A 54,282-nucleotide genomic window follows, 5' to 3' on the forward strand; every position below is an offset into this window, starting at 1 on the left:
TAGGTGAAAATATTCGGAATCTTAGTCGTTAACCAAATCGATGCGACGTGTCGCGTAACCGTGACATCCAGGAGGCTACGTGGCTGTCATCATCCTGTTGCGCAATGATGTAACCCTGCGGCAGCGTGCGGTCCAGCACGGCTTTCGCCGCGGCGCTTTGCGCACTGGAGTCAAATTTTATCAGCAGCACATCGTCTTGCGGCGTGATGCTCTTAAAGCGGATCCCGTTTGCGTCCAGATGATGCCAGATGGAAAAACCATCCGGCACGCTGGTTCCCTGGCTCACAGGACGGATAGCCAGCGTCGACTCCTGATGCTGTAGCGCAGACCACAGCAGGATAAGAGCGCTGAACATCATCAGCGCGACGATAGCGTAAGAGAAGCGGCGCATCGCGAGCGGGGAGATGACCATCGTTAACCCCTGGCTCCGTATTTCTTCTTCCACAGTACGACCAGGGACCCGACCAGGCCAAACACCAGCAGAACGACGGGCAGCAGCATCAGGCAAGACATCAGCTGATCTTCATATTTCATAAAGACCGGCGTTTTACCCAGCGCGTAGCCGAGCGTGGTCAGGATCAGCACCCACAGCAAGCCACTCATCCAGTTAAAGAACTGGAAGCGCGTACTGCTCAGGCCGGACAAGCCCGCAATGGTGGGCAGCAGGGTGCGTACGAATGCGATAAAGCGGCCGATCAGTAAGGCGGAAAGCCCATGCTTATGGAAAAGGTGGTGCGCTCGCTGGTGGTAATGGGCCGGAAGGTGCGAAAGCCAGTTCTGAACGATTCGCGTGTTACCCAGCCATCGCCCCTGAATGTAACTCACCCAGCAGCCCAGGCTGGCGGCAATGGTCAAAAGCAGGACCGTTTGCGGGAAAGCCATCGCCCCTTTTGCACAGAGCACCCCGACCAGCACCAGCAGGCTGTCGCCGGGTAAAAAGGCAGCAGGCAGCAGACCGTTCTCAAGGAACAGGATCATAAATAACACAAAGTAGAGCATGCCAATCATGGACGGGTTGGCCAGCGTTTCGAAATCCTGAGCCCAGAGGGCGTTCAGTAGTTGGGTCAAAAGTTCCATTCAGTGTTCCTGGAAATCGGTTAACGTCACGCCTGTCATTCGGGAAAACAGCACGGCGACATTGTTATGATTTCATTATGGTCGCTCGCGGACACATTGATGTGTGGCCAACACTGTTCCCTGTTAATTGGCTGGTTAGCAAGCACTAACTTACAAAATAACGAAGTGAATCCAATTGTAACAAAGCCCGACGTTCTGCGTCACAGAATTTGAGGGGAAACACGATTTTGGCGTAAGCCACGGAGGGGAGCGAGAAATTTTACAAAGGCTGACACTATAGAGGTTTTCTTACCCTGTCTGGCCGGAAGGCGCGGCGGTGCGCCTGCCAGCCGTTCGGGGGATTATTTTGCGAGATTGGTCGCGGTATCGAGGTGAACGACCGGATTATCGGCAAAAAGATAGCGGTCAGCGTTAAATTCAAAGTCATCACTTGTTTCATTAAACAGCATCTGTTTGGTGTTCTCCAGGTGCTGCCACATTGCCAGTTTCGCCGCATGCGGATCTTTACGAATCAGAGCCTTAAGAATCTGGTCGTGGTCGTCACACCAGTTATCTACCGTGCGGGAATCAATGTGATCGTGCAATTTCTTCCAGTACGGGTTGTGAACGCGCTGAGTCCACATTTTTTCAACGATTGCCGCCAGCGCCGTATTCTGAGTCGCAAGGGCGACCTGGACGTGGAATTGCAGGTCCCATTCGGAATCGCGGAAACATTTTTCTTTACGCGCATGATCCTGGATTTCCATCAGCTTCATGATGTCTTGCTTGGTCACCTGCGTCGCAGCAAATTCCGCAATGTTGCTTTCAATCAGCTGGCGAGCCTGGAGAAGCTCAAACGGACCGTAGCTAGCAAACTCCAGACTTTCGTCCGAGGTGGGGGAGTGTTTCGCCTGGCTGGAAATCACATGAATGCCGGAACCTTTGCGTACCTCAACATACCCTTCCACTTCCAGCATGATGATGGCTTCGCGGACCACCGTACGGCTGACGCTTTTTTCATCCGCAATGAAACGCTCAGCGGGAAGTTTATCACCGACAAGATAGACCCCTTGCTCGATGCGATCTTTCAGCTCGGCGGCAAGTTGTTGATATAAACGACGTGATTCGGTGATTTCCATATGCGCTCCAGGCAGGGTACGGCGAATGATTTGTTATACCACTTTTGCGTGCCACTCTCCAGATTTCACCATGAAAAAAGCCGCCCGTAGGCGGCTTTTGAGAAGATTTTGCCGGGTGCGCTTCGCTTGCGCGGGCCTATGGGTTTTGTAGGCCGGGTAAGGCGTAGCCGCCACCCGGCACAACAACGCTAACTCTGCGTCGCCGGTCCCCCAAGGGACTCTTTCGCCAGTTCATCGGCGGATTTGCTCTTCAGCACCGTCCAGATAACCACCGCACCCATCAGGTCGAAGATAGCCAGTACCGCGAACAGCGGGCTGAAACCAATCGTATCTGCCAGCGCGCCGACCACCAGCGCAAACAGGGTACTTGCGGTCCAGGCGGCCATACCGGTCAGGCCGTTGGCGGTAGCGACTTCGTTACGACCAAACACGTCGGACGAGAGCGTAATCAGCGCACCGGACAGAGACTGGTGAGCAAAGCCCCCGATACACAGCAGGGCGATAGCCACGTAAGGGCTGGTGAACAGGCCGATCATGCCCGGGCCGATCATCAGCAGGGCGCCCATGGTGACCACCATCTTACGGGACACAATCAGGTTCACGCCAAACCAGCGCTGGAACAGCGGTGGCAGGTAGCCGCCGATGATACAGCCCAGGTCTGCAAACAGCATTGGCATCCAGGCGAACATCGCGATCTCTTTCAGGTTAAAGCCGTAAACTTTAAACATGAACAGCGGGATCCAGGCGTTAAACGTACCCCAGGCCGGTTCTGCCAGGAAGCGTGGCAGGGCGATACCCCAGAACTGACGGGTGCCCAGGATCTGCCAGACGGACATCTTTTTGCCGTTGTCGGTCTGATGCTGAGATTCCTGACCATTAATAATGTAGTCACGTTCTTCGTCAGACAGCTTTTTCTGATCGCGCGGGTGTTTATAGAAGATCAGCCACGCCATGGCCCAGGCAAAGCTCAGCACACCGGAGATGATGAACGCCATCTGCCAGCTGTGCATCACAATCGCCCACACCACCAGTGGCGGAGCAATCATCGCCCCGATGGAGGAGCCCACGTTGAAGTAACCGACAGCGATTGAACGCTCTTTTGCCGGGAACCATTCAGAGCTGGCTTTCAGACCCGCGGGGATCATCGCCGCTTCGGCAGCACCTACCGCACCACGCGCCAGCGCCAGTCCGCCCCAGCTGCCGGCCAGCGCGGTCGCCCCACAGAAGACGGCCCAGGCTACAGCGAAGAAGGCATAACCAATTTTTGTACCCAGAATATCAAGAACATAACCTGCAACAGGCTGCATTACGGTGTAAGCGGCAGAGTAAGCCGCAATGATGTAAGAGTATTGCTGCGTGGAGATATGTAACTCTTCCATCAACGTTGGCGCCGCTGCTGCCACGGTGTTACGTGTCAGGTAGCCCAGCACGGTGCCGAGCGTCACCAGTGCGATCATGTACCAACGTAACCCTTTAATTTTACGCATGTAAAACCTCATCGTTATGTTATTTCCGTGTCGGGACACGGCAACAACTCAACCGTTGCCGGGAGTTGTTCTGTAACGGGAGGGGCGTAACCGGGAACCTGTCCCGGAACGGCCCGAACCTTGCCATAAGTAATCGTGCTAAGTCGGCTTCCGTACCGTTAAATCCGATGTCTCAAACACCGGTAATGCATTCCGTCGGCTTATAGTTTGCGACGGCGAAAAGATAACTTGTCATACAACTTTAAAAGGTGAGTGACATCACAAAAGTGTGAATCTTTGTAGGGACATTATGCGGCGCGCGCAAAGCCAGAACTGGCGCGGTCTGCGAGAGGGTTTACCCCTTTGAGGGTAATTTATTTGTCGACGTTTATTGATCTAACTCACGAAAAAAACGTCGGACTCTGGAAATTGGTGTGATAACTTTGCAGCATCTGAACATAAGCTTTCTGACGCTCCCGTAATGAGGAAGACGATAATGACACCGTTTATGACCGACGATTTTCTGCTAGATACCGAATTTGCTCGCCGCCTGTACCACGACTACGCAAAAGACCAGCCGATTTTCGACTACCACTGCCATTTACCGCCGCAGCAGGTTGCCGAAAATTACCGTTTCAAAAACCTGTATGATATCTGGCTGAAGGGTGACCACTATAAGTGGCGCGCAATGCGCACCAACGGCGTGGCCGAGCGCCTGTGTACCGGCGACGCGACCGATCGCGAGAAGTTTGACGCCTGGGCCGCTACCGTTCCTCACACCATCGGTAACCCGTTATACCACTGGACGCACCTCGAACTGCGTCGTCCGTTTGGTATCACCGGCAAGCTGCTCTCTCCCGCCACGGCGGATGAAATCTGGGATCAGTGCAACGAACTGCTGGCGCAGGATAGCTTCTCGGCGCGCGGCATCATGCAGCAGATGAACGTGAAGATGGTGGGCACCACCGACGATCCGGTCGACTCTCTGGAACATCACGCGGTTGTCGCGAAGGACAGCACGTTTGACATCAAAGTGCTGCCAAGCTGGCGCCCGGATAAAGCCTTCAACATCGAGCTGCCGACCTTTAACGACTACATGGCGAAGCTGGCGGAAGTTTCGGATACCGACATTCGTCGCTTTGGCGATCTGCAAACCGCGCTGACCAAACGTCTGGATCACTTTGCCGCACACGGCTGTAAAGTGTCTGACCACGCGCTGGACGTAGTGCTGTTCGCGGAATCCAGTGAAGCTGAGCTGGACAGTATTCTGGCGCGTCGTCTCTCCGGCGAAGCCCTGAGCGAGCACGAAGTGGCGCAGTTTAAAACCGCGGTGCTGGTGTTCCTCGGTGCGGAATATGCCCGTCGCGGCTGGGTTCAGCAGTATCACATCGGCGCGCTGCGTAATAACAACCAGCGTCAGTTCAAACTGCTGGGCGCGGACGTAGGCTTTGACTCCATCAACGACCGTCCGATGGCGGAAGAGCTGTCAAAACTGCTGAGCAAACAGAACGAGCAAAACCTGCTGCCAAAAACCATTCTGTACTGCCTGAACCCGCGCGATAACGAAGTGCTGGGCACTATGATCGGCAACTTCCAGGGCGAAGGGATGCCGGGCAAGATGCAGTTCGGTTCCGGCTGGTGGTTTAACGATCAGAAAGACGGCATGGAGCGTCAGATGACGCAGCTGGCGCAGCTCGGCCTGCTGAGCCGCTTCGTTGGCATGCTGACCGACAGCCGCAGTTTCCTCTCCTATACCCGCCATGAATATTTCCGCCGCATTCTGTGCCAGATGATTGGCCGCTGGGTGCACGCGGGCGAAGCGCCAGCGGATATCCAGCTGCTGGGCGAAATGGTGAGAAACATCTGCTTTAACAATGCGCGTGACTACTTCGCCATTGAACTGAACTAAGGCCGTTTGAGGTTGATATGCAATACATCAAAATCCATTCGCTGGATAACGTTGCCGTCGCGCTGGCCGATTTAGCCGAAGGGACGGAAGTGACCTTCGACAACCAGTCGGTGACGTTACGCCAGGCCATTGGACGTGGACATAAGTTTGCCCTGATCCCCATCGCGAAAGGGGAGAACGTGGTGAAGTACGGTTTGCCCATCGGTCATGCGCTGGCGGATATTGCGCCGGGTGAATACATTCATTCCCACAATACCCGCACCAATCTCAGCGATCTGGACGAGTACAGCTATCAACCTGACTTCCAGGCAGAAGAAGGACAGGCGGCCGATCGTGAGGTGCAGATCTACCGCCGCGCCAGCGGGGAGGTGGGGATCCGCAATGAACTGTGGATCCTCCCGACCGTCGGCTGCGTGAACGGGATCGCGCGTCAAATTCAGACGCGTTTCCTGAAAGAGACCAACAATGCTGAAGGCACCGACGGCGTGCATCTGTTCAGCCATACCTACGGTTGTTCCCAGCTGGGCGACGACCACATCAATACCCGCACCATGCTGCAAAATATGGTGCGTCACCCGAACGCGGGGGCGGTGCTGGTGATTGGCCTCGGCTGTGAAAACAATCAGGTCGACGCCTTCCGCGACACGCTGGGCGAGTTCGATCCTGAGCGCGTGCACTTTATGGTGTGTCAGCACCAGGACGACGAAGTGGAAGCGGGCGTTGAACAGCTGCACCAGCTGTATGAGGTGATGCGTCACGACAAGCGCGAGCCGGGCAAGCTGAGTGAACTGAAGTTTGGCCTGGAGTGCGGCGGATCTGACGGGCTTTCCGGCATTACCGCTAACCCGATGCTGGGCCGCTTCTCAGATTACGTCATCGCCAACGGCGGCACCACGGTGCTGACCGAAGTGCCGGAGATGTTCGGCGCAGAGCGCATTCTGATGAGCCACTGCCGCGACGAAGAGACCTTTGAGAAGACCGTCACCATGGTCAACGATTTCAAACAGTACTTCATCGCCCATAACCAGCCGATTTATGAGAACCCGTCGCCGGGTAACAAGGCGGGCGGGATCACCACGCTGGAAGAGAAATCCCTGGGCTGCACCCAGAAAGCGGGCGCCAGCCAGGTAGTGGACGTGCTGCGCTACGGTGAACGGCTGAAAACGCACGGTCTGAACCTGCTGAGCGCACCGGGCAACGATGCGGTCGCCACCAGTGCGCTGGCGGGAGCGGGCTGTCACATGGTGCTGTTCAGTACCGGGCGCGGCACGCCGTACGGCGGATTTGTGCCAACGGTGAAAATCGCCACTAACAGCGAGCTGGCGGCGAAGAAAAAACACTGGATCGACTTTGATGCCGGCCAGCTGATCCACGGCAAAGCGATGCCGCAGCTGCTGAGCGAATTCGTGGACACGATTGTGGAATTTGCCAGCGGCAGGCAGACCTGCAACGAGAAGAACGACTTCCGCGAGCTGGCGATCTTTAAGAGTGGTGTGACGCTATAAGTGCTTTGTCGGGTGGCGCTAGCGCTTACCCGACCTACTAAACCCTGTAGGCCCGGTAAGGCGTAGCCGCCACCGGGCTTGTCTTTTTAACTGCGCAGCGCGTTCTTCGCTAAACGCGCGTCTTCCGCCTGACAGGCCGCTGCGGTAAACAGCACGTCGGTGGAGGAGTTCAGCGCGGTTTCGCAGGAATCCTGCAATACGCCGATAATGAAGCCGACCGCGACAACCTGCATGGCAATCTCGTTCGGAATACCGAACATGTTACAGGCCAGCGGGATCAGCAGCAGCGAGCCGCCCGCCACACCGGAGGCGCCACAGGCACACAGTGATGCAACGACGCTCAGCAGCAGCGCGGTCGGCAGATCCACCGGAATGCCCAGCGTATGCACCGCCGCCAGCGTCAGCACGGTGATGGTGATCGCCGCACCTGCCATGTTCACGGTTGCACCCAGAGGAATCGACACCGAATAGGTATCGCGATCCAGATTCAGCTTCTCCGCCAGCGCCATGTTGACCGGAATGTTTGCCGCCGAGCTGCGGGTGAAGAAGGCATACACGCCGCTTTCACGCAGGCAGGTCAGCACCAGCGGATACGGGTTGCGGCGGATCTGCCAGAACACCAGCAGCGGGTTGATCACCAGCGCCACCAGCAGCATACAGCCGACCAGGACGACCAGCAGCTGCGCGTAGCCCCACAGTGCATCGAAACCGGTGGTTGCCAGCGTGGAGGAGACCAGACCAAAGATCCCGACTGGCGCAAAGCGAATCACCAGCTTCACCATAAAGGTGACAGCGTTGGACATATCGTTCACCAGGTTTTTCGTGGTCTCGTTACCATGACGCAGCGCGAAGCCCAGACCGATCGCCCAGACCAGGATGCCGATGTAGTTCGCGTTCATCAGCGCGGTGACGGGGTTAGAGACCATGCTCATCAGCAGACCGCGAAGCACTTCCACAATCCCGGACGGCGGGGTGATATCACCGGCCGCGCTGGTCAGGTGCAGCGTGGACGGGAACAGGAAGCTAAACACCACGGCCGTTAAGGCAGCAGAGAAGGTTCCCAGCAGATACAGGAACAGAATAGGGCGAATGTTGGTTTTTTGTCCGTGCTGGTGGTTGGCAATCGACGCCATCACCAGCATCAGCACCAGTACCGGGGCGACGGCCTTCAGTGCGCCAACGAAAAGGGTGCCGAGCAGCCCCGTCGCTTCCGCGGCAGGTTTTGACACCATCGCCAGCAGAATACCCAGTACCAACCCGACCAGAATTTGTTTTACAAGACTGCCCTGCGCCAGGCGCGCGAACAGACCGCGTGATTGTGTGCTCATACGTTATTCCTGAGTGAAATTGCGTTCCATCCTGGATGTGCTCTAAGTCACATTTGTGTCCGGATGTAAGTATTTGTTTGCCTGGTTGAGTATCAGGGAAAGCAGCGAAAGGCGGAAGCGTAAAATGCTGGATTTTACGTGTTGTGTCATGTTTTTTAACTATTGGTTAACGAAAGTGCCGGGTGGCGCTGCGCTTACCCGGCCTACATTGCATTTCCCCCTCTCCCTGTGGGAGAGGGTTGGGGTGAGGGCATCAGCCCGCACCGAACGTTGCACTAAGCCTGCTGCTTCTTATCGTGCTGGCGGTTAACCCAGGTATTGATAATCAGCGTCACCAGCAGAATGCCAAACACCACGCCGAGCGAAATGGCGATCGGAATATGGTAGAAATCGACGATCAGCATCTTGATACCGATAAACACCAGAATCACCGACAGACCGTACTTCAGCATTGAGAAGCGCTCTGCCGCACCCGCCAGCAGGAAGTACATCGCACGCAGGCCGAGGATGGCGAACAGGTTAGAAGTCAGCACGATGAACGGGTCGGTAGTGACCGCAAAGATAGCCGGGATACTGTCCACCGCGAAAATCACGTCGCTCAGTTCGACCAGAATCAGCACCAGCAGCAGCGGGGTGGCGAACAGCAGGCCGTTCTTACGCACGAAGAAATGCTCGCTCTCGATCTTGTCCGTCATGCGCAGATGACCCCGGATCCACTTCACCAGCGGCTTATCACCGATCCCGGTATCGTCTTCTTTCGCCAGCGCCATTTTTACCCCGGTGAACAGCAGGAACGCGCCAAATACATATAGCAGCCATTCGAACTGGGTAATTAGCCAGCTACCGGCGAAGATCATGATGGTACGCAGGACAATAGCGCCCAGCACGCCGTACACCAGCACGCGGCGTTGCAGAGCCGCAGGCACGGCGAAGTAGCTGAACAGCATCAGCCAGACGAAGACGTTATCAACCGCCAGCGCTTTTTCAATCAGATAGCCGGTGAGGAAGGCGAGTGCCTGAGGATCGGCCACCGCGCGGCCTTCGGTTGAGGCCAGATACCACCAGAAGGCGGCGCAGAAGAGGAGTGAGAGGGTAACCCATACCAGCGACCAGACGGCGGCTTGCTTGACGCTCATGCCGTGCTCGCCGCGACGACCCTGCAAAAAGAGGTCGATTGCCAGCATGATGAGCACGACAACCGCGAATCCGCCCCACAGCATTGGAGTGCCGACAGAATGCATACTATTTTCCTTACACATAAAAAACAAAAACGGCCATGGTCAGAAGACGATAGCCGTTAGCTTTTTATGCATAGACCTCGCCTTCCGGCAAGGTCTCACTTACAACCACGAAGGTTGCCCGGCGACCGGATGCGGTTTTGCACGCATCGTAATGACGATCCACCGACGAAGAAGTTACTCCCCTTTGCAGGTAACAAATTATGTCAGACCATCGGTTTCGTCAATGGTCTGCACGATTTCATTACACAGTTTTACGCGACGGCTTCCACATTCACGCCGTCTGCGGGGAAGATCACGCCAGTCTGTCGGCGGATCTCCGTTTGCAGCTTCGCCGTGGTGCGGCTGATCGCCAGCCCCGGGTGGTTCACTTCGTTGTCTTCTACCAGACGGGCGAAGACCTCTGCCTCATAGAGCATAGTGTTAATATGCTGAGGCTGCGTCAGCTCCTGCGCTTTGCCGCCGCGGGGAACGATGCTTAGCTTCTGGCATTCGGAGATTTTTTCGATCACCAGCGAGCCGTCTTCGCCCTGAATTTCGCTTGGCAGTACGGAGTCACTGACCTTCGAGTGCTGCAACGTCACGCTAAAATCACCGTAGTCCAGCACCACAACGCCGTGTGCATCCACGCCGCTTTCCAGCAGGCTGGCAGTGGCGGTTACGCCGTGCGGTTCACCCCACAGGGCGACCGCAGAGGCCAGGCAGTAAAAACCGATATCCATAATCGAGCCATTCGAGAATGCCGGGTTAAAGGTGTTCGGGTTTTCGCCGTCCAGGTAGCGCTGGTAGCGCGAGGAATACTGGCAGTAGTTGATAAAGGCTTTACGCACTTTGCCAATTTTCGGCAGCGATTGCTGCAACAGCAGGAAGTTCGGCAGGCTGGCGGTTTTGAACGCTTCAAACAGTACCACCTGGTTTTCGCGGGCAAGCGCAATGGCGGCTTCCACTTCCTCAATATTCGAGGCGAGCGGCTTCTCGCAGATCACATGCTTTTTGTGGCTGAGGAACAGCTTCGTTTGCGGGAAGTGCAGAGAATTCGGGCTGGCGATATAGACCGCGTCAATGGCGTCGCTTTGCGCCATCTCATCGAGCGAGGTGAACAGATGTTCAACCAGGTAGTCATTCGCAAAACTCTGCGCCTGCTCAAGGCTGCGGGAATAGACTGCGGTGAGCTTATATTTGCCGGTTTCGTGGGCGGCGTCGACGAACTGGCGCGTGATCCAGTTCGTACCGATGACTGCGAAACGTATCATAAACGTTTACGTACTCCGTAGCAGGGAACCTAAAGCCACTGTAGCACGTCATCATGACATTTCGCGTGCGCTACTGCGCATTACTCTTTAACGATAAATGCGTCAGCCACAAACGGGTATCAAACTCCAGCTGGTGGTACTGCGGCTCCATATGGCAGCACAGTGAGTAGAACGCTTTGTCGTGCTCTTTCTCTTTCAGGTGCGCCAGCTCGTGCACCACGATCATCCGCAGAAAGGCTTCCGGCGCATTGCGAAAGACGGTCGCGACGCGGATCTCCGCTTTGGCCTTCAGCTTGCCGCCCTGTACGCGGGAGATGGCGGTATGCAGGCCGAGCGCGTTTTTCAGCACGTGGATCTTATTGTCGTACATCACCTTGTTGATCGGCGGAGCGCTCTTAAGATACTGGTTTTTCAGATCCTGCGTATACTGCCAGAGGGCTTTGTCAGTCGCGAAATCATGCGTGCCCGGGTAGCGTTTTTCCAGCACCGCGCCGAGCTTTCCCGCGGCAATCAGGTCACGAACCTGGGAAAGTAAATGCTCCGGATAGCCCTGGAGATAAGTCAGCTGGTTCATCAAAACCCCAAAATAGTGTGAAAACGGGTATACTCACGCACCCTTTTCAGGGATACGCCAAATTTTACCATTCAGGAGGGCCGATGAGCCACTTAGACAACGGTTTCCGTTCACTCAACCTTAAACGTTTCCCGGAAACGGACGACGTTAACCCGCTTCAGGCGTGGGAAGCGGCGGATGAATATCTGCTGCAACAGTTGGATGGGACTGAAATCAGCGGCCCGGTTCTGATCCTGAATGACGCGTTTGGCGCGCTGGCCTGCGCGCTGGCGGAACATGCGCCTTACAGTATCGGCGATTCTTACTTAAGCGAGCTGGCGACGCGTGAAAACCTGCGTCACAACGATATCGAAGAATCCAGCGTGAAGTTCCTCGACAGCACCGCGGACTACCCGCAGGCGCCGGGCGTGGTGCTGATCAAAGTGCCCAAAACCATGGCGCTGCTGGAGCAGCAGCTTCGCGCGCTGCGTAAGGTCGTGACGCCGGATACGCGTATTATCGCGGGTGCCAAAGCGCGCGATATTCACACCTCGACGCTGGAATTGTTCGAGAAAGTGCTCGGCCCGACCACCACGACGCTTGCCTGGAAAAAAGCGCGCCTGATCAACTGTACCTTCAGCGCACCGGCGCTGGCCGACGCGCCGGAGACGCTGAGCTGGAAGCTGGAAGGCACCGACTGGACCATCCACAACCACGCGAACGTTTTCTCCCGTACCGGTCTGGATATCGGCGCACGCTTCTTTATGGAACATCTGCCGGAAAACCTGGAAGGGGAAATCGTTGATCTCGGCTGCGGTAATGGCGTGATTGGCCTGACGCTGCTGGCGAAGAACCCGGAGGCCAGCGTGGTGTTCAGCGACGAATCGCCGATGGCGGTGGCCTCCAGCCGTCTGAACGTGGAAACCAACCTGCCGGAGGCACTGGATCGCTGCGAGTTTATGATCAATAACGCGCTGTCGGGCGTAGAGCCTTTCCGCTTCAACGCGGTATTCTGTAACCCGCCGTTCCACCAGAAGCACGCCCTGACGGATAACGTCGCGTGGGAGATGTTCCACCACGCGCGCCGCTGCCTGAAAATCAACGGCGAGCTGTATATCGTGGCGAACCGCCACCTGGACTACTTCCACAAGCTGAAGAAGATTTTCGGCAACTGCGTCACCATTGCCACCAATAACAAATTCGTGGTGCTGAAATCGGTGAAGCTGGGGCGTCGTCGGTAAGATTGGGTATGTGCGGCCTGATGCCCGGTGGCGCTTCGCTTACCGGGCCTACAATGGCCTCGAACCCGTAGGCCGGGCAAGCGAAGCGCCGCCCGGCAATGCCCTAGATCGCCAGAGCTAACTTCGTCCCCTGCGCAATTGCCCGCCGCGCATCCAGCTCCATCGCCACATCGCACCCGCCGATCAAATGCACCGTTTTCCCCGCCTCACGCAGCGGATCCGCCAGATCCCGCTTCGGCTCCTGCCCGGCGCACAAAATCACATGATCCACGCGCAGCAGTTGCGGTTCGCCGCCGATCAGCACGTGCAGCCCGTCGTCGTCGATCTTCTGGTAGCTCACCCCCGGGATCATCTTCACCCCGCGCGAGAGCAGGGTGGCGCGGTGGATCCAGCCCGTGGTTTTGCCCAGCCCTTCACCCGGCTTGCTGGCTTTACGCTGGAGCATCACGATCTGGCGCGGGCTTTTCGGCAGTTGCGGCCCTTCCGGGCGTAGCCCGCCGGACTGGTTCAGGCTGGTGTCGATCCCCCATTCCACGCAGAACTCAGCGATGTTCTGGCTGGTGGCTTCGCCCGGCTGGCTTAAATACATCGCGGTATCAAAACCGATCCCGCCGCAGCCGATGATCGCCACCTTCTCGCCAACCGGCGCTTTGTCCCTTAATACATCCAGATAGCTCAATACCTTCGGATGATCGATGCCTTCGATCGCTGGCGTGCGCGGGGCGATCCCACTCGCGAGGATCACCTCGTCGAAACCGATCAGATCCGCCGCGCTGACAAACTGTTTAAGCCGCAGATCGACGCCCGTCACCTCGATCATCCGGCGGTAATAGCGCAGCGTTTCATAGAACTCCTCTTTGCCGGGGATCTGTCTGGCGACAGTAAACTGCCCGCCAATCTCCGCCAGCGCATCAAACAGCGTCACGCTGTGCCCGCGCGAGGCGGCATTGACTGCGAACGCCAGTCCCGCCGGGCCTGCGCCCACCACGGCCAGGCGTTTTTTATTGACCGCCGGAACGATCGGCATTTTGGTTTCATGGCAGGCGCGGGGGTTAACGAGGCAGGAGGTGACCTTGCCGACGAAGATCTGATCCAGACACGCCTGGTTACAGCCGATGCAGGTATTAATCTCGTCCGCACGGCCGCTTTGCGCTTTGGAGAGCAGTTCGGCATCCGCGAGGAACGGGCGCGCCATCGATACCATATCGGCATCGCCGCGTGAGATCACATCCTCCGCCACCTGCGGATCGTTAATGCGGTTGGTGGTGACCAGTGGAACGGAGACTTTGCCTTTCAGCTTGCGCGTTACCCAGCTGAACGCCGCGCGCGGCACCGGCGTAGCGATGGTCGGAATGCGCGCTTCGTGCCAGCCAATCCCGGTGTTGATGATGGTGGCGCCAGCGGCTTCAATCGCCTGCGCCAGCTGCACGGTTTCGTCGAAGGTGCCGCCGCCCTCTACCAGGTCGAGCATCGACAGGCGGAAGATGATAATAAAATCCGTACCCGCACGTTCACGCACCGCGCGCACCACCTCCACGGCAAAACGCATCCGGCGGGCATAGTCGCCACCCCATTCGTCGTCGCGCTGGTTGGTGCGTGCGGCGAGGAATTCGTTGATCAGGTAGCCTTCCGAGCCCATCACCTCCACCCCGTCGTAGCCCGCTTCCCGCGCCAGCGCCGCGCAGCGGGCAAAATCGTCTATCAGGGCCAGGATCTCGTCGTGGCTGAGGGCATGGGGAGTAAAGCGGTTAATCGGCGCCTGAATAGCCGAGGGGGCAACCAGGTTCGGCTGATAGCTGTAGCGTCCGGTATGCAGAATTTGCAGGGCGATTTTGCCGCCCTCGCGGTGGACCGCGTCGGTCACAATGCGGTGATGCGGCAGCTGTGACGCATCGTTCAACACTGCGCCGCCCTCCATCGTCACGCCGGAAGGGGCAGGGGCTATGCCGCCGGTGACAATCAGCGCCACCCCGTGGCGCGCGCGCTCGGCATAGAAGGCTGCCAGACGTTCAGCCCCGTCCGGACGCTCCTCCAGCCCGGTGTGCATCGAGCCCATCAGCACGCGGTTTTTGAGGGTGGTGAACCCCAGATCGAGAGGGGCGAATAACGACGGGTAGCGGCTCATAGTCTCTTCCAGTGTAAAATTATTGTTATGTGGTCGGATGAGTTACTAATTTAGCCAGCGGGGAGTAAAAGGGAAAAGGGGAATGCAGTGAATGTGATGGGATTCAAATATTGGTGTGGCCTGATGCCCTCACCCTAACCCTCTCCCACAGGGAGAGGGGACTTAATCTCCCTCTCCCTTAGGGAGAGGGCCGGGGTGAGGGGGATGCCCGCACCAGCCCCGGCGCCTGCCACATCGACGTCGTCAGCCCGCTGTCCACCAGCCCAAGCTGGTCGGCATACACCGCCTGCCATTTCTGCATCATGCCGTCGTACAGCTCGCGGTGCTGCGGGTTCGGCGTGAACTCGCGGCTCCACTTCACCAGCCGCTCGCCCGTCGAAGCCATATCCGCAAACAACCCCGCGCCAGCACCTGCCGCAATCGCGCAACCCAGCGCCGTTGCCTCTTTGACTTCCGGCACGCGCACCGGCAGCCCAGTAACGTCGCTTAAAATCTGGCTCCACAGGGCGCCTTTGGCCCCGCCACCCGCAAACACCAGGCTCTCAAACGTCACGCCGGAGAAGCGCGAAATCTGCGCCAGGTTGCAGGCCGAGACGATGGCCGCGTTCTCTTCCAGCGCGCGGAACAGCGTCGCTTTGTTGCACTTTTCCGGGTCGATGGAGAGGTTAATAAACGACGGCGCTGCGTGATACCACTGCTTAAAATGCATCGCGTCGGAGAAGATCGGCATCACGCCGTGGGAGCCCGCCGGGACGCGGCTCGCCATCTCTTCGAGCAGGGAGTAGGTGTCCATTCCCATTCGTTCGGCAATCAGCTTCTCTTCGGCGCAGAAGGCGTCGCGGAACCAGCGCATGGTTAGCCCGGTAAAGAAGCTGATCGACTCCGCCTGCGCCATGCCGGGGATGACGTGCGGGTTTACGCGGATGTTCATCTCAGGGTCGGTGCGCACCTGCGGCAGATTCACCACCTGCTGCCAGAAGGTGCCGCCGAGAACCGCCGTTTGTCCGGCGCGCACCACGCCCAGCCCCAGACAGCCCAGCTGCACGTCGCCGCCGCCCATCACCACCGGTGTGCCTTCGCGCAGGCCGCTCTGCTGCGCGGCCTCTTTGGTGACAGCGCCCAGCACGGTGCCGGTCTCTTTCACCGGAGAGAGAATATCGGCGCGCAGCCCGGCCATGTCGAGCAGCGCCGGACGCCAGTCGCGGGAGAAGAGATCCAGCATGCCGGTGGTGCCCGCATTGGACGGATCGACCGCCAGCTCACCGGAGAGCTTCGCCGCCAGCCAGTCGCTGATCATGGTGATGGTGGCGGCTTTACGATAAATATCCGGACGATGGTGCGCCAGCCACAGCAGGCGCGGCATGGCGCTGAGGGCAAGCGTCTGGCCGGAAACATCATACACTTCGGATTCAAACCGGTAGTCGTGGATCTCTTTGAGTTCAGCCACCTCGCGGCTGGCGCGGGCGTCGACGTTGGCGCAGGCCCAGATAGCCTCGCCGTTGCGGTCGTACAGCACAATCCCTTCGCGCATCGAGCAGCAGGCGACGGACTGAATATCCGCCGCGCTCAGGCGTGCGCGCTCCAGCGCCTGATGAATACACCGGCAGGCCAGCCGCCAGTTGGTGTCGAGGTCGAACTCCATCGAGCCCGGCACGTTCTCCACGCTCAGGTGCTTCCACTCGGCCTGGCCAACGGCAATCTGGTTGCCCTGTAAATCAAAAATCACGGCGCGAACGCTGCCTGTCCCTGCATCTAACGCTAAAAGGTAACTCATGAGCTTGCCTCGTGTCAGGCGCAGGGCTGCTCTTATCCGGCCAGAGCCAGCACCGCGCGGGCTGTCGTCTCTTCCGTCACCAGGCCATTAATACGGCGACCTTTCAGTGCGGCATAAATCGCATCGGCTTTCTCTTCCCCTCCGGCCACGCCTACGATGGTGGGCAGCTGCGCCAGTTCATCGAGCGTGACGCCCAGTAATTCTTTGTGGATCTCCAGCTCCTCAACGCATTCCCCTTCGGCATTGAGGAAATAGCCAAGGATATCGCCCACCGCGCCTTTACGGGCGTACATCAGCTGTTCACCTTCGCTGATATAGCCGGAGCGCAGTATCGTCGCGTCACGGCGCTGGTTTACCGAGCCAATCCCGACCACCGCCACGTCAGCCGCGGTGGCGGCGAGGATCACGTCCCGCACGCTGGTTTCGCGCTTTAAGATCCCGGCGACTTCAGCGGATGACACGCGAAGCGGGGCGGGGATCATGCTGACGCTACAGGCTGCATCCAGCTGGCCGATACCGGTCATATACGGCCCGACGCCGCCGGAGAGCGTCACCAGGCGGATCTGCTGCGAGCTGATAAAGCCGCTTAAGTGTTGCAGACTGCTCATGGTGGTTTCACCGAAGCCCACCGCTAACAGCTGGCCGGGTTGCAGTACGCCCATCAGCGACTGTGCCGCGCCAATGCCCAGCCGCACGTTCATCGGCGGCGTATTCAGGGCGGGCATCACGCGCACCAGCTTCAGGCCAAATCGTTGTTGCAGCTCGGTTTCCAGCGCCAGGCAGCCCTCGTAGCGGGAGTTGATCTGCACGCGGATCACCCCGGACTGACGGCCTTTCTCCAGCAGGCGGGAGATCTTCAGACGCGGCAGCCCGAGCCGTTCGCCGATGTCGTTCTGGGTCAGCCCGTCGTGGTAGTAGCACCAGGCCACGCGCGCCACCAGCTCCTCTTCCGCCAGTGCCAGCCCGGCAAACCGTCCTTCTTCCGCAGTGCGTTTATCGCTCATAATTGAACTCTTATAAAAATTTAGATCATATGTTCGTGATGGTGCGACGTGAAAATGTGAGCCACGCGACAAAACGGATCTTTTCGATCGTTTCCGCTTTATCTGAATCTCAATCGATAAAACTGTGATCCCTGCACGGTTGTAAATATAGTTCACCGTCTACGCTTTTGAACATTATTAAATCTAAAAATCATTTGTTCAATAGCGGAGCGATGATGACACCACTTCTCGACGCGCGTGATATCAGCAAGCAGTTTTCAGGCGTACCGGTCTTAAAAGGCATTGATTTCACGCTGCTTGCGGGGCAGGTGCATGCGCTGATGGGCGGTAACGGCGCGGGAAAATCGACGCTGATGAAGATCATCGCCGGGGTAGAAACCCCGGATAGCGGTGAACTTTCGGTGGCGGGTGAGTCTTTTGCACGGCTTACCCCGGCGCAGGCGCACAGGTTAGGCATTTATCTGGTGCCGCAGGAGCCGCTGCTATTTCCCAACCTGACGGTGCGGGAAAACATCCTGTTTCGTCTGCCGCGAGAGCGCGATCGGGAAAAACGCCTGGCGGAAAAACTCCGGCAGCTGCAATGCCAGCTTAACCTCGACGCTACCGCCAGCACCCTCGAGGTGGCGGACCAGCAGATGGTGGAGATCCTGCGCGGGCTGATGCGCAACGCCAGAATTCTGATCCTTGATGAACCCACGGCCTCGCTGACGCCCGGTGAAACCGAACGGCTGTTTCGCCAGATCCGCGCCTTGCAGGATCTTGGCGTCGGGATTGTTTTTATCTCGCATAAGCTGCCGGAGATTCGACAGCTGGCGAGTCACGTCTCAGTGATGCGCGACGGCGCGGTGGTGCTCAGCGGCGAAACTGCGCATTTTGACGATAACGCCCTGATCGCCGCCATGACGCCTGTAAGCCGGGAAGCATCCCTGAGCGATACGCAAAAGCTGTGGCTGGCGCTGCCGGGCAACCGCCGCACCCAGGCGCAGGATTTTCCCGTGCTGCGCGTGGAAGCGCTCACCGGGGAGGGCTTTATCGATCTCAGCCTTGAGATTTACGCCGGGGAGATCGTTGGTCTGGCCGGGCTGGTGGGGTCCGGGCGCACCGAGTTTGCCGAAACGCTCTACGGCCTGCGTCCGGTTCGCGGCGGGCGGGTGTGGCTGGAGAGCCAGGAGATCACCGCCGATCCGGTCAGTTCACGCCTGCAAAAAGGGCTGGTCTATCTGCCGGAAGACAGGCAGGTGTCCGGCCTGTTTCTCGACGCGCCGATCCGCTGGAACACCGTGGCGCTGAACGAGCCGTCGCTCTGGCAGCAGCGAAAGCGGGAGTCTGCGGTAGTGGAACGCTATCACCGGGCGCTGGGGATCAAGCTCAACCATGCGGATCAAACCGTGCGCACGCTCTCCGGTGGTAATCAGCAGAAGGTGCTGCTGGCGCGCTGTCTTGAGGCCAACCCGCTGCTGCTGATCGTCGATGAACCGACGCGCGGCGTGGACGTATCGGCGCGCGCCGATATTTATCAGCTGCTGAAAAGCGTGGCGGCGCAGAACGTGGCGGTGCTGATGATCTCAAGCGATCTCGATGAGTTTCCCGGCCTCGCGGATCGGGTGCTGGTAATGCATCAGGGCGTGCTCAGCGGCGAGCTGCCGCGCCACGCCGTCAGCCTCGACCGGATGATGGCGCTGGCGTTTGGAGGGCAATCATGAAGATCTTACTGAAAAACCGCGAGCTGAGCGCGTTTCTCTCCATTCTGGCGCTGTTCGCCGTGCTGGTGGCGCTGAACCCGTCCTACCTGAGCTTACAGACGCTGGGGATGATCTTCGCCAGCTCGCAGATCTTGATCCTGCTGGCTATCGGCGCGGCGCTGGTGATGCTGACCCGCAATATTGACGTCTCCGTCGGCTCCACCGTCGGGCTTTCCGCTATTGCCGTCGGCGTGGCGCTGAACGGCGGCTACAGCCTGCCCGTTTCCATTCTCTTCGCGCTGTCGCTCGGCGCGCTGGCGGGGGCGTTCAACGGTTTTCTGGTGGTGGGCCTGCGCATTCCGGCGATTGTCGCCACCCTCGGCACGCTGGGGCTGTATCGTGGGGCGATGCTGCTGTGGACCGGCGGGAAGTGGATAGAAGGGCTGCCGCCGGGGCTGAAATCTCTCTCTGAGCCCGCCGCCGTCGGCATTTCGCCGCTCGGCATACTGGTGTTGATTATCGCGGCCATCGGCGCGTGGACGCTGTCGCGCACCGCCTTTGGACGTGATTTTTACGCCGTGGGGGATAACCTCGCCGCCGCGCGCCAGCTGGGCGTGGCGGTGAACCGCACCCGCATGATCGCCTTTACCCTCAACGGCATGCTGGCGGCCTGCGCCGGGATTGTGTTTGCCTCACAGATTGGCTTCGTGCCGAACCAGACCGGCAGCGGGCTGGAGATGAAGGCCATCGCCGCCTGCGTGCTCGGTGGCATCTCGCTGCTGGGCGGCACCGGCACGCTGGTCGGCGCCTTCCTCGGCGCGTTCTTCCTCACCCAAATCGATACCGTGCTGGTGCTGTTCAGGCTCCCGGCGTGGTGGAACGACTTTATCGCCGGGCTGGTGCTGCTGGGTGTGCTGGTGCTCGACGGGCGGCTGCGTCAGGCGCTCTCACGGCATCAGCGGGCGCTGAAATACAGCCGTTTCCAGCCGGGTAACAAAGGGGGAAAGCACGTTACCCCGTTTCCGAAACGCAAAAAAGAGGTGGCGTAAATGAGGCTTAACTGGGAAAGCGCGCTGCTGATTTTACTGGTGCTGGAGATCCTGCTCTTCGGCGCCATCAACCCGCGCATGCTTGATATCAACATGCTGCTGTTCAGCACCAGCGACTTTATCTGCATTGGCATCGTGGCGCTGCCGCTTACGCTTGTGATTATCAGCGGCGGGATCGATATTTCCCTCGGCTCAACCATCGGCCTGTGCGCCATCGCGCTGGGGGTGATGATGCAGGCAGGGTGGCCGATGGCGGTTGCCATCCCTCTGACGCTGCTGCTCGGCCTGCTGTGCGGGCTGGTGAATGCGGCGCTGATCCACTACACCGGCATCAGCCCGTTGGTCATTACCCTCGGCACGCTCTACCTCTACGGCGGCGGGGCGCTGCTGCTCTCCGGCATGGCGGGGGCGACGGGCTACGAGGGGATCGGCGGCTTCCCGGACAGCTTTACCACCTTCGCTAACCTCACGGTGGTGGGCCTGCCGATCCCGCTGGTGCTGTTCGCGGTGATTACCGCTTTCTTCTGGCTGATTACCCACCGCGGGCGCTTTGGTCGGCATCTGTTTTTAATCGGCCAGAATCCGCGTGCGGCGCGCTATGCGGCGCTGTCGGTGAACGGGATGCCCTACGCGCTGTACGGCCTGGTGGGCGTGGCCTCGGCGATTGCCGCGCTGGTGATGGTCTCCTATTTCGGCTCGGCGCGTTCGGATTTAGGGCGCGATCTGCTGATGCCCGCGCTTACCGCCGCGGTTCTCGGCGGGGCGAATATTTATGGCGGTTCAGGTTCGGTTGTGGGTACGGCACTGGCGGCGCTGCTGGTGGGGTATCTGCAACAGGGTTTACAGATGGTCGGCATCCCCAACCAGGTGTCGAGCGCGCTGTCAGGGGCGCTGCTGGTTGTGGTGGTGATGGGACGTTCGCTGAGTCTGCACCGTGAATGGGTGCGATCTCTCTTTAGAAAACTATCCGGAGCGTAAGATGAAAACAAAACTGATCGTGCTGGCGATGGCTCTCAGCGTTGCGTCGGCGCAGGCGGCAGACCGCATCGCCTTTATCCCGAAGCTGGTCGGCGTGGGGTTCTTTACCAGCGGCGGCAACGGGGCGAAAGAGGCGGGGAAAGATCTCGGCGTGGACGTGACCTACGACGGCCCGACCGAGCCGAGCGTGTCCGGCCAGGTGCAGCTCATCAACAACTTCGTCAACCAGGGCTATAACGCCATTATCGTCTCCGCCGTGTCGCCGGACGGCCTCTGCCCGGCACTGAAGCGCGCGATGCAGCGCGGCGTGAAGGTCCTGACCTGGGATTCCGACACCAAACCGGAGTGCCGCAGCATCTACATCAACCAGGGAACGCCGGAGCAGCTCGGCGGCCTGCTGGTGGAGATGGCGGGCAAACAGGTCACCAAACCGAACGCGAAAGTGGCGTTCTTCTACTCCAGCCCGACCGTTACCGACCAGAACCAGTGGGTGAAAGAGGCAAAGGCCAAAATCGAGAAAGATCATCCTCAGTGGCAGGTTGTCACCACCCAGTTTGGCTATAACGACGCCACCAAATCTCTGCAAACCGCCGAAGGGATCTTAAAAGCCTATCCGGATCTGGATGCGATCATCGCCCCGGACGCCAACGCCCTGCCAGCCGCGGCACAGGCGGCGGAAAACCTGAAACGGGAAGGGGTGGCGATTGTCGGCTTCAGCACGCCGAACGTGATGCGCCCGTACGTTGAGCGCGGCACGGTGAAAGCCTTCGGCCTGTGGGATGTGGTGCAACAGGGCAAAATTGCGGTCAATGTCGCCGATCGTTTACTGAAAAAAGGCGATCTTAACCCTGGCGACAGCGTCGACGTGAAAGATATCGGGACGCTGAAGGTCGAGCCGAACAGCGTGCAGGGCTACCAGTATGAGGCGAAGGGCAACGGCATCGTGCTGCTGCCGGAGCGGGTGGTGTTCACCAAAGAGAACATCAACAAATACGATTTCTGACGGGGGAGCAAATGGCTGATTTAGATGACATCAAAGACGGCAAGGATTTTGGCATCGGCACGCCGCAGCAGAATGTGCCGTACACCCTGAAGGGCTGCGGCTCGCTGGACTGGGGAATGCAGTCGAGGCTTGCGCGCATCTTCAACCCACAGAGCAACCGCACGGTGATGCTGGCCTTTGACCACGGCTACTTTCAGGGGCCGACCACCGGCCTTGAGCGTATCGATCTCTCCATCGCGCCGCTGTTTGGTGAAACCGACGTGCTGATGTGCACCCGCGGCATCCTCAGGAGCCAGGTGCCAGCCGCCACGAACAAACCGGTGGTGCTGCGCGCCTCCGGCGGTAACTCGATTCTGGGCGAGCTGTCCAACGAGTGCGTGGCGGTGGCGATGGAGGACGCGCTGCGCCTGAACGTCTGCGCGGTGGCGGCGCAGGTGTATATCGGAAGCCCGTTTGAGCATCAGTCGATCAACAACATCATCAAGCTGGTGGATTCGGGGGCGCGCTACGGCATGCCGACGCTGGCGGTGACGGGCGTGGGGAAAGAGATGGCGCGTGACGCGCGCTATTTCTCGCTTGCCAGCCGCATCGCCGCCGAAATGGGAGCGCAGTTCGTCAAAACCTACTACGTGGACGAGGGCTTTGAAAAAGTGACCGCCAGCTGCCCGGTGCCGATTGTTATCGCCGGGGGCAAAAAGCTGCCGGAGCACGAGGCGCTGGAGATGTGCTGGCGGGCGATTGACCAGGGCGCATCCGGCGTGGACATGGGGCGCAACATCTTCCAGTCCAGCGCGCCACTCGCCATGCTGAAGGCGGTGAAGAAAGTCGTTCACGAGAACATGAGCGCCCGGGAGGCGTTCCAGTTCTGGCAGGAAGAGAAACAGGGAGAAGCAAAATGAACGTGACGCTGGTGGAGATTAATATTAAACCCGAGCGGGTGGACGAGTTTCTGGAGGTATTTCGCGCCAACCACGAGGGGGCCATCAAGGAGCCGGGAAACCTGCGCTTTGATGTCTTGCAGGACCCGCGGGTGAAAACCCGCTTCTTTATCTACGAAGCCTATAAAGACGAAGCGGCGGTGCTGGCGCATAAGCAAACGCCACACTATCTGGCGTGCGTGGATAAGCTTGAAGAGCTGATGTCAGAGCCGCGCAAAAAACGCTGTTTTGTGGGGTTGTTGCCGGAGTAGCGGCTTTGCCCGGTGGCGCTGCGCTTACCGGGCCTACGGGGGATGGTGCGGTGTTTGCCCGGTGGCGCTGCGCTTACCGGGCCTACATATGCAGTATTTGTAGGCCGGGTAAGCGAAGCGCCACCCGGCGTTGTTCACGCCAGCTCCAGCAACTGAATACGCGCCGTCGCGCCCGGCATCAGCTTTTGCAGATTGCTCACCAGCTCATCGCCAGCTTCCTGTAATGCCGCCAGCGGCATCGACGGCAGGCTTTCGAGAATAAACCACATGGACTGCGCCTGGCTGTCCAGACGCGTGCGTACCCCCTGTCGCCAGTTCCAGCGGCGGCAGGTGACGCCGAGATCGTCACGCCAGATAACTTCGCCTGGCTCCGGATTTTCTACAACCGGCTCACCTTCTTTAAAGGTATCAAACGGCTCGCTGCCGTCGGCCAGCGTCAGGCGCGGCGCTCCCGAGTAAGCCGCCAGATTTTCTCCCCCTACCGGAATAGCGTAGCGGATACTGATGGCATTATAGACATCCACCACCGGGTCGAGCGGCGGCAGCGAACCGTCTCTCATCACGCGCTTGCGCAGGGCCGAGGCCGAGCAGGGCGTACGTTTGGGTTTTGCACCAAAGGCTTTAAACACCTCATCCCAGGCGGCGAGATGATTTTCTGCCCAGGGCACATCATCATTGAGCATCTGCTGGCAGGCCTGCGCCAGCGCAGCGGGCGCAACCTCCGGTTGGGTAATCGGGGCAGCTTCAACCAGAATGCTCAGTGCCCGAAAGCCGGGCGCGATCCCGACAAGTCGCGAATCTATTGACGGTGTTAGAAGAGACATAAATAATCCTGTATTGACTGTTTTATACCATGGTAGTGACCAATGACTGATAAAGTCAATATAATGACCGATGCGGGCGCCGATGTTGCCCAGGTAAGCCTGGCCGTGGCGAACCGTATCCGCAGCTGGCGGAAAGAGAAAAAGCTGTCGCTGGACGAGCTTTCCCGCCGCGCCAGCGTCAGCAAAGGCATGCTGGTGGAGATCGAAAAAGGGGCTGCCAACCCCAGCATTGCCATTCTGTGCAAACTGGCCGCCGCGCTTGGCGTCTCGGTGGCAGACATCGTTAACGTCTCCAGCGAGCCGCAGGTACACATTATTCAGGAAGAGGCGATCCCGGTTCTGTGGCAGGGCGCACAGGGCGGTTATGCCAGATTGCTGGCAGGCACCGCAGGCCCGGACATGATTGAGCTGTGGCAGTGGGAGATGCATCCGGGAGAGACTTTCACCTCTCCGGGACATCCGGCGGGAACCTTTGAGCTGCTGCACGTGAACGAAGGCATGTTAACCCTGACGGTGGACGAGACGGTAACGCAGGTGGCTGCCGGGGCGTCGGCGGTGGCGAAAACGGAAGCCGCGCACGGCTATGCCAATGAGGGAGAAAAAGTGCTGCGCTTTACCATGACGGTAGCGGAGTTCCACCGATAAAAGCAGCCCGGTGGCGCTACGCTTACCGGGCCTACGTATGCAGTATTTTGCAGGCCGGGTAAGCGTAGCGCCACCCGGCGTTTTTTACGCCTCTTCCACGCTTACCCGCAGCGCCGCCAGCGCTTTACGCGCCGCCTTCAGCACCTGCTCACACTGCTCAATGGTAAGCGTCAACGGTGGCTCAATGCGGATGGTTTTCGAGTTGTTAAGCGTTCCCGCCACCAGTACCCGCTGGCGGAACATCTCGCTTGCGAAGCTATAACCGGTTTCGTTATCAACGAACTCAATCGCCATCAGCATCCCTTTCCCGCGCGCATCCTGTACCAGATCCGGATATTCCCGGCCCAACTGACGGAAGCCGTCCAGCAGCATGTCGCCTTTCTGCTCCGCTTGCGCGGGCAGGTTTTGCTCCAGCAGGACGTTGATGGTGGCCAGCGCCGCCGCACAGGCCAGCGGGTTACCGCCAAAGGTGGTGGTATGTAAGAACGGGTTATCGAACAGCACCGAGAAGACCTCCTCAGTGGCGACCGTTGCGCCAATCGGCATCACGCCGCCACCGAGCGCTTTCGCCAGGCACAGAATGTCCGGCTGAACGTTCTCGTGCTCGCAGGCGAACATCTTGCCGGTGCGCCCCATCCCGGTCTGCACTTCGTCGAAGATCAGCAGCGCGCCAAACTCATCGCACAGCTGACGCACGGCGGGCAGATAGCCCTGCGGCGGGAGGATCACGCCGCCTTCACCCTGAATCGGCTCCAGGATCACCGCCGCCACGTCGTCGCCGGTTTTACGGCATTCACTCAGCACGATGCGCATGGCGTTGATGTCGCCAAACGGCACGTGGCGGAAGCCCGGCAGCAGCGGCATAAACGGCTTGCGGAAGGTAGATTTAGCGGTCGCCGACAGAGCGCCCAGGGATTTCCCGTGGAACGCGCCGCTGGTGGCGATAAAGGTAAATTTCCCGCGCGGTGACTGGTACGCCTTAGCGAGCTTGAGCGCCGCTTCGACCGATTCGGTGCCGCTGTTGCTGAAGAAGCTGTATTTCAGCTTACCGGGCGTTAAGGCTGCCAGCGTTTTCGCGAGCATGGCGCGAAGCGGATCGAGCAGTTCCTGGCTATGGAGAGGTTGTTTCGCAAGTTGATTCTGTACGGCGGAAACCACAACTGGATTACGGTGCCCCACGTTGAAAATACCAAAACCACCCAGGCAATCGATAAACTCCTGTCCCTGGGTGTCGACAAGCGTATTCAGACTGCCCGCTTGCCACTCTACGGCTCCGTAATCCCCGCCGGCGGTAACAGATTTGCGATACTCCAGAAAACCTGGATTCACATGCTCCTTAAAGTAATCAATGACCTCACGGTTAAGTTGTTTCATCTCCTCATGATCAAGCGTTCGCTTCTCAATGAGATTCAGTGCGTGCGCGGTACAGGCAAGAGCCGAGGCGCTGGAAGGTAACCTGTTCAAAATATGCTCCCGGGGATCGCGTATCACATGATACTGAGTTAAGTATTGCAGGGATTACGCCACCTCAGATGCCTTAACAAAAATCGGGATAAACGCCAGGTGAAATCAAAGTTGCACAATATTTAATCATGCCATCGCGCACCGCACGGGATAAGGGATAACGAGCCGGGGATGGGGTGTCGTCAATTGCACTGCTCCAGGGCAGGGAATGCGCCTTAAGTGTGCACCGGGGTATCATGCTTTGTAGGTAGTTTCATGCCGAAAGTATTTTAAATCAATTAATTAGAAAAACGTACGAAAAGTGCGGTTTAACCGAGATTTGCGATCTCAATCATATTTAACAACTAAAGATAAATTTTTTATCGCCGAAAAAACATAAGCCACAAAATTAACATTCAAATAACCTGCAAGGGATGCTCACTATGTCCTCTCCTGACTATGTCACCCAGAATGAATATCCGCTGGACGATGACACCACGCTTATGTCGACCACCGACCTCCACAGCTACATGACCCACACTAACGACACCTTTGTGCAAGTGAGCGGCTTTACGCTTCAGGAGCTGCTCGGGCAACCGCACAACATTGTGCGTCATCCGGATATGCCGAAAGCGGCTTTTGCCGACATGTGGTACACGCTGCAAAAGGGAGAACCCTGGAGCGGGATTGTCAAAAACCGACGTAAAAATGGCGATCACTATTGGGTACGTGCCAATGCGGTACCGATGGTGCGTAACGGCCAGATGACGGGCTATATGTCCATTCGTACCCGCGCCACCGAGGACGAGGTCGCCGCAGTGGAGCCGCTTTATAAGGCGCTCAACGAAGGACGCTGCAAAAAACGCATTCATAAAGGGCTGGTGGTGCGCAAAGGCTGGCTCGGCAAACTACCGGCGATGCCGCTGCGCTGGCGCGTGCGTAGCGTAATGGCGGTACTTTTCGCGGTGATGGCCGCAACGCTGGTTGCCAGTGCCGCGGGCTGGGCTTCGTTGGTGGCGGCAGCCGTGGTGATGCTGCTTGGCACCCTGGTGTTTGAGCAACAGATTGTCCGCCCGGTGGAAAACGTCGCACGGCAGGCGCTCAGGGTCGCTACCGGAGAGCGTAACAGCGTGCAGCATCTTAACCGCAGCGATGAACTGGGGCTAACGCTGCGGGCCGTCGGACAGCTGGGGCTGATGTGCCGCTGGCTGATCAACGACGTCTCCAGCCAGGTGGTGAGCGTGCGCGACGGCAGCGACAGGCTGGCGCAGGGCAATGAAGATCTCAACGACCGCACGCGCCAGACCGTGGCTAACGTGCAGCAGACCGTGGCAACAATGAACCAGATGGCGGCGTCGGTGCAGAGTAACTCTGAGACCGCAGCCGAAGTCGACAAGCTATCGATGGCCGCCAGCAGCGCGGCCACGCAGGGGGGCACCGTGATGCAGACCGTGGTGAAAACCATGGATGACATTGCCGACAGTACCCAGCGCATTGGCTCTATTACCTCGCTTATCAATGACATCGCCTTCCAGACCAATATTCTGGCGCTGAACGCTGCGGTTGAGGCGGCACGCGCGGGCGAGCAGGGGAAAGGTTTTGCGGTGGTGGCGGGCGAAGTGCGTCATCTTGCCAGCCGCAGCGCGAACGCGGCTAACGATATTCGCAAGCTGATCGACGCCAGCGCCAGCAAAGTGCAGTCGGGCGCCGAGCAGGTCCACGCCGCGGGACGTACTATGGATGATATTGTCGAGCAGGTGAAAAACGTCACGCAGCTTATCGCGCAGATCAGTCACGCCACCTCAGAGCAGGCGACAGGCCTGACAGAGCTGACCCGTGCTGTGGCAGAGCTGGACAGCATTACGCAGAAAAATGCTGACCTGGTCGAAGAGAGCGCGCAGATTTCCGCGATGGTTAAGCACCGGGCCGGACGCCTTGAAGATGCGGTTACCGTGCTGCATTAAGAAATGCATGCTTCGATAAAGCCGTTTATTCCTACTGGGTAAACGGCTTTTTTGTTTTTCAGAATAAGTTATGTTGTTAATGAAATATTAAGTAACTAAAAAAAGCGCCCGGTTTTTAATTGTTACGATCCAGATTCATTGAGAGTGAAAAATAAAAAAACGATCAAAGTCATAAAGTTAGCGTGTTTCCTGTCGATAACAGCGATCGTCTGAGAAATAATCACATCGATGGGGTAAATATGTTCATACATGACGTAAAGATCGGCACGAAATTATTTCTGGCGTTTGGATTATTTATTGTCCTGATGGTCGTCAGCGCAAGCTTGTCTCTGATGAGCCTGAATCGGGCAAACAATGGAATGCAAACCATCCTTACCAGCGACTATCCAACGACGGTAAAAGCGAACCAGTTAATCGACAACTTCCAGGAATTTATAAGCACGCAGCAGCTCATGCTGCTGGACGAACAGGGAACGTACACGGCGCAATCAGAGCAGCGTCTGAAGGCGATCAGCGAGCGCATCTCCGCAATCCTGAGCGAGCTGGATAACGCTCTCAAGGATAAAAAATCCCAACAGGTGCTGGCCGATATCCACGGCGTACGCCAGCAATATCTTGACTCGCGCTACCGCATTTTGCAGGCCGTGCAGAATAACGACCGTGCGGGCGCGATAAACGAAATGATGACCAACACCCTGAATCTGCAACAGTCCTACAAAGCGAAAGTGCAGGCGCTGATTGCGATCCAGGACCATGAAATGCAGAGTGCGGGCGAGCAGGTGGAAGGCGATTTCCGCACCAATCGTCTCCTGCTGGTCCTGATTACGCTTTTCAGCGTCGCGGCAGCCAGCCTGACTGGCTGGTTCATTGTGCGATCCATTACCCGACCGCTGAACGACGCGGTGAATTTTGCGGAGGCCATTGCCGATGGCGATCTCACCGGCAGCATTACCTCGCACGGTAAAGATGAAACCGGACTGCTACTCACCGCACTGATGGAGATGAAAACGCGCCTGCTGGAGATTGTGCAGCAGGTGCAAACCGGATCGGAAAACATCTCCAGCGCCGCCGCGCAGATTGTCGCGGGCAACCAGGATCTGGCTGCCCGCACGGAGGAGCAGGCCAGTTCCGTTGAACAAACGGCCGCGTCGATGGAGCAAATCACCGCTACGGTGAAGAACACCGCGTCCCACACCGGAGAAGCGACGAACCTGTCTGCCGATGCGGCTGCTGTGGTCAAAAACAACGGCGAGATGATGAAGCAGGTCACCAGCAAGATGCGCCTGATTAACGAAACATCGAACAGGATGTCCGACATTATCGACCTGATCGACGCCATTGCCTTCCAGACTAATATTCTGGCGCTGAACGCGGCGGTCGAAGCGGCGCGCGCGGGTGAGCATGGTCGTGGCTTTGCGGTGGTGGCGGGCGAGGTACGCCAGCTCGCGCAGAAAAGTGCAACATCTGCGAGTGAGATCCGCCAGCTGATTGAAAGCTCCACAAGCCAGACGCAGGACGGCATGAACCTTGTGGAGAAGGCCAGCGGGCTTATCAACGGCATGGTCGGCAACGTAGAGGAGATGGACGTAATCCTGCGTGAGATTCGCCAGGCCAGCCACGAACAGACGGAAGGCATCTCGCAGATCAACAGCGCGATTGGCCTGATAGACGCCACCACCCAGCAGAACTCCGCGCTGGTGGAGGAGTCCGTTGCGGCGGCGGCATCCCTTAACGAACAGGCCATGCACCTGAAAGAGCTGGTCCGCGTGTTCCGCGTGAGCGACGGCGTGCTGGCTTAATCCAGCTGGGAGATCTCCAGCGCCGCGCGGTCAATCACGCCGATAATCTGTTTCAACTGCGCGTCGCTGAGCTCTCCCTGATTAACCTTCAGGTCCAGAACCGCTTTAAAGTTATCCAGCGCCCGCTTCATCTGCGGGTTTTTGCGCAGCTGGAAACCGACGGAGCGCGCCTTGATACGCGTCTGGATCTGCTCCAGCTGTTCCCGGTTGTCATCCAGCCACTGTTCTCCGGCGGCGTTAATCGCAATCCGCTTCCGGCCGTTCTCTTCTTCGGTAATGGTGATAAGCGCCTGATCCTGCAAGTAATCCAGCGTCGGGTAGATCACGCCAGGGCTAGGCGTGTAATGTCCCTGCGTCAGGTTTTCGATCTCTTTGATCAGTTCGTAACCATGGCTCGCGTTGCGGGTCAGGATATCCAGGATCACCAGCCGCAAATCGCCATGGCCAAAAAATCGTGGCCGGCGTCCGCCGCCGTCGTGTTCGTGTCGCATGTTTTTTCCTTAATTTGATATATCTAAACTATATCTAAGATATATTCAGATGCAATCTAAAAAATCTTGATTTCTTAGTTAATAGCAATCATTATCATTAAGAATTCATTCCGATATATCGTATTCACCTGAGAAGGGCATCAACATGGCATCTACCCGTTACCCTCAACGTGTCCGCAATGACCTGCGTTTTCGTGAGCTGAACGTGCTGCGCACTGAGCGAGTCAGCGCAGGATTTCAGCGCATTGTGCTAGGCGGCGAGGCGCTGGAGGGCTTTAGCTCTCGCGGCTTTGACGACCATACCAAAGTCTTTTTCCCGGCACCGGGCACCACTTTCGTGCCGCCTGTGGTGACCGATGAAGGCATCGACTGGGGCGACGGCGTGCGTCCGCAGGCGCGTGACTATACCCCGCTGTACGATGACGAAAAACATGAGCTGGCGCTCGATTTCTTCGTTCATGATGGCGGCATTGCCAGCAACTGGGCGGTGGAGGCTAAGGTGGGCGACAAGCTGACCATCGGCGGGCCGCGCGGTTCGCTGGTGGTGCCGGAAGATTACGCCTGGCAGCTGTACGTGTGCGACGAGTCGGGGATGCCCGCGCTGCGCCGCCGTTTAGAAGGCATCGCAAAACTGCCTGTTCGCCCGGCGATCCACGCCATTGTCACCGTGGGCGATGCGGCGTATGAGGACTATCTGGCGCACCTGAGCGGGTTAAACATCACCTGGGTTATCGGCCACAACGAGCAGGCGGTGGCCGACCATCTTGCCGCGCTGGCCGTGCCGGAAGAGGATTACTTTATCTGGCTGACCGGAGAGGGGAAGGTGGTGAAACGCCTGAGCCGTCAGTTTGAAAACGACGCAATTGACCCGCAGCTGGTGCGTGCCAGCGCGTACTGGCACGCCAAATAATCAGGCAGCGGGATCCAGCTGCGCTTCGCTCACCTGATGTTCGAGCGAGGCGCATACCTCTTTCAGCGCTTTCTCCTGCTGGGCAAAGTAGGCTTCCATATTGCTGAGCGACGAGACGAGCAGCCAGGACTCTTCCTTCTCCAGCTCTGCCAGCTCGTTCACCAGGGTGTCGATTTGCTCACGCACCTGCGCCATCTTTTTACGAATACGTTCCAGGTCGTTCAGCCTGTCGCTTGCCATCATCGGTTCGAATCCTTGTTGCAGACGGGCGACCAGCGAGCGAATGGCCTTCACGTCGCCGCGCTGTTTGGCCTGGTTGAGTTGCACCATCATCCTGTTGGCTTCCTCTTTTAAATCATCGGCAACCAGATCCGGGTGGCATAGCTTGCTCGCCTGACGCCAGAGCCGCTTCAGCTCGTTCCGATCCTCTTCAGAGAGATCCTTGCCTTTACGCAGGCGAACTTCGGCATCATGATGCTGCTCGCGATACTTCTTGTACTCTTCGTTGGCCTCATCGCGCGCCTGACGTGCCGGCTCTTCCTCACGCGTTAAACCGGTCTCCAGCTCCATTGCTTCGGCCAGCAGGTTGGCAATCAGATTGCTTTGCTGCTGAAGATGTTTGCGCGCCTCTGCCGCCTGAACGGAATCCGCAGGCAGATCTCGCCAGCGCCGGGTGAGCGTTGTCAGAACCTCTACGGCCTGCGCCATATAGTCCTGGCAGCGGCGGTAATCCTCTTCCCGACGACGCGTCTCCGCTTGCTGACGACGCAGGTTAAGCTCCGCCAGCGTTTTACGCAGGGCGAGGATCTGCTGCATCAACGGCCCGAGGCGGGAGAAATAGAGATCGTTGAACTCATCTAGCTGCTGTACCCGGGCGTTACGGCGATCAATCAGATCGCGCAGACGCTCTTCCAGGGCTTTCAGCTCCAGCTTGCTGGCCGCCAGCTGTGGGTCACGCCACGGGGTAACGGCGCGCTGGCTTTGCAGCCAGGCGGTGATAGCGCGAAGGGCTGCGGTGTAGTTTTTCTGCTCAAGCGCCGCGACGATGGACAGGAGATCATCGTCAAAGGCTTCCTCTTTGAGACGCTTCAGCTGGCTCCGGATGATGTCGTCATCTTCCAGCTCAATGGCATTTTTAATGATTTCTAGCCGTTTGATCGGTGTGCTCATGATGCCTTTCGCTCTGGCGCTTAAGTATTTGAGTTAAGGTTAGTTGTTGTAAAAGCTACAGGAAATAATACACACGGATGATGATCGGCGCGATGGAGGATTTCTTTAGTTTTTAGGGTTTGTGAAAGAATGAGAGTTATTGAATCTTCCTTCTGGAACGGGGAGCACGGGTTAAATGTGACCTTAGAGTTCACTTTTGAATGCGTGAACCGAGAAACTCGAAAATTTGGGGTTCTGGAGGCGTGCAGCGGCAGCGGTACGCCGCAATAACTGCCAGAGAATGCTTAACAGCATTAAGCATGATTAAAATACCCCAAATGTATAAGAAGTGCAGAGAGCTGGCACCAGGTGATCGCGCGGGGTGTTGCCATCGAGGGGAGGCTACGTGCTGGCAAACCGAGGGGGCGAAAGAATTGGCACTAAAAACAATACAGGGCGGATTAACCGCCCTTTTTTTACGCTGTAACCCGCTCGTTCCACGCATCCGAGTATTGGATGTTCCCATCGCAATACTTCCAGGTGATCCGTTCATAGCGGAGCTGTATTCCCTCATTATGATTGTGTATCTGTAACGCTGGCTCTTTACAGTTATGCATGACGGGGTTAATGCTGACTACCCGGACGTTTTCAAGCAGCATATTGAAATATTCAACCTCCTGGCCCGCATCGTTGATTTTATACCACTTGATCTCTGCGCTTTTCAGCGTTTGGCCGGTGGCTACCGCTTTGTAGAGATACGGGCTGGAGCTATCAAACTCTTTTTCAATTACGAGCGGCGCATGTAAGCGCGTGCCGGTGATCTTGCCGGTGTTGTTATCGGTCGGAACTAACAAGCCGTGACTAAAAGAGAGGATCTCTATACTACCTTCTCTATTTTGAACATCCACAGATCCCTTAATCGGGTTGCCGCCATCATCCTTAAGCCATAGATAAGCAGGAATAGCCATTTTTAAAACTCCATTTCCATTGAGGGTAAACCCTCATTAATGACTAAATACGGATCGCAGGTGATACAAATTGTGTTATAGGTTCGTGTTATTTAATTTCGTTACTTATTGATGTTGCAAATAAAATTAATAAATTGATCTTCAGCAGTACGCATTACCGTTATTGCTCTTATGTTGCCCTTTTTGCCTGGCAGAAAGGAAGAACGATGGCATGTATACCGATTTATCCACCCCGCGGGCTAGAGATATTGCGCGAACACATAAGGCTCGCGCGGGCGCGTCACGAAGTCCAGAATATGGCCGCCCCGCTTACGTATACGTGGTTTTATGAGCGAGTAAGAAACGGCGGGCCGTGGGATTACAAACAACATAAACGGGCTTATGCTGACTTCGGGAATTTCCATTACGGCGCTGTGGGTTATGCAGCGTGCATCCCTGCAAAGATTTTGCTTATTGCTGCCGGCGCGGCGCAGTGGAAAGCCGGCACATCAAGACCCGAATGGGGAAATTTCACGGGGACCCCGCCGTTTGGTGATGATCCGATTGACCAATTTTGGATAAAGCAAGGCATCGACTATGTTAAACAGCATCACTTTTAGGACGCTGCACTGGATCGCCACTATTCTTATGGCCCTGGCGGTCGCGGGGTACTGTTATTTCCAACATATACAGCGTTTAACTGTAAGTGATCGGCTATATCAAGTTCGCCAGCTCACGCCCCGGACCTGGTTATACATTACTGAGTATGACGGCTCGAACATGACCACCGGGGAAGTGTATCGTTATTTTTTAGCGAGTAAGATTGACGGCGATCCGCTGGTGGCTCTCGAAAAACAACATATCGCGCCCACGCTTACAGCGAATACCGCCCGCGCGAAAGTTGACGGCATAGGCAACAATATCTCATTTACTGTTTATGGCACCGTGTACAGCTTTACTACGTCTGCATTTTTTTATGATGCTGAGGGAATAGCGGCCGCGCCGTCAATCGACTTAACGGCCCGTGGCGAGGGCTGGGACAAGGGGAAATTTAGTCGATAGATAAATATTTATTTAAAAATCCCTTGCGGTCGGGTCAATGACCCGATGAGCCGCGTGTAAGTTTTCACGGCGTACCCGTGCGATTTTTGGGAAACAGCTGCATCCACCGGGCAAAGGTCTGCCCCATATCAGCCAGGCGATTCAGCAGCGGATACGCGCTATCAGCGGCGCTCTGGCGCGTTCAGCCTTTTCGCACACTCAGAGCCACCCTTAAAACAGATCGTGCGCACAGCAGGGCGCTGGCGCGTCACAGCATGACCAAAAAAATTTTTCGCAGACCAAAATCGCACTACACCGCACCCGCCTGTGGTTTTTGGATCATAAAATTTTTTCAGTTTTATTTTTCTACAAACCAGACTGCCAGACCTCGCCGGTGCTGGCGGCTTTGCGGAAAACCAGAACTGAAAAGATTGAAAAGAATTTCAGTGTTTTTCACTTTTATGGATCTGCGGAGTATTTAATGAAATTTGTAACTATCAGATAATTAATGATATTTTAGACTTTGTGAGAAAAAAGAAGATCAAAATATAGGAGGCAAGAAGTTCAGGGAAAACCCGCACGGTGAGAGCTGGCGCGGGTTTGGGGGCAGGAAATCACTTTAAAAAACTGAAACGTGTAGCAGTGCCTGTTTCATGCTGCATGTAATTTGTTAGGTATGACATGCAAAGTTTTTTCGCTATAGACAGTGGTGTTGCTGGGAATGTCTTTGTTCACAAATGACATAGCGCCGATTACAACGTTGTCACCGATGCGAATCTTATCTGCGATGATGCAGGAACCCGCGCCAATGCTGACATTGTTGCCAATAACAATGGATATCGGCTCTTTATGGACATTCGCACCGGTAATGCCAACCGTTATGTTCTGCCTGATACGCAAAGAGTGTCCGATGACAGCGGAGCCGTTTATCACTATCCCTTGATGGTGGGAAATCACCATTCCGGGTCCGATGTGTGCGCCCAACTGAATATCAGTTCCATATTTGAAAATGAGGTTTCTGTTTATCTTAGTAGCTCGTTTTTTCAGGAAGTTACTGTCTGAATGATGCCAGTATGAAGCAATGCGCCACCAGAAGTGGAAACGGCGATTGGGGCATTTGATAGATTTATGCAGCACCCCGAACCACGAAAACTTCTTAGAACTCATCATTACTTCCTGGCGTAAGCATTCACGTAAATGATTTGCTCTGGCTTGTTTATCCATTACTTATCTTTCCCTTTCATTTGTCGCGGGAATTTAAAGTCAAAAGTCTATGGAAAGCAACTTTTTGGCTTATTAGTCATGTGGACAGGGCTTTATCAAAACCTTGATGAGCGGGAGACTCTCTTACTTTCGTGCGACACTCATGTATTGAGTAACAAAAAAGCCACTCAATCGAGTGGCTTAACTGGATGATTCTAAAGCTAAAATTTGGTGGCCCCTGCTGGACTTGAACCAGCGACCAAGCGATTATGAGTCCGAACCGTATTTCATTAAAAACAATGATTTACAGTAAATTCAAGCGCATAGGATTTCGTATATTGTCGAAAAGTATTGCATAGTGCTGCGCTGTGCTGCCATTTTGCTGCCACCAATTAGGTTTAAGGGGTTAAGTTGAACCGCTTCTGTTAGATGGTCGGGGGCAAAGTGAGCATACCGCATTGTCACTTTAATATCCGTATGTCCAAGTATGCGTTGTAAGACCAGAATATTGCCGCCCCCCATCATGAAATGGCTGGCAAAAGTATGTCGTAGAACGTGCGACAGCTGGCCGTCTGGCAGCTCTATTCCCGCGCGCTTTATCGCGCTCCTGAATGCTGAATAACATCCGGTAAAGAGTGGCTTCGAGGTTCGACTTTTGGGTAGCAATTCGTAAAGCTCATCACTGATTGGAACCGCACGGTTTTTCTTACCTTTCGTTTTGATAAAGGTTATTTTGCCGGGGCTTATCTGCTTGCCAGTTAAGCTTTCAGCCTCTCCCCATCTTGCGCCGGTCGCAAGGCAGATTTTGACAATCGTGGTTAAATCACCTGCTTTGCTTTTCTCGCATTCCTCAAGCAAGCGCGTCGCTTCCTCAACCGTAAGCCAGGCTAGCTCAACTTCTGCAATCTTAAACTCTCTGACGTTTTCGAGAGGGTTTGGCGCTGTCCAATCATCAAGTCTTTTCAGCTCATTGAACATAGCCCGAAAGTAAGCCAGTTCCAGGTTTACCGTGCGAGGAGTTACGGACTTAACGCGATCTGAGCGGGTTATTTTCCCGCTTAAACGCTGCTCTCTATACGTTGAGAATAATTTTGCGTTGAATTCAGTTGCGAGGGGATCGCCCATAGCGAGACAGGCAAACTCCATTGCGCCTTTACGCTTCTCGCCATCAGCGAGTGTTACACCATGTGCGTTATACCAGGCTGTAACCAAATCCCGAACGCGGCGTTTGTCTGTCTTCTCGCCCAGCCACGGCTTATCCTGGGCTTGTTCCTTTACATGGCGCTCGAATGCCAGAGCCTCGCCCTTAGTGGCAAACTGGCGCCGGATGCGTTTTCCTTCGCGGCCGTTCGGGAATACCTGGGCTTGCCACTTACCATTGGGGAGTTTGCTTACTGCCATAAATTATTCCTCTGGAAGTGGATATAACATGGTGATCCAGTCATAGACATTCATCACCTCGCCGGATTCTCGAAGGACAATTTCTTGGTTAGTAATGCGATCAATCCGAAACGTTCTGATCTCTTTGCGTAAGTTGCAGTAACCAGTAAGGCAGTCTAAACCCACATTCTTAACATTAACTTCGCGCGTTGTTGCTACCCCGGCAGAATTACAATATTGAAAAGTAATTAGATTCAGATTAATGCTGGCACTGTTCGTTGACGAGTTAGTGCCGCCATTGTCAACAGCTGCATCCGCCGCTGATTCTGATGGGCCCTTGGAAGAAGGGCGCAGCATTTCCAGAATGGCGCCAATTGCACCTAAAATTACGAAAGCTGTAAAAGCATGCGCGCCTACCGCAGAGAAATGTTGAATTAGATAAAAAACGCCTATCAAAATGACGCTGCAGGTGATTTTTTCTGTCTTCTTCTTCGCTGTGCGCATCACTATGAACCCACAGACAAAGATTGTTATTGCCTCAATGAAAACGATCATCTCTTCACTCTATGAATTCCATTTTGCCGACTGCTTTCCCAAGTGCCTTAACGTCATCAGCATTACACTCGAATGAAGCTTTGCCATTTTCAACCCGTAACCTTCCACCCGGTAAGCGGTACATTTCACGAACGCTGATAACGTTATCCATTTCTATCAGCCAGAAACCATCGACTAGCTCACCACTAAAGGTATCAACTATCCAAATGACACCATCGAAACTAATTAAGCGAGGTTCACTCGTTTTCGGTGGTAGTAGCTCTGATGCAATTGATACCGTTTTGTGATTGCTTATAACCCCATTTTGGATTTCAGAAAGCTCTATTTGGGTTTGTTCTGGCGCGTGCCTGTTGAGATTGTTTGCTTCATTTTGTGGTATGGGCATAGGTGGGTTGCCTTGTCCATAAACCAACCATTCCAGCGATGCTCCAGTCTCCATCGCGCATATCAACACCCAATCAGCAGGGAAGTTACCGCGCATTACCCTGTTTGCCATTGTGCTTTGAGACACGTCTAAATGACGGCATAACGCTTGACGCGATGTGAAACCATAAGCCGCACAAATCCTTTCAATGGGGTCCTTGCCACCATTTGGGAGTGTGATTGATTTACGATTCGTAAAATCTTTTTGTTGACCGTTCCAATTTTGGATCATAGTATTTACGCAAAGTGAGTTGTCGAATAGTGTTGAACGCTCCCGAATAGTGTAGAGAACGTTACAAAAGAGGAATAGTGCATCATGAGCCGTCAATTATCAATGCGCCCCAGTATCAACCTTGTGGTGTCAGAGCCATATATCACCCTTGATGAGTTCTGCCGCCGTACCGGTTATAAAACCAGCTATGCCCGCCAAATGATTCGCGAAGGGCGCCTACCAATCCGCAAGAAAGAAAACGCTAACGGTCTGGTTGAAGTGAACATGTTCGCGTTGACGATGGAAGCCGCTCAAGGCTGTGAAATCGCAATGCAAGCCTGATAGTTCCATTTTGGGATAGAAAAGGACTCACAGCATGTTTGATTATCGCGTTTCCAAACATCCTCACTTTGATGAAGCCTGCCGCGCTTTTGCATTGCGTCACAATATGGCGAAGCTGGCAGACCGCGCAGGAATGAAGGTCCAGACGCTGCGCAACAAGCTTAACCCTGAGCAGCCCCATCAGCTCACGCCGCCGGAAATCTGGCTGCTAACGGATATAACTGAGGACTCCACGCTGGTTGATGGTTTCCTTGCTCAAATTCATTGCCTGCCGTGCGTACCTACGAACGAAGTGGCAAAAGAAAAACTCCCGCATTACGTCATGAGCGCGACAGCTGAAATTGGTCGTGTGGCTGCCGGTGCTGTGTCGGGTGAAGTTGGGACAACAGCTGGGCGGCGCGATGTGATCAGCAGCATCAATTCTGTCACCCGCCTTATGGCGTTGGCTGCGATATCCATGCAGGCGCGTCTGCAGGCTAACCCAGCCATGGCTAGCACTATTGATACGGTTACAGGTATCAGTGCGACTTTCGGGTTTATGTGAGGTGGTCATGCTGAAAAACGAACCTTCTTTCGCCTCGCTCCTGGTAAAGCAAAGCCCGGCAATGCACTACGGCCACGGCTGGATTACAGGAGATAACGGCAAGCGCTGGCACCCGTGCCGCGATCAGTCCGAATTATTAAACGGGCTGAAAACAAAAGCGGCTAAGCCGTCAGCTTTTTTAATTATTCGCATTGCTCGTTTGATTATTAAAGGAGTGAAACATGTCTCGTAATGAGCTGAGAATTATTCTGGGCGTGATCATCCCAAATATGGCGGAAGGTTTTGAAATTAAAACCCGTGACGGCGCTGTTTTGCGTGTCGATCCTGAATGGGAGTGCTGCAAAGAATTTAAAGAAGGTTTGCAGGCTGAAATTATCAACCAAATTAAAAGTAAGCCTGTTCCGGTTGCCGGTTATATCTAATTTGACGCCTGCCTAATGCTCATAACGTGGGCATTGTGAAGACAGTCAACTAAAAATGAGGAAATAACAATGTTTGGAATCTTTAAAAAGAAAGCTCGTAAAGCCGTTGTTGAAGTTAAAAAAATGGAAAACCGCGACGCGGTAGAGGCCACTGTTTGGGGCGTCTATTCCATTGCGTACGCTGACGGAACCTGTGACGCGAAAGAAATCGGCGTGCTGGAAAAAACAATTTCAGCTCTGCCAGCCTTTGCGCCTTTTGCCGGTGAAATTGCGCAGATGAGCAGTAATATCCGCGCCCGCTATGAAGCATCGCCGCGTAGCGCTAATGCTCAGGCTCTGCGTGAACTTGCGGATGTTGCGGGAACTGACGACGCGGTAAACGTGTTGTGCCTGTGTCTTGATATTGCTGACCAGGACGGTATCGGCAGCGAGGAAGAAGCGCAGCTTAAGAAAATTGCGCAGGCTCTCCAGTTGTCACTAGACCAGTACCTGTAATGGGAAAGCTGCGTTGTCTCATTATCTGTGTGCTGCTGTTCTTGGTTGTTGCAGTAGATTTCACGGGCCGTCTTATGTCGATGTTGGCTGATGGTGTTTTGGTTGCGGGGATTATTGCAGTAGCGCTTCCAATGTTTAAGAAAGCCTGATTCTTACAGCCCGCGTTGCGCGGGCTATATCTGAGTAAATAACCCGTTTTTTATGGCGTAAACCCGCCGGGCATTTTTTTGCCCGAATTTTGAGGAAATGAATATGAAAAATATTAAAACCCACTCAACGAAAACAGGCCCAGACGATGCTGGCCTGTTCGCTTTGTTAAATGAAACGCGCCTGGATGAGCGCCGTTGCCGTGCTGATGCAATGGCGGCTCGTCTGGATAGTCTGGCCGTGCGCATCGTTTCCCGTCAGTTGAGCCATATCGAGGCGGCCGAACTGCTTCGCGTTGAAGCGGTACGCATCCAGAACGAAGCGCAGGAGCTGCATTAATGGCTGATTCAATGGACCTCGCCCAGCAGCGCGAACAGGAAGATCGTGAGCGCCATATCAACAATGCCCGCGCAAAAGTGCCGGGCGTTTCCCGTGTCCTCTGTGCGGTGTGTGATGCTCCGATCCCGCCAGCTCGCCGCCGCGCTATTCCAGGCGTGCAGTGCTGTGTGACCTGTCAGGAAATCGCAGAGCTAAAAAGCAAACACTACAACGGAGGTGCGTTATGACTACGCGCGTTCACCAGGTAAAAATCGCTCCGGCCTATTTCAATGCCGTTGTTGCAGGCGAAAAACGTGCAGAGCTTAGGAAGGATGATCGGGGCTATAAAGTCGGTGACCTTCTTTCTTTGTGCGAATGGGACCACGACGGCAAATATACCGGCAGAGAATGCGCTGCAGTTATTACCCATATTCTGCCAGTAAATGACGTTCTTCCTATGCCGGGAAACTGGATTCCGGGTAGTTGGGTGATGCTATCAATTCGCCCGTTCACAACCGTAGAAGCGCTGGTTCACTTATTCACAGGGAGTGTCAAATGAGCACTATCCTGAAATGGGCGGGAAACAAAACCGCCATCATGCCCGAACTGAAAAAGCACCTCCCAGCTGGCCCGCGATTGGTTGAACCTTTCGCGGGTTCCTGTGCTGTGATGATGGCAACAGACTATCCTCATTATCTTGTCGCGGATATCAACCCTGATTTAATAAATCTATATCGTGACATAGCAACAGACGCATCTGCTTTTATTGAGCGTGCCAAACATCTGTTTAAAGTCTTTAATAGTGAAGATGGTTATTATGATAGCCGTGATTCATTCAATTACGATAAAGACCCTGAATGGCGCGCGCCGCTTTTTTTATTCTTAAATCGTCACTGTTACCGTGGGCTTTGCCGTTATAACAAAAAGGGGGTGTTTAACGTCCCTTACGGTAATTATAAAAATCCTTATTTCCCGGAAAGTGAAATCCGCGCTTTTGCAGAGAAAGCCATTCGCGCAACGTTCATTTGTGCCAGCTACGACGAAACGTTGGCCTTATTGGTGCCTGGCGATGTTGTTTATTGCGACCCGCCTTATGACGGTACTTTCACTGATTATCATACCGCCGGGTTTACTGAGGATGATCAGTATCATTTGGCGTCTATTCTTGAACGCCGCTCATCTGAGGGCCATCCGGTCATTGTTTCAAACAGCGACACTTTTCTTACTCGTTCACTTTACCGGGATTTCACTCATAAACGCCTCACAGCAAAACGCAGCATGGGGGTTGCTGCTGGTGATGCTAAGTCTGCCGTGGAAATCATCGCCGTATCAAAACCATCAAGAGTCGCTGTTGATGCCCTCCTGTCTGCCCATGACTCATCTGTGGAGGCCAGGGCATGAAAAAAGATGCGCTGCTCATCACTGCATATGACCCGGCCAACGGGGAAGAAATCGCTGTTTCGGCTGTTATACGTTTCGACCGCGAAACCGGAATTTTTACGGTGATTTCTATAAACCGAAACCCAGAAGGTTTGGGTGAGGAAGCATTCATCAGCGTTGAGATTGATGAATGACTGATGCAGTTTTTCCCTACGCATGGAATGCCCCGCGCCCTGCAATCGGTGGTTTTAAGCAAGCCGATGCGGCGCCGGGGATCATGTATCTGACGCCGGACGGCAATCGCAAGCGTTTGTCGATTGCCGAACTGGCAGAAACGGATGAAGCACCAGACCGGGGCCGGGCGGTTCGTCGTCGCCTGGCTTCGCTGCCTCATTTTGTCCGTCGTATGTATGCTCAAAAACTTGAACAGGTAGACCGTAAAGGCAAACAAGCGGCTGATGCCTGGCTAATCAATACCTTTGAACGATTCGTTCTGAGTCGTATAGATCAGGTCAACGAGCAGTATCTGCCGCAGGGGGTTATGCCTGCGGCTTTGTTGCCTCTGCGTGAACAATTCTGGCGCCTGCTTTGGGCTGGCAAAAGAGAGCTGAAACGGCTGGCGCATAACCTTGCTGACCTGTTGGGTAGCGAGTTTAACCGCGAGTTTGATTTCCAGATGGCCCGCACGTCCGATCCCCATTTCGCCACCCTGTCAGGTTATGGCCGCATGGGGTTTCTTGCCAATCACCTCAAAACGTCGGTCCCGTGCTGGACGGCCTACTGCAAAGAAGAACTGGAGGCGGAAGACGCACTGAAAGCAGTTGCCCGCCTGCAGTCTCCGCAGTGGTGGCTTAATCGTCTGCGCCGTATGCATGCTCGCTGGCGTGAGCATCTGATGGTTGCGGCCGGATATGTACACAAAAAATCCGCACCGTACTGCAGTGACCCATGTTTGCAGGAATGGACGGCGCAAAAGAAAGCCAACCGCGAATTTCTGAAAGCGATGGAGCTGGAAGATGAGGACACCGGAGAGCGCGTATCGCTGATTGATAAAGTGGCCGGCAGCGTTGCCAACCCAGCCAACCGACGCCGTGAACTGATGGCGCGCATGCGTGGGTTCGAAGATTTAGCGAATGAGGCCGGGCTGGCCGGGGCGTTCTTCACGCTTACCGCTCCATCCAAATACCACTCAATGCAGTACGACGGGCGCCGGAACAACAAATACAGCGGCGCGTCACCGCGTGAAACGCAGAAATATCTTTGCAAAGTATGGGCGCGCACGCGTGCGGCCTGGCTGCGCAATGGTATTCGCGTGTTTGGCTTTCGCGTTGTTGAGCCTCACCACGACGAAACCCCGCACTGGCACCTCCTGCTTTTCATGCGCCCGGAGCATATCGAACCAGCAACAACAATCTTTCGTAAGCACGCCATGCGTGAGGATGGGAATGAGCCTGGCGCCGCTGAAAACCGCTTCGAAATGAAACCCATCGAGAAAGAGAAGGGCAGCGCTACGGGCTATATCGCCAAATACATTTCAAAAAATATTGATGGCTATCAGCTTGATGACGATCTGGATGATGAAACCGGCAAGCCTCTGAAAGAGATGGCGCGCCGCGTAAGTGCCTGGGCGTCTCGCTGGGCGATCCGTCAGTTCCAGCAGATAGGCGGCGCACCGGTAACAGTGTGGCGTGAATTGCGCCGCCTCGGTGATCGTGAGCTGGTCCTGCACCCCGAAATTGAGCCAGTGCGCCAGGCCGCTGACAGCAGCGCGTGGGATTTGTACGTGAGTGCTCAGGGTGGCCCGCTGGTTTCCCGTGATCTCCTGCGCGTGCGCCTCAGCTATGAAGTCACCGAAAACGGCAACCTTTACGGGGATGACGTCTCCAAAATTTCCGGCGTTTACTCTCCGATCCGTGGGCCGGAATCGCTGATTCATACGCGCACTACCAAATACAAAATTGTGCCGAAACGTCAGGCCGACGGCGTTTCCGGTTTTGACCTTGATTTTTCAGGCGGCCCCGCCGCCCCTCGGAGTTCTGTCAATAACTGTACGCGGGAGCCGCGGGAGGTTGAAAAACGCGCCGATCCTGGCGGCACGGTCATTAATGACCGTGCCAGCTGGGCGGATATTGGCTCTTTATCCCGGAAAGAAAAACGGGTGATAGCGCAGCGGCTGAGTGACGCGGCAAGGGGAACTAACAAGTGCGTCAAAGTGAGGCCAAAAGCCAGCCCTATGACGGAGCAGGAAAAGCAAATTAGTGAGCTGCTGTCTCTGCGTGGTGTGGATGCCAGTGCCGGAATGGTCCGTTCGTTGATTTCTGGCGCGGTGGTTGCCTTTGGCGATCAGGTGTTAACGGTTGAAGAAGGGCGCCTTACTGTCCGAAACCGTACTGCGGCAGGTGTTCAACGTCTGCCGTCCCAGATTGTGGAGATTAAACAGCAGGCGGATGACCTTTTGAACCGAATGAAGCGTGCATTTTCAGCGCGTGAATAGCCCGTGATCAACATGGTCAGGTCTGACGGTGTGGTACCGCGTTCCGTCATTCACCGTCAGAAATGACAGTGCTGGCCATTCATTGAGTAACGTCATTTTCGACTGTGCTGCAGGTGAATTAAAACGAAATCAGGAGTTGAGGAAAACAGAAATGACCTATCTGGGAAGTAAGGCCGCAAGCGGTGTTTTTCAAAAGATTATTGCGGAAATGCCGCCGCATGATACCTACATTGAGACGCACCTGGGCGGTGGCGCTGTCATGTTGCGTAAGCCACCGGCCCGCCGTAATTGGGGCATTGATATTGATCCCCTGACGGTTGAAGCGTTCTGCCAGGGCAATGCTGATTTCCTTGATAACGTGGGCGATAGCCTTTTTATCGATGTTGCCGATGCGGTGCAGTTTTTAAGGGTCTTCGATTTTTCCTCTGCCGGTCGTGTGCTGGTTTACGCTGACCCTCCTTATTTGCATGAAACGCGGACCAGTGCCGCGCGGTATCGCAATGAATATACCGTTGCCGATCATGAGCGGCTGCTGGCCTGCCTTAAAAGCCTGCCAAAAAATGTCAGTGTAATTTTGTCCGGCTATCCGTCAACGCTTTATGATGAACTGTTAAAGGGCTGGCGCCAGAAAGAATTTCAGGCCATGACGCGCGGCGGTGTGCGCACAGAGAAAATTTGGATGAATTACCCGGAGGGGAAAGCCTACTCGCACACTTTCGCGGGTAAGGATTACAACGACAGGGAGCGCATCAAACGTAAGGCGAAGCGCTGGCGCGAAAAGTTCGCAGCTCTGCCCCATGCTGAGCGACTGGCAATAATGACGGCGCTGAGTGAAGTAAATGATTAACCTCAGCAAACAGACTCATCTGATTGATTGATAAAAAATATTTTACAACCCCTAAATCCTTCTATACTGTATATATAAACAGTGGATATACACACAGTTGTCAGTGTCTCTTCCTGGGGATGCTGGCTGGTTTATCCCGTAGTGAGGATAGGAGGGAAAATGCAGGACTATCTTTTGGAGTCGTTGAAACTCCAGCGTATTGATTTCTTTATCAAGCTTGTAGCGGCTAGTGAGTGTAGCGAAGAAGAGAAACGCCTTGCGATCCAGTGGGTGTCGGAACTGACGGACGAGCTGATGGCGAAAATTCGTAACCATGATTACGGCCAGGCAATGGACGTTATCAATTAAAGGGGGCTTTATGCGCATTGAAATAATGATCGATAAAGAGCAGAAGATAAGCCAGGCAACACTGGAAGCCCTTGAATCCGAGCTTTACCGAAATTTGCGCCCTCTTTATCCAAACACGGCAATCCGCATACGTAAGGGAAGCGCTAACGGCCTGGAGCTGAGCGGCTTAAAACTGGACGAAGATAAAAAGCGGGTATTGGAGATTTTGCAGCAGGTCTGGGAGAGTGACAGTTGGCTGCATTGATAAATTTTTTAGACCAGTTCGCTTAGAGCAGCCCGCTTGCTTTTCGTATCAATTTTGGTCTAAAGACTCGAGATTCTATGCAAAGAGCTGTATACTGACTGCAGTTGAGATGTGGAGCGTATGATGACTGTTAAGGTGATAGACCTTTTTTGTGGGGCGGGCGGGTTGACTCATGGCCTGCAACTTGCCGGGCTTGATGTAGTTGCTGGTATTGACCTTGAGGGGGAATGTCGATTTCCCTATGAAAAAAACAATAACTCAGTCTTTATTGAGCAAGACATAGCGAAGGTCACAAAAGAGCAGCTTCTTGAACTTTATGGTGATTCATCCGTTAAAGTTCTCGCTGGGTGTGCTCCCTGCCAGCCTTTTTCCAAATATACTCAAGGTAAGGACAAAGCAGAAGATAAAAAATGGCCGCTATTATATGAGTTTGAGCGCCTGATTCGCGAGGTTTCTCCTGAAATTGTAACTATGGAGAACGTTCCTGATGTAACGAAACATAAAGTTTATGATGATTTTTATAACTCATTAATAGATTTGGGCTACCAAGTGTGGGCTTCAAAGGTTGACTGTGTAGAATATGGCATTCCACAGAATCGTGCTCGACATGTGCTGTTGGCATCTAAACTTGGAAAAATTGAGTTAGTAAAATCTGAAAATATTCCTCGTAAAACTGTCGCAGATGTTATTCGTGATTTACCGCCATTAGAATCCGGTGAGGCTGATCCACATGATTTTTTACATCGTGCAAGCAAGTTAAGCCCTATTAATAAGAAGCGTATCATTCATTCAGTTCCCGGTGGAACTTGGAAAGATTGGCCTGAGGAATTGGTGGCTGCCTGTCATCTTAAATCCAGTGGTAAGGGCTATGGGAGTGTATACGGCCGTATGTCTTGGGATAAACCAAGCCCAACGATTACAACTCTTTGTTATGGTTTTGGTAATGGTCGGTTTGGTCATCCAGAACAAAATCGTGCGATCTCTTTAAGAGAAGCGGCATTATTGCAAACATTTCCAATGAATTATTCATTTGTTGAAGATAACTCAAAATTCAACATGAGAAATATTGGTAAAATGATTGGTAACGCTGTTCCTGTCGAGTTGGGGCGAGTTATTGGTCAAGCTATTAAAAATCATTTGAATTAAAACTAAAGCCTGCGATGCAGGCTTTTTATTAGGATGCTAAGTAACCATCGGAATGAATATAATCTTCAATATTGGTTGCTATAGCGTCAAGATATGCAATTACTTCCAATGAAACATTTTCTAAATCTTGATACGATACGTTTTTGCCTATTTCGGAAAATGAAACGTTACCATGCGCAAGATCGTTACGATGCTGTTTAATTGTGCTTAGTTTTTCTCCATGCTTAGTATGAATGTAATCAGATGATGTTGAAAAACCGTAAATTGTGGCTTTTTCCTTAATTTCATCACGATCTATATTGCCTGAGAATAATTTTTTCTTATTAAAAGTACCATAAGAAATTCCACAGGATATACCTTTCGTAAGACCATTTATGAAATTTTCCACGCCTACAGAATCGCTTTTTAAACGTTTAACTATTTCAGTGCGCAGGTTTTTTTTGAGATTGTCAAATTGAACGTTTTTATCATGTAAGGAATCATGAATAAAACAAATCGCTTCCCTCATAGTGGATTCAATTAAATTATATAAAAGAATGTATACCGCGCCCTTTAAAGTTTTACGAGATTCAGAAGTAATATTGAATTTGTTTTCAGGGTCTTCTGTTGAAACCAATTCAGAACCTGCATGCTCAATGAACCTCAAAAGATCTAAATAGGCCAGTATTTCTCCTGACCTAATATCAAAGTCCTCGCGAAAACTTTCCATGTTAAACCTCTAACAATTTATCACGCACATACTCAATTCGCTCTTTTACTTTGACTCGGCTATTCGCACCGTCAGAGGTTGTTAATATTTTGAATTCGTCAGAACTTAACCAGTCAAGATTCTGAGGCACGAGTGTAGAATCTTCTCTTAATGCTAATGCGACACCTACTGCTAAGGACTCATATCTGACCCTAGGGGTGGACTTCGCAGTAACTGTTTTTTTGAAACCTGCGGGGAAGTACTCATTTACGAAGTTTAACATCCTGGTGAATTCTTCTTTCATAGAATCCTGTTTGTGAGAGTCTACCTCTCCATTTTCCCGCATGTAATCATTGAGAAAATCACGGACTGAGTGATCAAAGTTCTCATAGTTCTCTAAATATGCAAAAAAGCGTAGTGCGAATTCTAAACGTTCATCACGTTTTTCTTTTGCTTCAGATAATGGAGCTAAATCTTTAAATAGAGGAATGGCAGAGCAAGGCTTAATAACCTGCGTATAAAGTGAAGTTGAACCAAGTTCTGAGCCTTTTCTGACTTCCATATCCTTAAGAATGTCGCTACCTGAGTTAATTCTTTCAAAAAGGTCTCGGCGTGTCTCCTCGTTGCATTTTGAGCTTAATTCAATCACCCTTACAGGTATGCGCATAAAGCGACGCTGTCTAGATAGTGGCAAGTCTTGGAAAGTAAAACCATTTAGAGAATCTAAAGATTTCAAATCTTGTAAGGTTAACTCATTATGAATGAAAGCATGGATGGTTCTGACACGTTGCGAACCATCTACAATCTCGATCCTACCATCCAGTTCAGGGTCTTCTGAAAGAACATCAGCGGTGAAAATGTACGGAATAGGAAATCCGAGAATTAAGGATTCAATTAAACGTGATTGTCTTTTTTCGCTCCAAACGAAGTCCCTTTGGTAGTCAGGAACAAAAAGTTCGTTAGTATCATCTTCCAAACCGCTGTGATACTTATTTACCAGTAACTCGACGGTAAACTCCTTCGTCTCGAAATCTACGTCTTTTTGCTCAGTGCGTATTTGTTCTTCTGCATTCTGTTTAGAAACTTCTAACTGAGCGAGTAAATCAGCTCTTCTCTTCGCGTCAGCTTCTTTTTCTAGCAGAGCTTTTAGTTCAACGAGTTCCATTTGCAGTCCTTTAACAAGTGTGGGTATTGGGTTTAGGGTAGCATAATGGATCAAGTGTCAAAACATCATTAGCCGCATGAAATCGCGCAAAATCGCATGATCGTTTGATGCTCTCGTTTGCTTAGGACCGCCAGCTATGGCGTGCTTTTGCTTATGTCCGCCAGGTGCATGAAAACCACTACGCAAAGCGGGCAGGCGTGGCGGGGCTACGAGCGCGCGGTTTTGGGGTTAATCGCGGTTTTGGGGCCTCAATGTCTGGCGGGCATGGTCATTTTTTGTGGCTGGTCGTGCGCGCCTGCGTCGTGGTGAGGCGCTGCGTTTCGTCGTGAGCTGCCAGGTGGCGAAAGTGTAGGAGCGCTCAGCGAGGCGCTGAGGCGCTCTGATGGTGGGGCAGGGCGTAAGGGAATAAAAAAACCGCCCGGAGAAGGGCGGTTAATATTAAAGGTTGGTCGGCTGAGCGTCAGTCTTCATCGGTCAGGTAGGGGTCAAAGCGTATCACCTCATCACCCAGCCACTCGTTAACTTCTGTGATACGGCCCTGCAGGGGGGTAAGTTCGTTGCGAACGAAAACGCGCGCCGCTTTTTCCACATCGCCAAACCCGCCGGTATTCGTTGGAATAATCCCCATCAGCTGCGGCGGCACGCGGTGAGCTGCCAGCATGTCATCACGGCTCACATTCTTGATGTTAAGAAACTCATCTTTCGCTGCGACTTCTGACAGCGGGATGATCTGAATGCCGTCTTTCTTGCCGTTCGGGCTGTACATAAACAGGTTGCGGAAGTTGCCTGGCCCTTTCGATTTTTTCAGCGCTTCGCGTATGTTGTCCACGTCTTTCTGATCGGCGGCGGGGTCGCTCATGTACATGATAAAACCAGCATGGCTACCGTTTAGGTAATACTTACGGCGAAACAGCGTGGCCGATTCATTCAGCAGGGCAGAGGGAATGGCGGAGAGGTATTCCGGCATCCCGTAAAGCTCCTGGTTAACGTCGGGTTCCATCAGGTGAAACACGCTTCCCTCATCGAACTGATAGGGCTGTGAGTTGTGGCCATACTGTGCAAACCAGTAGGTGTCCGGGTCAATGCCGCGACGGGTATATTTGGCAAGCGAGGCGCGCAGCTCCATGATCTGCCCTAACCGGTTCATGCGTTTTTCAAGGTAGGCATTACCGAATACCAGAAAGTCCTGGGCGAACCGGGAAAAGGCTTGTTTAGACAGCCAGCGGTGAGGGATGAAGGTACTGGTAAGAATATTGCGTTTTACCTGAATAGCGCTGGAATGATGCACGGCGGCGCGGTAAGTTCGCGCCAGGCCATCCATGCTGATCGGTGGTTCGTACCAGCAGTCTACCTGAACGCACTCCAGGTAATCAAATAACTCCCGGCGGTCCATCACGGGGATCGGATCGCCAAACGTAAACGCCTCCGCATGTGCATTACTGACCATGTTGGCCGTATCGGTGGCGGTCTGGCCGCGCGGTGCCTTGCTGCGGTTTTTGCGGTTAGCCATTAAAAAATCTCCACGATGTTGCTGGTACTGGCGGAAGCTCCTGCCAGTGGTTCGTTATAAAGTGCGTGCATGGTTGCCCAGGCTAAATCCGCGTGGCTGGCTTCCTCTGTGCGGGCTGCTTCGTAGGTTGGCCGGTTGCCGCTGGCGGTGGTTGAACGTCGAATGGACATAAAGGACTGCGCGATATCCAGCATCCCCGCGTCAAACTCCAGACGGCGCCCGCTGATGATGTCGTAGGCTTTAAGCACCAGGGCATTTTTAACGGTCGGGTTGTAGACAAACTCACGCGCGGCAGGGAAGAACTGCTTAACCGTTTTGTAAACGCCATCGCCAACGCCGGTCGAATCAATGCCGATGTAGGTCACGTTGTAGCGTCTGGTGATTTCCTCAATCGCTGAGGCCTGGGCGCGAAAGTCCATCCCTCGCCACTGGTGACGCTCAAGGATACGGAATTTACCGCCGGGGACGACGGGAGGCGCAATGACAACGCAACCGGCGCTGTCACCGTTCTGCGTTCCTTTTGCCGGGTCATAGCCGATCCAGACCGGGTGGTATGCAAACGGCCGCAGTAAAAGCGGTTCGAAATCGTCCCACACATCCCAGCTGTCAACCATGCAGGACTGCAGCAACGCCAGCGGGAACACGGACGCCAGGTCGTCAACAAACTGACACATCAGCAGGTTGTTATATTCGTCCGGGCTGTACTCCAGGCGCAGCTGGTCCAGGTCGAAAAGGTTACACCCGCCGTTTACGGCATCCTCAATGGTGACTATCTGGCGGTACTGGCCGTCAGGGCATAAAACGCCGTGCGCCAGGCTACTGTGAGAAAGGTCAAATTCTACCCTGTCGGCTTTCGGGCGCCCTTTATTGAACAGGGCGCCAGACCAGAACGGGTAGGCGCTGTGCGTCAGGCTGGAAGGTGTAGAGAAATAGGTCTGGCGCCATTTTTTGTGCAGCGCCATACCGGAGGCCACCTTGCGCAGCTCCTGGAATTTCGGTATCCAGAAATACTCATCAAGATACAGATTGCCGTGATAGCTCTGCGCGGTACGGGCATTTGTACCGAGGAAGTAAAGACACGCGCCGTTAGGCAGCACCATGGGATCGCCTTTCAGTTCAACGTCCACCTCTTTTGCAAAGTCGATGATGTACTGTTTAAAAACGTGCGCCTGAGCTTTACTCGCTGACAGAAAGATTTGATTTCGCCCCGTGGTGAGCGCGTCTATCAACGCTTCACGGGCGAAATAGTAGGTTGCACCGATCTGGCGTGACTTTAAGAGATTGCGAATACGGTGCTTGATGCCAGCATCCCACCAGTGGCGCTGGTACTCGAACATACCGGCGCGGAAAATCTCTTCCAGCTTTTCGATCTGCTCGTCGGTAAACAGGTTTTTTTCCGGCGGCTTGCGCGGGCCTTTATTGCGGTTCGCCACGTTGGGATTCAGGTCTGCTTCATTCCCGCCGTTGTTAAATTTGCCGATCCTGGCCTGTCGTTCTGACTGACGCGCCAGCAGGTCAATTTCTTTAAAGTCCTTTCCTTCCTTCTGCTCCTTCATGACGAGCTGGCAGTAACGTGCGGCGGTGGTGAGCTGCATCTGATCCAGTGGGCCATATTCGCCCCACTTATCGCGTTTTTTCCAGCTGTGAACGGTTGCAACTTTCTCGCCCAGCATTTCAGCAATGCGGGCTACGCGGTATCCCTGAAAGTACATCAGCATTGCCTGACGACGGGGATCGAGGTCTGCGGGGGTCAGTGTTGTCATGGCACAAACATACGGCCTCAAATCAGCACTTTCCCCGGCTTCGCATTGTGTGGGAGTTCGCACAAGCCCAACGCGTTGTTTACACGCGCCTATCACCGCAAACATAAGGCTCTGAACGTGTTACGAACTAACTAACCGGAGCCGGACCGATGGCAAAAAAATCTAAGCGTTTTCGTATTGGGGTCGAAGGGGCCACCACTGACGGGCGCGTTATTGAACGTGACTGGATCACCCAGATGGCGGCGAGCTATAACCCGCAGGTATACACCGCGCTGATCAATATGGAACACATCAAGGGTTTTACCCCTGATGGTCCTTTCCGTCGTTTTGGCATGGTGGAAAAACTGGAAGCGGAAGAAATCACCGAAGGGGCTTTGTCCGGGAAGATGGCGCTGTATGGCTGGATTGCCCCGACGGACGATCTGGTCACCATGACCGGTAACTGGCAGAAGCTTTTCACCTCAATGGAAGTTAACACCAGCTTTGCCGATACCGGCTCCGCTTATCTGGTTGGTCTGGCGGTTACTGACGATCCGGCAAGCCTCGGCACTGAAATGCTGCAGTTCAGCGCCAGCGCAGAACATAACCCCCTGGCGCGCCGCAAGCTGGACAAAGACAACCTGTTTACCGCTGCTCTTGAAACGCTGATCGAGTTTGAGGACGTGCCGGAAAAAACCAGCCTGTTTACCCGCGTGAAAGAGCTGCTGTCCCGCAAAGGCGCCGATGATAACGCCCGCTTTGCTGATGTTAATCAGGCTGTTGAAACCATCGCGCGTGAGCATCAGACGCTAGCGGAGCAGGTCAGCACCCATCAGGCCGATTTCAGCAACAAGCTGAGCAATATGCAAAAGGTTGTTGATGAGACAACCAGCGCACTCTCCACCCTGCGTGAGCAGCTTTCCACTCAGGACAGCCGCAGCGAGCGCCGCCCTAATGCGACCGGCAATAACGGCGCAGAACAAACCACCGATTGCTGACGGAGCAAATGCACAATGAAAAAAGAGACACGTTTTAAATTCAACGGCTATCTATCGCAGCTCGCCAAACTCAACGGCGTATCTGTGATCGATATCACTTCGAAATATACGGCTGAGCCGTCAGTAGCGCAGACGCTGGAAACGAAAATCCAGGAGTCTTCCTCGTTCCTGCAGAAAATCAACATTGTCCCGGTTGATGAGCAGTCCGGCGAGCGTCTGGGGCTGGGTATTGGTTCCAGTATTGCCGGAAATACTGATACCACCCAGAAAGACCGTGAACCCGTTGATCCGACTTACATCGACGGTGAAGGGTACAAGTGTACCCAGACCAACTCTGATACGGCGCTGCCCTATGCGAAGCTGGATTTATGGGCCAAATTCCAGGACTTCCAGACGCGCATCCGTGACGCCATCATTACCCGCCAGGCGCTGGACCGCATCATGATCGGCTTCAACGGCGTGAAGCGTGAGAAAACGTCAGACCGCGCGACCTATCCACTGCTGCAGGATGTGAATATCGGCTGGCTGGAAAAAATACGCCAGGAGAAACCCGTTCAGGTTCTGGACAAAATCGTGTCCGAAGGCGAGGTGGTTTCACAGACTATCCGTGTCGGTAAAGGCGGCGATTTCCTGAATCTGGACGCGCTGGTTATGGGCGCCGTGAATGAGAAAATCGCGCCGTGGTATCAGGAAGATACGGAGCTTGTGGTTATCGTCGGGCGCCAGTTACTGGCGGATAAATATTTCCCGATCGTCAACCGTGACCAGCCAAACAGCGAAGCGATGGCGGCCGATCTCATCATCAGCCAGAAGCGTATCGGCAACCTCCCGGCCGTTCGTGCGCCGTTCTTCCCGGCTAATGCCATGCTGATCACCCGCCTGGATAACCTGTCTATTTACTGGCAATCAGGTTCCCGCCGCCGTTCGGTCATCGACAATCCGAAGCGTGACCGCGTGGAGAACTTCGAGTCCGTT

57 protein-coding genes (1 of these 57 cut by a window edge) are annotated in these 54,282 nt (G+C 54.6%); 33 read left to right on the top strand and 24 right to left on the bottom strand.

The window, feature by feature from the left end; genetic code table 11:
• Positions 1-28: 28 nt before the first annotated feature.
• The 4 genes from mzrA to H2Z33_RS11370 all read right to left on the bottom strand — a co-directional run bounded on the left by mzrA (position 29) and on the right by H2Z33_RS11370 (position 3,682).
• On the bottom strand, positions 29-412 hold the full coding sequence (mzrA, locus tag H2Z33_RS11355) for an EnvZ/OmpR regulon moderator MzrA (protein ID WP_047741490.1): 384 nt from the start codon (positions 410-412) through the stop codon (positions 29-31).
• 2 nt (positions 413-414) lie between these two features.
• Positions 415-1,077: a DedA family general envelope maintenance protein YqjA gene (gene yqjA / locus H2Z33_RS11360; RefSeq protein WP_003862638.1), complete on the bottom strand. Its 663-nt coding sequence runs from the start codon at positions 1,075-1,077 to the stop codon at positions 415-417.
• Between the two features lie 341 nt (positions 1,078-1,418).
• Positions 1,419-2,195 carry a transcriptional regulator ExuR gene (gene exuR / locus H2Z33_RS11365; RefSeq protein WP_047741492.1) on the bottom strand — a complete coding sequence of 259 codons (777 nt, stop codon included), beginning with the start codon at positions 2,193-2,195 and terminating at the stop codon, positions 1,419-1,421.
• 188 nt (positions 2,196-2,383) lie between these two features.
• The gene (locus H2Z33_RS11370) at positions 2,384-3,682 is read right to left on the bottom strand and encodes an MFS transporter (RefSeq protein WP_032672035.1); all 1,299 of its coding nucleotides are present in this window, start codon (positions 3,680-3,682) and stop codon (positions 2,384-2,386) included.
• 475 nt (positions 3,683-4,157) lie between these two features.
• Here H2Z33_RS11370 and uxaC point away from each other — a divergent pair, with 475 nt between their 5' ends.
• Together uxaC and H2Z33_RS11380 are read left to right on the top strand one after the other, a co-directional pair.
• Complete coding sequence (gene uxaC, locus H2Z33_RS11375) at positions 4,158-5,570, top strand: glucuronate isomerase (protein WP_017382427.1); 1,413 nt, start codon at positions 4,158-4,160, stop codon at positions 5,568-5,570.
• Between the two features lie 17 nt (positions 5,571-5,587).
• Positions 5,588-7,075, top strand: a complete 1,488-nt coding sequence (locus H2Z33_RS11380) for a UxaA family hydrolase (RefSeq protein WP_015571940.1) — start codon at positions 5,588-5,590, stop codon at positions 7,073-7,075.
• An 86-nt stretch (positions 7,076-7,161) separates the two neighbouring features.
• Here H2Z33_RS11380 and sstT read toward each other — a convergent pair whose 3' ends face one another.
• The 4 genes from sstT to H2Z33_RS11400 form a co-directional block, all read right to left on the bottom strand.
• On the bottom strand, positions 7,162-8,403 hold the full coding sequence (gene sstT, locus H2Z33_RS11385) for a serine/threonine transporter SstT (RefSeq protein WP_017382425.1): 1,242 nt from the start codon (positions 8,401-8,403) through the stop codon (positions 7,162-7,164).
• A 275-nt stretch (positions 8,404-8,678) separates the two neighbouring features.
• Complete coding sequence (locus H2Z33_RS11390; protein WP_017382424.1) at positions 8,679-9,644, bottom strand: TerC family protein; 966 nt, start codon at positions 9,642-9,644, stop codon at positions 8,679-8,681.
• A 251-nt stretch (positions 9,645-9,895) separates the two neighbouring features.
• On the bottom strand, positions 9,896-10,894 hold the full coding sequence (locus H2Z33_RS11395) for a Gfo/Idh/MocA family protein (protein ID WP_003862623.1): 999 nt from the start codon (positions 10,892-10,894) through the stop codon (positions 9,896-9,898).
• 70 nt (positions 10,895-10,964) lie between these two features.
• On the bottom strand, positions 10,965-11,468 hold the full coding sequence (locus H2Z33_RS11400; protein ID WP_003862622.1) for a YgjP-like metallopeptidase domain-containing protein: 504 nt from the start codon (positions 11,466-11,468) through the stop codon (positions 10,965-10,967).
• An 83-nt stretch (positions 11,469-11,551) separates the two neighbouring features.
• On the opposite strand from H2Z33_RS11400, the gene rlmG reads away from it, so the two are divergent.
• On the top strand, positions 11,552-12,688 hold the full coding sequence (gene rlmG / locus H2Z33_RS11405; protein WP_015571936.1) for a 23S rRNA (guanine(1835)-N(2))-methyltransferase RlmG: 1,137 nt from the start codon (positions 11,552-11,554) through the stop codon (positions 12,686-12,688).
• 103 nt (positions 12,689-12,791) lie between these two features.
• Here the strand turns inward: rlmG and H2Z33_RS11410 are convergent, their stop codons facing one another.
• The 3 genes from H2Z33_RS11410 to lsrR all read right to left on the bottom strand — a co-directional run bounded on the left by H2Z33_RS11410 (position 12,792) and on the right by lsrR (position 17,591).
• A complete protein-coding gene (locus H2Z33_RS11410) occupies positions 12,792-14,813 on the bottom strand; it encodes an NADPH-dependent 2,4-dienoyl-CoA reductase (RefSeq protein ID WP_047716842.1) in 2,022 nt (673 codons plus the stop codon).
• Positions 14,814-14,991: 178 nt separating this feature from the next.
• Positions 14,992-16,587 (bottom strand): autoinducer-2 kinase, encoded by a 1,596-nt coding sequence (gene lsrK, locus H2Z33_RS11415; RefSeq protein ID WP_063135351.1) that lies wholly within the window; start codon positions 16,585-16,587, stop codon positions 14,992-14,994.
• A 32-nt stretch (positions 16,588-16,619) separates the two neighbouring features.
• Complete coding sequence (lsrR, locus tag H2Z33_RS11420; protein ID WP_015571933.1) at positions 16,620-17,591, bottom strand: transcriptional regulator LsrR; 972 nt, start codon at positions 17,589-17,591, stop codon at positions 16,620-16,622.
• A 215-nt stretch (positions 17,592-17,806) separates the two neighbouring features.
• Here lsrR and lsrA point away from each other — a divergent pair, with 215 nt between their 5' ends.
• The 6 genes from lsrA to lsrG are packed head-to-tail and all read left to right on the top strand — an operon-like array spanning position 17,807 to position 23,492.
• On the top strand, positions 17,807-19,294 hold the full coding sequence (gene lsrA, locus H2Z33_RS11425; RefSeq protein WP_032669124.1) for an autoinducer 2 ABC transporter ATP-binding protein LsrA: 1,488 nt from the start codon (positions 17,807-17,809) through the stop codon (positions 19,292-19,294).
• Positions 19,291-20,322 carry an autoinducer 2 ABC transporter permease LsrC gene (gene lsrC / locus H2Z33_RS11430; RefSeq protein WP_032669125.1) on the top strand — a complete coding sequence of 344 codons (1,032 nt, stop codon included), beginning with the start codon at positions 19,291-19,293 and terminating at the stop codon, positions 20,320-20,322. The genes lsrA and lsrC overlap by 4 nt, the downstream gene beginning before the upstream one ends.
• Positions 20,323-21,300, top strand: a complete 978-nt coding sequence (lsrD, locus tag H2Z33_RS11435; protein ID WP_063135352.1) for an autoinducer 2 ABC transporter permease LsrD — start codon at positions 20,323-20,325, stop codon at positions 21,298-21,300.
• A 1-nt stretch (position 21,301) separates the two neighbouring features.
• Complete coding sequence (lsrB, locus tag H2Z33_RS11440; RefSeq protein ID WP_058689634.1) at positions 21,302-22,303, top strand: autoinducer 2 ABC transporter substrate-binding protein LsrB; 1,002 nt, start codon at positions 21,302-21,304, stop codon at positions 22,301-22,303.
• An 11-nt stretch (positions 22,304-22,314) separates the two neighbouring features.
• Positions 22,315-23,202: a 3-hydroxy-5-phosphonooxypentane-2,4-dione thiolase gene (gene lsrF, locus H2Z33_RS11445; protein ID WP_047636399.1), complete on the top strand. Its 888-nt coding sequence runs from the start codon at positions 22,315-22,317 to the stop codon at positions 23,200-23,202.
• A complete protein-coding gene (lsrG, locus tag H2Z33_RS11450; protein ID WP_023295476.1) occupies positions 23,199-23,492 on the top strand; it encodes a (4S)-4-hydroxy-5-phosphonooxypentane-2,3-dione isomerase in 294 nt (97 codons plus the stop codon). Before lsrF ends, lsrG begins: the two co-directional genes overlap by 4 nt.
• 134 nt (positions 23,493-23,626) lie before the next feature.
• On the opposite strand, the gene H2Z33_RS11455 is transcribed toward lsrG, so the two are convergent.
• A complete protein-coding gene (locus tag H2Z33_RS11455) occupies positions 23,627-24,316 on the bottom strand; it encodes a B3/4 domain-containing protein (protein ID WP_017382414.1) in 690 nt (229 codons plus the stop codon).
• A gap of 42 nt (positions 24,317-24,358) precedes the next feature.
• Here H2Z33_RS11455 and H2Z33_RS11460 point away from each other — a divergent pair, with 42 nt between their 5' ends.
• A complete protein-coding gene (locus tag H2Z33_RS11460; protein ID WP_033487682.1) occupies positions 24,359-24,961 on the top strand; it encodes a helix-turn-helix domain-containing protein in 603 nt (200 codons plus the stop codon).
• Positions 24,962-25,045: 84 nt separating this feature from the next.
• On the opposite strand, the gene ygjG is transcribed toward H2Z33_RS11460, so the two are convergent.
• Entirely contained in the window at positions 25,046-26,425 is a 1,380-nt protein-coding gene (gene ygjG / locus H2Z33_RS11465; RefSeq protein ID WP_032672027.1) for a putrescine aminotransferase, read from the bottom strand.
• A gap of 422 nt (positions 26,426-26,847) precedes the next feature.
• On the opposite strand from ygjG, the gene H2Z33_RS11470 reads away from it, so the two are divergent.
• A complete protein-coding gene (locus H2Z33_RS11470; RefSeq protein WP_032669131.1) occupies positions 26,848-28,368 on the top strand; it encodes a PAS domain-containing methyl-accepting chemotaxis protein in 1,521 nt (506 codons plus the stop codon).
• Positions 28,369-28,607: 239 nt separating this feature from the next.
• Positions 28,608-30,167, top strand: a complete 1,560-nt coding sequence (locus H2Z33_RS11475) for a methyl-accepting chemotaxis protein (protein ID WP_017382402.1) — start codon at positions 28,608-28,610, stop codon at positions 30,165-30,167.
• Here the strand turns inward: H2Z33_RS11475 and H2Z33_RS11480 are convergent.
• Positions 30,164-30,658: a PadR family transcriptional regulator gene (locus H2Z33_RS11480; protein WP_015571917.1), complete on the bottom strand. Its 495-nt coding sequence runs from the start codon at positions 30,656-30,658 to the stop codon at positions 30,164-30,166. The two genes, H2Z33_RS11475 and H2Z33_RS11480, sit on opposite strands and share 4 nt — an antisense overlap.
• 145 nt (positions 30,659-30,803) lie before the next feature.
• On the opposite strand from H2Z33_RS11480, the gene H2Z33_RS11485 reads away from it, so the two are divergent.
• Positions 30,804-31,568 carry a siderophore-interacting protein gene (locus H2Z33_RS11485; protein ID WP_063135354.1) on the top strand — a complete coding sequence of 255 codons (765 nt, stop codon included), beginning with the start codon at positions 30,804-30,806 and terminating at the stop codon, positions 31,566-31,568.
• Here the strand turns inward: H2Z33_RS11485 and H2Z33_RS11490 are convergent, their stop codons facing one another.
• Positions 31,569-32,738 carry a molecular chaperone DnaJ gene (locus H2Z33_RS11490; RefSeq protein ID WP_023295466.1) on the bottom strand — a complete coding sequence of 390 codons (1,170 nt, stop codon included), beginning with the start codon at positions 32,736-32,738 and terminating at the stop codon, positions 31,569-31,571.
• Between the two features lie 455 nt (positions 32,739-33,193).
• Positions 33,194-33,685: an Hcp family type VI secretion system effector gene (locus H2Z33_RS11495; RefSeq protein ID WP_045327447.1), complete on the bottom strand. Its 492-nt coding sequence runs from the start codon at positions 33,683-33,685 to the stop codon at positions 33,194-33,196.
• A 206-nt stretch (positions 33,686-33,891) separates the two neighbouring features.
• On the opposite strand from H2Z33_RS11495, the gene H2Z33_RS11500 reads away from it, so the two are divergent.
• Both H2Z33_RS11500 and H2Z33_RS11505 read left to right on the top strand, forming a co-directional pair.
• The gene (locus H2Z33_RS11500; protein ID WP_017692645.1) at positions 33,892-34,284 is read left to right on the top strand and encodes a polymorphic toxin type 44 domain-containing protein; all 393 of its coding nucleotides are present in this window, start codon (positions 33,892-33,894) and stop codon (positions 34,282-34,284) included.
• Positions 34,262-34,726, top strand: coding sequence for a hypothetical protein (locus H2Z33_RS11505; RefSeq protein ID WP_063135355.1), 465 nt, complete (start codon positions 34,262-34,264; stop codon positions 34,724-34,726). The genes H2Z33_RS11500 and H2Z33_RS11505 overlap by 23 nt, the downstream gene beginning before the upstream one ends.
• 630 nt (positions 34,727-35,356) lie before the next feature.
• On the opposite strand, the gene H2Z33_RS11510 is transcribed toward H2Z33_RS11505, so the two are convergent.
• The 4 genes from H2Z33_RS11510 to H2Z33_RS11525 all read right to left on the bottom strand — a co-directional run bounded on the left by H2Z33_RS11510 (position 35,357) and on the right by H2Z33_RS11525 (position 38,498).
• Positions 35,357-35,929 carry a serine acetyltransferase gene (locus tag H2Z33_RS11510; protein WP_063135357.1) on the bottom strand — a complete coding sequence of 191 codons (573 nt, stop codon included), beginning with the start codon at positions 35,927-35,929 and terminating at the stop codon, positions 35,357-35,359.
• A gap of 294 nt (positions 35,930-36,223) precedes the next feature.
• Complete coding sequence (locus H2Z33_RS11515) at positions 36,224-37,309, bottom strand: tyrosine-type recombinase/integrase (protein WP_017382398.1); 1,086 nt, start codon at positions 37,307-37,309, stop codon at positions 36,224-36,226.
• Between the two features lie 3 nt (positions 37,310-37,312).
• Complete coding sequence (locus H2Z33_RS11520; protein ID WP_045260143.1) at positions 37,313-37,843, bottom strand: hypothetical protein; 531 nt, start codon at positions 37,841-37,843, stop codon at positions 37,313-37,315.
• A 4-nt stretch (positions 37,844-37,847) separates the two neighbouring features.
• A complete protein-coding gene (locus H2Z33_RS11525; protein WP_045260144.1) occupies positions 37,848-38,498 on the bottom strand; it encodes a phage repressor protein CI in 651 nt (216 codons plus the stop codon).
• An 84-nt stretch (positions 38,499-38,582) separates the two neighbouring features.
• On the opposite strand from H2Z33_RS11525, the gene H2Z33_RS11530 reads away from it, so the two are divergent.
• The 16 genes from H2Z33_RS11530 (at position 38,583) to H2Z33_RS11605 (ending at position 47,204) form a co-directional block, all read left to right on the top strand.
• On the top strand, positions 38,583-38,819 hold the full coding sequence (locus H2Z33_RS11530; RefSeq protein WP_026080532.1) for a hypothetical protein: 237 nt from the start codon (positions 38,583-38,585) through the stop codon (positions 38,817-38,819).
• A 34-nt stretch (positions 38,820-38,853) separates the two neighbouring features.
• On the top strand, positions 38,854-39,363 hold the full coding sequence (locus tag H2Z33_RS11535) for a phage regulatory CII family protein (RefSeq protein ID WP_047746817.1): 510 nt from the start codon (positions 38,854-38,856) through the stop codon (positions 39,361-39,363).
• Positions 39,364-39,370: 7 nt separating this feature from the next.
• The gene (locus H2Z33_RS11540) at positions 39,371-39,595 is read left to right on the top strand and encodes a phage filamentation protein Fil family protein (protein ID WP_017382393.1); all 225 of its coding nucleotides are present in this window, start codon (positions 39,371-39,373) and stop codon (positions 39,593-39,595) included.
• Entirely contained in the window at positions 39,585-39,785 is a 201-nt protein-coding gene (locus tag H2Z33_RS11545) for a hypothetical protein (RefSeq protein ID WP_017382392.1), read from the top strand. The genes H2Z33_RS11540 and H2Z33_RS11545 overlap by 11 nt, the downstream gene beginning before the upstream one ends.
• A 69-nt stretch (positions 39,786-39,854) precedes the next feature.
• Positions 39,855-40,280 (top strand): tellurite resistance TerB family protein, encoded by a 426-nt coding sequence (locus H2Z33_RS11550; protein WP_045260146.1) that lies wholly within the window; start codon positions 39,855-39,857, stop codon positions 40,278-40,280.
• Positions 40,280-40,429, top strand: coding sequence for a DUF3927 family protein (locus tag H2Z33_RS11555; RefSeq protein WP_017382390.1), 150 nt, complete (start codon positions 40,280-40,282; stop codon positions 40,427-40,429). Before H2Z33_RS11550 ends, H2Z33_RS11555 begins: the two co-directional genes overlap by 1 nt.
• Positions 40,430-40,532: 103 nt before the next feature.
• Positions 40,533-40,766, top strand: a complete 234-nt coding sequence (locus tag H2Z33_RS11560) for a DUF2732 family protein (protein WP_045260147.1) — start codon at positions 40,533-40,535, stop codon at positions 40,764-40,766.
• Positions 40,766-40,993: a TraR/DksA family transcriptional regulator gene (locus H2Z33_RS11565; RefSeq protein ID WP_045260148.1), complete on the top strand. Its 228-nt coding sequence runs from the start codon at positions 40,766-40,768 to the stop codon at positions 40,991-40,993. The genes H2Z33_RS11560 and H2Z33_RS11565 overlap by 1 nt, the downstream gene beginning before the upstream one ends.
• Positions 40,990-41,304: a DUF3850 domain-containing protein gene (locus tag H2Z33_RS11570; protein ID WP_045260149.1), complete on the top strand. Its 315-nt coding sequence runs from the start codon at positions 40,990-40,992 to the stop codon at positions 41,302-41,304. The genes H2Z33_RS11565 and H2Z33_RS11570 overlap by 4 nt, the downstream gene beginning before the upstream one ends.
• Positions 41,301-42,146 carry a DNA adenine methylase gene (locus H2Z33_RS11575; RefSeq protein ID WP_045260150.1) on the top strand — a complete coding sequence of 282 codons (846 nt, stop codon included), beginning with the start codon at positions 41,301-41,303 and terminating at the stop codon, positions 42,144-42,146. The genes H2Z33_RS11570 and H2Z33_RS11575 overlap by 4 nt, the downstream gene beginning before the upstream one ends.
• Positions 42,143-42,319, top strand: coding sequence for a hypothetical protein (locus H2Z33_RS11580; protein WP_157843451.1), 177 nt, complete (start codon positions 42,143-42,145; stop codon positions 42,317-42,319). The genes H2Z33_RS11575 and H2Z33_RS11580 overlap by 4 nt, the downstream gene beginning before the upstream one ends.
• Entirely contained in the window at positions 42,316-44,619 is a 2,304-nt protein-coding gene (locus tag H2Z33_RS11585; RefSeq protein ID WP_063135358.1) for a replication endonuclease, read from the top strand. Before H2Z33_RS11580 ends, H2Z33_RS11585 begins: the two co-directional genes overlap by 4 nt.
• Positions 44,620-44,770: 151 nt before the next feature.
• Positions 44,771-45,466: a DNA adenine methylase gene (locus tag H2Z33_RS11590; protein WP_063135359.1), complete on the top strand. Its 696-nt coding sequence runs from the start codon at positions 44,771-44,773 to the stop codon at positions 45,464-45,466.
• 159 nt (positions 45,467-45,625) lie between these two features.
• Positions 45,626-45,814, top strand: a complete 189-nt coding sequence (locus H2Z33_RS11595; protein WP_014884914.1) for a hypothetical protein — start codon at positions 45,626-45,628, stop codon at positions 45,812-45,814.
• A gap of 10 nt (positions 45,815-45,824) precedes the next feature.
• On the top strand, positions 45,825-46,058 hold the full coding sequence (locus H2Z33_RS11600; protein WP_047367106.1) for a DinI family protein: 234 nt from the start codon (positions 45,825-45,827) through the stop codon (positions 46,056-46,058).
• Between the two features lie 123 nt (positions 46,059-46,181).
• Complete coding sequence (locus tag H2Z33_RS11605) at positions 46,182-47,204, top strand: DNA cytosine methyltransferase (RefSeq protein WP_047367107.1); 1,023 nt, start codon at positions 46,182-46,184, stop codon at positions 47,202-47,204.
• Between the two features lie 28 nt (positions 47,205-47,232).
• Here the strand turns inward: H2Z33_RS11605 and H2Z33_RS11610 are convergent, their stop codons facing one another.
• From H2Z33_RS11610 to H2Z33_RS11625, 4 genes are all read right to left on the bottom strand, one after another.
• Positions 47,233-47,913, bottom strand: coding sequence for an MAE_28990/MAE_18760 family HEPN-like nuclease (locus H2Z33_RS11610; RefSeq protein ID WP_047367108.1), 681 nt, complete (start codon positions 47,911-47,913; stop codon positions 47,233-47,235).
• A gap of 1 nt (position 47,914) precedes the next feature.
• Entirely contained in the window at positions 47,915-49,057 is a 1,143-nt protein-coding gene (locus H2Z33_RS11615; protein WP_047367109.1) for a DUF262 domain-containing protein, read from the bottom strand.
• A gap of 460 nt (positions 49,058-49,517) precedes the next feature.
• On the bottom strand, positions 49,518-50,567 hold the full coding sequence (locus tag H2Z33_RS11620) for a phage portal protein (RefSeq protein ID WP_063135360.1): 1,050 nt from the start codon (positions 50,565-50,567) through the stop codon (positions 49,518-49,520).
• A complete protein-coding gene (locus tag H2Z33_RS11625; RefSeq protein ID WP_017382378.1) occupies positions 50,567-52,330 on the bottom strand; it encodes a terminase ATPase subunit family protein in 1,764 nt (587 codons plus the stop codon). The genes H2Z33_RS11620 and H2Z33_RS11625 overlap by 1 nt, the downstream gene beginning before the upstream one ends.
• Positions 52,331-52,479: 149 nt before the next feature.
• Here H2Z33_RS11625 and H2Z33_RS11630 point away from each other — a divergent pair, with 149 nt between their 5' ends.
• Positions 52,480-53,307 carry a GPO family capsid scaffolding protein gene (locus H2Z33_RS11630; RefSeq protein WP_045261388.1) on the top strand — a complete coding sequence of 276 codons (828 nt, stop codon included), beginning with the start codon at positions 52,480-52,482 and terminating at the stop codon, positions 53,305-53,307.
• 15 nt (positions 53,308-53,322) lie between these two features.
• On the top strand, positions 53,323-54,282 hold the 5' portion of the coding sequence (locus tag H2Z33_RS11635; RefSeq protein ID WP_063135361.1) for a phage major capsid protein, P2 family. Its footprint extends 189 nt past the window's final position; only the first 960 of its 1,149 coding nucleotides appear in the window; the start codon lies at positions 53,323-53,325; the stop codon falls past the right edge of the window.

It is taken from the genome of Enterobacter sp. YSU, assembly GCF_016082135.1.
Lineage (GTDB): Bacteria > Pseudomonadota > Gammaproteobacteria > Enterobacterales > Enterobacteriaceae > Enterobacter > Enterobacter hormaechei_C.

What these genes read in the sequence shown, in the direction of transcription:
- mzrA (WP_047741490.1), bottom strand. Translation starts at nt 412, where the DNA reads ATGGTCATCTCCCCGCTCGCGATGCGCCGCTTCTCTTACGCTATCGTC.
- yqjA (WP_003862638.1), bottom strand. Translation starts at nt 1,077, where the DNA reads ATGGAACTTTTGACCCAACTACTGAACGCCCTCTGGGCTCAGGATTTC.
- exuR (WP_047741492.1), bottom strand. Translation starts at nt 2,195, where the DNA reads ATGGAAATCACCGAATCACGTCGTTTATATCAACAACTTGCCGCCGAG.
- H2Z33_RS11370 (WP_032672035.1), bottom strand. Translation starts at nt 3,682, where the DNA reads ATGCGTAAAATTAAAGGGTTACGTTGGTACATGATCGCACTGGTGACG.
- uxaC (WP_017382427.1), top strand. Translation starts at nt 4,158, where the DNA reads ATGACACCGTTTATGACCGACGATTTTCTGCTAGATACCGAATTTGCT.
- H2Z33_RS11380 (WP_015571940.1), top strand. Translation starts at nt 5,588, where the DNA reads ATGCAATACATCAAAATCCATTCGCTGGATAACGTTGCCGTCGCGCTG.
- sstT (WP_017382425.1), bottom strand. Translation starts at nt 8,403, where the DNA reads ATGAGCACACAATCACGCGGTCTGTTCGCGCGCCTGGCGCAGGGCAGT.
- H2Z33_RS11390 (WP_017382424.1), bottom strand. Translation starts at nt 9,644, where the DNA reads ATGCATTCTGTCGGCACTCCAATGCTGTGGGGCGGATTCGCGGTTGTC.
- H2Z33_RS11395 (WP_003862623.1), bottom strand. Translation starts at nt 10,894, where the DNA reads ATGATACGTTTCGCAGTCATCGGTACGAACTGGATCACGCGCCAGTTC.
- H2Z33_RS11400 (WP_003862622.1), bottom strand. Translation starts at nt 11,468, where the DNA reads ATGAACCAGCTGACTTATCTCCAGGGCTATCCGGAGCATTTACTTTCC.
- rlmG (WP_015571936.1), top strand. Translation starts at nt 11,552, where the DNA reads ATGAGCCACTTAGACAACGGTTTCCGTTCACTCAACCTTAAACGTTTC.
- H2Z33_RS11410 (WP_047716842.1), bottom strand. Translation starts at nt 14,813, where the DNA reads ATGAGCCGCTACCCGTCGTTATTCGCCCCTCTCGATCTGGGGTTCACC.
- lsrK (WP_063135351.1), bottom strand. Translation starts at nt 16,587, where the DNA reads ATGAGTTACCTTTTAGCGTTAGATGCAGGGACAGGCAGCGTTCGCGCC.
- lsrR (WP_015571933.1), bottom strand. Translation starts at nt 17,591, where the DNA reads ATGAGCGATAAACGCACTGCGGAAGAAGGACGGTTTGCCGGGCTGGCA.
- lsrA (WP_032669124.1), top strand. Translation starts at nt 17,807, where the DNA reads ATGACACCACTTCTCGACGCGCGTGATATCAGCAAGCAGTTTTCAGGC.
- lsrC (WP_032669125.1), top strand. Translation starts at nt 19,291, where the DNA reads ATGAAGATCTTACTGAAAAACCGCGAGCTGAGCGCGTTTCTCTCCATT.
- lsrD (WP_063135352.1), top strand. Translation starts at nt 20,323, where the DNA reads ATGAGGCTTAACTGGGAAAGCGCGCTGCTGATTTTACTGGTGCTGGAG.
- lsrB (WP_058689634.1), top strand. Translation starts at nt 21,302, where the DNA reads ATGAAAACAAAACTGATCGTGCTGGCGATGGCTCTCAGCGTTGCGTCG.
- lsrF (WP_047636399.1), top strand. Translation starts at nt 22,315, where the DNA reads ATGGCTGATTTAGATGACATCAAAGACGGCAAGGATTTTGGCATCGGC.
- lsrG (WP_023295476.1), top strand. Translation starts at nt 23,199, where the DNA reads ATGAACGTGACGCTGGTGGAGATTAATATTAAACCCGAGCGGGTGGAC.
- H2Z33_RS11455 (WP_017382414.1), bottom strand. Translation starts at nt 24,316, where the DNA reads ATGTCTCTTCTAACACCGTCAATAGATTCGCGACTTGTCGGGATCGCG.
- H2Z33_RS11460 (WP_033487682.1), top strand. Translation starts at nt 24,359, where the DNA reads ATGACTGATAAAGTCAATATAATGACCGATGCGGGCGCCGATGTTGCC.
- H2Z33_RS11470 (WP_032669131.1), top strand. Translation starts at nt 26,848, where the DNA reads ATGTCCTCTCCTGACTATGTCACCCAGAATGAATATCCGCTGGACGAT.
- H2Z33_RS11475 (WP_017382402.1), top strand. Translation starts at nt 28,608, where the DNA reads ATGTTCATACATGACGTAAAGATCGGCACGAAATTATTTCTGGCGTTT.
- H2Z33_RS11480 (WP_015571917.1), bottom strand. Translation starts at nt 30,658, where the DNA reads ATGCGACACGAACACGACGGCGGCGGACGCCGGCCACGATTTTTTGGC.
- H2Z33_RS11485 (WP_063135354.1), top strand. Translation starts at nt 30,804, where the DNA reads ATGGCATCTACCCGTTACCCTCAACGTGTCCGCAATGACCTGCGTTTT.
- H2Z33_RS11490 (WP_023295466.1), bottom strand. Translation starts at nt 32,738, where the DNA reads ATGAGCACACCGATCAAACGGCTAGAAATCATTAAAAATGCCATTGAG.
- H2Z33_RS11495 (WP_045327447.1), bottom strand. Translation starts at nt 33,685, where the DNA reads ATGGCTATTCCTGCTTATCTATGGCTTAAGGATGATGGCGGCAACCCG.
- H2Z33_RS11500 (WP_017692645.1), top strand. Translation starts at nt 33,892, where the DNA reads ATGGCATGTATACCGATTTATCCACCCCGCGGGCTAGAGATATTGCGC.
- H2Z33_RS11505 (WP_063135355.1), top strand. Translation starts at nt 34,262, where the DNA reads ATGTTAAACAGCATCACTTTTAGGACGCTGCACTGGATCGCCACTATT.
- H2Z33_RS11510 (WP_063135357.1), bottom strand. Translation starts at nt 35,929, where the DNA reads ATGGATAAACAAGCCAGAGCAAATCATTTACGTGAATGCTTACGCCAG.
- H2Z33_RS11515 (WP_017382398.1), bottom strand. Translation starts at nt 37,309, where the DNA reads ATGGCAGTAAGCAAACTCCCCAATGGTAAGTGGCAAGCCCAGGTATTC.
- H2Z33_RS11520 (WP_045260143.1), bottom strand. Translation starts at nt 37,843, where the DNA reads ATGATCGTTTTCATTGAGGCAATAACAATCTTTGTCTGTGGGTTCATA.
- H2Z33_RS11525 (WP_045260144.1), bottom strand. Translation starts at nt 38,498, where the DNA reads ATGATCCAAAATTGGAACGGTCAACAAAAAGATTTTACGAATCGTAAA.
- H2Z33_RS11530 (WP_026080532.1), top strand. Translation starts at nt 38,583, where the DNA reads ATGAGCCGTCAATTATCAATGCGCCCCAGTATCAACCTTGTGGTGTCA.
- H2Z33_RS11535 (WP_047746817.1), top strand. Translation starts at nt 38,854, where the DNA reads ATGTTTGATTATCGCGTTTCCAAACATCCTCACTTTGATGAAGCCTGC.
- H2Z33_RS11540 (WP_017382393.1), top strand. Translation starts at nt 39,371, where the DNA reads ATGCTGAAAAACGAACCTTCTTTCGCCTCGCTCCTGGTAAAGCAAAGC.
- H2Z33_RS11545 (WP_017382392.1), top strand. Translation starts at nt 39,585, where the DNA reads ATGTCTCGTAATGAGCTGAGAATTATTCTGGGCGTGATCATCCCAAAT.
- H2Z33_RS11550 (WP_045260146.1), top strand. Translation starts at nt 39,855, where the DNA reads ATGTTTGGAATCTTTAAAAAGAAAGCTCGTAAAGCCGTTGTTGAAGTT.
- H2Z33_RS11555 (WP_017382390.1), top strand. Translation starts at nt 40,280, where the DNA reads ATGGGAAAGCTGCGTTGTCTCATTATCTGTGTGCTGCTGTTCTTGGTT.
- H2Z33_RS11560 (WP_045260147.1), top strand. Translation starts at nt 40,533, where the DNA reads ATGAAAAATATTAAAACCCACTCAACGAAAACAGGCCCAGACGATGCT.
- H2Z33_RS11565 (WP_045260148.1), top strand. Translation starts at nt 40,766, where the DNA reads ATGGCTGATTCAATGGACCTCGCCCAGCAGCGCGAACAGGAAGATCGT.
- H2Z33_RS11570 (WP_045260149.1), top strand. Translation starts at nt 40,990, where the DNA reads ATGACTACGCGCGTTCACCAGGTAAAAATCGCTCCGGCCTATTTCAAT.
- H2Z33_RS11575 (WP_045260150.1), top strand. Translation starts at nt 41,301, where the DNA reads ATGAGCACTATCCTGAAATGGGCGGGAAACAAAACCGCCATCATGCCC.
- H2Z33_RS11580 (WP_157843451.1), top strand. Translation starts at nt 42,143, where the DNA reads ATGAAAAAAGATGCGCTGCTCATCACTGCATATGACCCGGCCAACGGG.
- H2Z33_RS11585 (WP_063135358.1), top strand. Translation starts at nt 42,316, where the DNA reads ATGACTGATGCAGTTTTTCCCTACGCATGGAATGCCCCGCGCCCTGCA.
- H2Z33_RS11590 (WP_063135359.1), top strand. Translation starts at nt 44,771, where the DNA reads ATGACCTATCTGGGAAGTAAGGCCGCAAGCGGTGTTTTTCAAAAGATT.
- H2Z33_RS11595 (WP_014884914.1), top strand. Translation starts at nt 45,626, where the DNA reads ATGCAGGACTATCTTTTGGAGTCGTTGAAACTCCAGCGTATTGATTTC.
- H2Z33_RS11600 (WP_047367106.1), top strand. Translation starts at nt 45,825, where the DNA reads ATGCGCATTGAAATAATGATCGATAAAGAGCAGAAGATAAGCCAGGCA.
- H2Z33_RS11605 (WP_047367107.1), top strand. Translation starts at nt 46,182, where the DNA reads ATGACTGTTAAGGTGATAGACCTTTTTTGTGGGGCGGGCGGGTTGACT.
- H2Z33_RS11610 (WP_047367108.1), bottom strand. Translation starts at nt 47,913, where the DNA reads ATGGAAAGTTTTCGCGAGGACTTTGATATTAGGTCAGGAGAAATACTG.
- H2Z33_RS11615 (WP_047367109.1), bottom strand. Translation starts at nt 49,057, where the DNA reads ATGGAACTCGTTGAACTAAAAGCTCTGCTAGAAAAAGAAGCTGACGCG.
- H2Z33_RS11620 (WP_063135360.1), bottom strand. Translation starts at nt 50,567, where the DNA reads ATGGCTAACCGCAAAAACCGCAGCAAGGCACCGCGCGGCCAGACCGCC.
- H2Z33_RS11625 (WP_017382378.1), bottom strand. Translation starts at nt 52,330, where the DNA reads ATGACAACACTGACCCCCGCAGACCTCGATCCCCGTCGTCAGGCAATG.
- H2Z33_RS11630 (WP_045261388.1), top strand. Translation starts at nt 52,480, where the DNA reads ATGGCAAAAAAATCTAAGCGTTTTCGTATTGGGGTCGAAGGGGCCACC.